At 68.0% G+C, this 57671-nt stretch carries 55 protein-coding genes (1 of these 55 running past the window's edge); 43 read left to right on the top strand and 12 right to left on the bottom strand.

The window, feature by feature from the left end; all coding sequences use genetic code 11:
• From pdxT to J2W14_RS18825, 9 genes are all read left to right on the top strand, one after another.
• Window positions 1-282, top strand: the 3' end of a protein-coding gene (gene pdxT, locus J2W14_RS18865) for a pyridoxal 5'-phosphate synthase glutaminase subunit PdxT (protein ID WP_307465374.1). Its footprint begins 420 nt before the window's first position; only the last 282 of its 702 coding nucleotides appear in the window; its start codon lies off the left edge, out of view; it ends in the stop codon at window positions 280-282.
• Between the two features lie 3 nt (window positions 283-285).
• Entirely contained in the window at window positions 286-1041 is a 756-nt protein-coding gene (locus J2W14_RS18860) for a YebC/PmpR family DNA-binding transcriptional regulator (protein ID WP_307465373.1), read from the top strand.
• Window positions 1038-1625, top strand: a complete 588-nt coding sequence (gene ruvC / locus J2W14_RS18855) for a crossover junction endodeoxyribonuclease RuvC (RefSeq protein ID WP_307465372.1) — start codon at window positions 1038-1040, stop codon at window positions 1623-1625. The genes J2W14_RS18860 and ruvC overlap by 4 nt, the downstream gene beginning before the upstream one ends.
• Before the next feature lie 106 nt (window positions 1626-1731).
• A complete protein-coding gene (gene ruvA, locus J2W14_RS18850; RefSeq protein ID WP_307465371.1) occupies window positions 1732-2379 on the top strand; it encodes a Holliday junction branch migration protein RuvA in 648 nt (215 codons plus the stop codon).
• The gene (ruvB, locus tag J2W14_RS18845; protein WP_307465367.1) at window positions 2372-3484 is read left to right on the top strand and encodes a Holliday junction branch migration DNA helicase RuvB; all 1113 of its coding nucleotides are present in this window, start codon (window positions 2372-2374) and stop codon (window positions 3482-3484) included. Before ruvA ends, ruvB begins: the two co-directional genes overlap by 8 nt.
• 234 nt (window positions 3485-3718) lie before the next feature.
• The gene (gene yajC, locus J2W14_RS18840; RefSeq protein WP_307465550.1) at window positions 3719-4126 is read left to right on the top strand and encodes a preprotein translocase subunit YajC; all 408 of its coding nucleotides are present in this window, start codon (window positions 3719-3721) and stop codon (window positions 4124-4126) included.
• A gap of 106 nt (window positions 4127-4232) precedes the next feature.
• A complete protein-coding gene (gene secD, locus J2W14_RS18835) occupies window positions 4233-5999 on the top strand; it encodes a protein translocase subunit SecD (protein WP_307465366.1) in 1767 nt (588 codons plus the stop codon).
• Window positions 6000-7022 carry a protein translocase subunit SecF gene (gene secF, locus J2W14_RS18830; protein ID WP_307465364.1) on the top strand — a complete coding sequence of 341 codons (1023 nt, stop codon included), beginning with the start codon at window positions 6000-6002 and terminating at the stop codon, window positions 7020-7022.
• 172 nt (window positions 7023-7194) lie between these two features.
• Complete coding sequence (locus J2W14_RS18825; protein ID WP_370871352.1) at window positions 7195-9588, top strand: RelA/SpoT family protein; 2394 nt, start codon at window positions 7195-7197, stop codon at window positions 9586-9588.
• 28 nt (window positions 9589-9616) lie between these two features.
• Here the strand turns inward: J2W14_RS18825 and J2W14_RS18820 are convergent, their stop codons facing one another.
• From J2W14_RS18820 to J2W14_RS18810, 3 genes are all read right to left on the bottom strand, one after another.
• On the bottom strand, window positions 9617-10282 hold the full coding sequence (locus J2W14_RS18820) for a hypothetical protein (RefSeq protein WP_307465360.1): 666 nt from the start codon (window positions 10280-10282) through the stop codon (window positions 9617-9619).
• A 117-nt stretch (window positions 10283-10399) separates the two neighbouring features.
• Window positions 10400-12166, bottom strand: coding sequence for a DUF349 domain-containing protein (locus J2W14_RS18815; protein ID WP_307465358.1), 1767 nt, complete (start codon window positions 12164-12166; stop codon window positions 10400-10402).
• 61 nt (window positions 12167-12227) lie between these two features.
• A complete protein-coding gene (locus tag J2W14_RS18810; protein WP_307465356.1) occupies window positions 12228-13028 on the bottom strand; it encodes a peptidylprolyl isomerase in 801 nt (266 codons plus the stop codon).
• A 259-nt stretch (window positions 13029-13287) separates the two neighbouring features.
• Between J2W14_RS18810 and hisS the strand changes: the two genes are divergently transcribed.
• Complete coding sequence (gene hisS, locus J2W14_RS18805; RefSeq protein WP_307465354.1) at window positions 13288-14655, top strand: histidine--tRNA ligase; 1368 nt, start codon at window positions 13288-13290, stop codon at window positions 14653-14655.
• Here the strand turns inward: hisS and J2W14_RS18800 are convergent.
• Window positions 14652-15956, bottom strand: coding sequence for an APC family permease (locus J2W14_RS18800; RefSeq protein ID WP_307465352.1), 1305 nt, complete (start codon window positions 15954-15956; stop codon window positions 14652-14654). The two genes, hisS and J2W14_RS18800, sit on opposite strands and share 4 nt — an antisense overlap.
• A 107-nt stretch (window positions 15957-16063) precedes the next feature.
• Here J2W14_RS18800 and aspS point away from each other — a divergent pair, with 107 nt between their 5' ends.
• Together aspS and J2W14_RS18790 are read left to right on the top strand one after the other, a co-directional pair.
• A complete protein-coding gene (aspS, locus tag J2W14_RS18795) occupies window positions 16064-17845 on the top strand; it encodes an aspartate--tRNA ligase (protein ID WP_307465350.1) in 1782 nt (593 codons plus the stop codon).
• A gap of 114 nt (window positions 17846-17959) precedes the next feature.
• Window positions 17960-18739: a GNAT family N-acetyltransferase gene (locus J2W14_RS18790; protein WP_307465348.1), complete on the top strand. Its 780-nt coding sequence runs from the start codon at window positions 17960-17962 to the stop codon at window positions 18737-18739.
• 77 nt (window positions 18740-18816) lie between these two features.
• On the opposite strand, the gene J2W14_RS18785 is transcribed toward J2W14_RS18790, so the two are convergent.
• Together J2W14_RS18785 and J2W14_RS18780 are read right to left on the bottom strand one after the other, a co-directional pair.
• On the bottom strand, window positions 18817-19473 hold the full coding sequence (locus J2W14_RS18785; RefSeq protein ID WP_307465346.1) for a class I SAM-dependent DNA methyltransferase: 657 nt from the start codon (window positions 19471-19473) through the stop codon (window positions 18817-18819).
• A 25-nt stretch (window positions 19474-19498) separates the two neighbouring features.
• Window positions 19499-19786 (bottom strand): hypothetical protein, encoded by a 288-nt coding sequence (locus J2W14_RS18780; protein WP_307465344.1) that lies wholly within the window; start codon window positions 19784-19786, stop codon window positions 19499-19501.
• A 91-nt stretch (window positions 19787-19877) separates the two neighbouring features.
• Here J2W14_RS18780 and J2W14_RS18775 point away from each other — a divergent pair, with 91 nt between their 5' ends.
• Window positions 19878-20594: an ASCH domain-containing protein gene (locus J2W14_RS18775; RefSeq protein WP_307465342.1), complete on the top strand. Its 717-nt coding sequence runs from the start codon at window positions 19878-19880 to the stop codon at window positions 20592-20594.
• A gap of 18 nt (window positions 20595-20612) precedes the next feature.
• Here J2W14_RS18775 and J2W14_RS18770 read toward each other — a convergent pair whose 3' ends face one another.
• Window positions 20613-21356, bottom strand: coding sequence for a phosphotransferase (locus J2W14_RS18770; protein WP_307465340.1), 744 nt, complete (start codon window positions 21354-21356; stop codon window positions 20613-20615).
• Window positions 21357-21575: 219 nt separating this feature from the next.
• Between J2W14_RS18770 and J2W14_RS18765 the strand changes: the two genes are divergently transcribed.
• The gene (locus J2W14_RS18765) at window positions 21576-22175 is read left to right on the top strand and encodes a hypothetical protein (protein ID WP_307465338.1); all 600 of its coding nucleotides are present in this window, start codon (window positions 21576-21578) and stop codon (window positions 22173-22175) included.
• A gap of 66 nt (window positions 22176-22241) precedes the next feature.
• On the opposite strand, the gene J2W14_RS18760 is transcribed toward J2W14_RS18765, so the two are convergent.
• The 3 genes from J2W14_RS18760 to J2W14_RS18750 form a co-directional block, all read right to left on the bottom strand.
• Window positions 22242-22427, bottom strand: a complete 186-nt coding sequence (locus J2W14_RS18760) for a CsbD family protein (protein ID WP_307465336.1) — start codon at window positions 22425-22427, stop codon at window positions 22242-22244.
• Window positions 22428-22545: 118 nt separating this feature from the next.
• The gene (locus tag J2W14_RS18755; protein ID WP_370871357.1) at window positions 22546-23313 is read right to left on the bottom strand and encodes a ZIP family metal transporter; all 768 of its coding nucleotides are present in this window, start codon (window positions 23311-23313) and stop codon (window positions 22546-22548) included.
• A gap of 85 nt (window positions 23314-23398) precedes the next feature.
• Entirely contained in the window at window positions 23399-24046 is a 648-nt protein-coding gene (locus J2W14_RS18750) for an acVLRF1 family peptidyl-tRNA hydrolase (protein ID WP_307465332.1), read from the bottom strand.
• 60 nt (window positions 24047-24106) lie between these two features.
• On the opposite strand from J2W14_RS18750, the gene J2W14_RS18745 reads away from it, so the two are divergent.
• The 16 genes from J2W14_RS18745 to J2W14_RS18670 all read left to right on the top strand — a co-directional run bounded on the left by J2W14_RS18745 (window position 24107) and on the right by J2W14_RS18670 (window position 39583).
• Window positions 24107-25528: a replication-associated recombination protein A gene (locus J2W14_RS18745; RefSeq protein WP_307465330.1), complete on the top strand. Its 1422-nt coding sequence runs from the start codon at window positions 24107-24109 to the stop codon at window positions 25526-25528.
• A 210-nt stretch (window positions 25529-25738) separates the two neighbouring features.
• Entirely contained in the window at window positions 25739-26137 is a 399-nt protein-coding gene (locus J2W14_RS18740) for a cupin (protein ID WP_307465329.1), read from the top strand.
• Between the two features lie 206 nt (window positions 26138-26343).
• Window positions 26344-26970, top strand: coding sequence for a 30S ribosomal protein S4 (gene rpsD, locus J2W14_RS18735; protein ID WP_282383458.1), 627 nt, complete (start codon window positions 26344-26346; stop codon window positions 26968-26970).
• A 145-nt stretch (window positions 26971-27115) separates the two neighbouring features.
• On the top strand, window positions 27116-27490 hold the full coding sequence (locus J2W14_RS18730) for a DUF948 domain-containing protein (RefSeq protein WP_307465327.1): 375 nt from the start codon (window positions 27116-27118) through the stop codon (window positions 27488-27490).
• 20 nt (window positions 27491-27510) lie between these two features.
• Window positions 27511-27777, top strand: coding sequence for a DUF6167 family protein (locus J2W14_RS18725; protein ID WP_307465325.1), 267 nt, complete (start codon window positions 27511-27513; stop codon window positions 27775-27777).
• Window positions 27778-27935: 158 nt separating this feature from the next.
• Window positions 27936-30614 (top strand): alanine--tRNA ligase, encoded by a 2679-nt coding sequence (gene alaS, locus J2W14_RS18720; RefSeq protein WP_307465324.1) that lies wholly within the window; start codon window positions 27936-27938, stop codon window positions 30612-30614.
• A gap of 10 nt (window positions 30615-30624) precedes the next feature.
• On the top strand, window positions 30625-31239 hold the full coding sequence (gene ruvX / locus J2W14_RS18715) for a Holliday junction resolvase RuvX (protein WP_307465323.1): 615 nt from the start codon (window positions 30625-30627) through the stop codon (window positions 31237-31239).
• On the top strand, window positions 31220-32980 hold the full coding sequence (gene mltG / locus J2W14_RS18710) for an endolytic transglycosylase MltG (protein WP_307465322.1): 1761 nt from the start codon (window positions 31220-31222) through the stop codon (window positions 32978-32980). Before ruvX ends, mltG begins: the two co-directional genes overlap by 20 nt.
• Window positions 32977-33894, top strand: coding sequence for a shikimate dehydrogenase family protein (locus J2W14_RS18705; RefSeq protein ID WP_307465321.1), 918 nt, complete (start codon window positions 32977-32979; stop codon window positions 33892-33894). The genes mltG and J2W14_RS18705 overlap by 4 nt, the downstream gene beginning before the upstream one ends.
• Window positions 33895-33920: 26 nt before the next feature.
• On the top strand, window positions 33921-35120 hold the full coding sequence (aroC, locus tag J2W14_RS18700; protein ID WP_307465319.1) for a chorismate synthase: 1200 nt from the start codon (window positions 33921-33923) through the stop codon (window positions 35118-35120).
• Complete coding sequence (locus tag J2W14_RS18695) at window positions 35120-35725, top strand: shikimate kinase (RefSeq protein WP_370871351.1); 606 nt, start codon at window positions 35120-35122, stop codon at window positions 35723-35725. Before aroC ends, J2W14_RS18695 begins: the two co-directional genes overlap by 1 nt.
• Window positions 35722-36813, top strand: a complete 1092-nt coding sequence (gene aroB / locus J2W14_RS18690; RefSeq protein WP_282383432.1) for a 3-dehydroquinate synthase — start codon at window positions 35722-35724, stop codon at window positions 36811-36813. Before J2W14_RS18695 ends, aroB begins: the two co-directional genes overlap by 4 nt.
• Complete coding sequence (locus J2W14_RS18685) at window positions 36813-37331, top strand: tetratricopeptide repeat protein (RefSeq protein WP_307465315.1); 519 nt, start codon at window positions 36813-36815, stop codon at window positions 37329-37331. Before aroB ends, J2W14_RS18685 begins: the two co-directional genes overlap by 1 nt.
• 181 nt (window positions 37332-37512) lie before the next feature.
• Window positions 37513-38076 carry an elongation factor P gene (gene efp / locus J2W14_RS18680; RefSeq protein WP_056429593.1) on the top strand — a complete coding sequence of 188 codons (564 nt, stop codon included), beginning with the start codon at window positions 37513-37515 and terminating at the stop codon, window positions 38074-38076.
• A complete protein-coding gene (gene nusB / locus J2W14_RS18675; RefSeq protein WP_069951903.1) occupies window positions 38076-38486 on the top strand; it encodes a transcription antitermination factor NusB in 411 nt (136 codons plus the stop codon). The genes efp and nusB overlap by 1 nt, the downstream gene beginning before the upstream one ends.
• Before the next feature lie 116 nt (window positions 38487-38602).
• Entirely contained in the window at window positions 38603-39583 is a 981-nt protein-coding gene (locus tag J2W14_RS18670; protein ID WP_307465312.1) for a serine hydrolase domain-containing protein, read from the top strand.
• 7 nt (window positions 39584-39590) lie between these two features.
• Here J2W14_RS18670 and J2W14_RS18665 read toward each other — a convergent pair whose 3' ends face one another.
• Window positions 39591-40859, bottom strand: coding sequence for a PrsW family intramembrane metalloprotease (locus J2W14_RS18665; RefSeq protein ID WP_307465311.1), 1269 nt, complete (start codon window positions 40857-40859; stop codon window positions 39591-39593).
• A gap of 136 nt (window positions 40860-40995) precedes the next feature.
• On the opposite strand from J2W14_RS18665, the gene pyrR reads away from it, so the two are divergent.
• The 13 genes from pyrR (at window position 40996) to J2W14_RS18600 (ending at window position 56765) form a co-directional block, all read left to right on the top strand.
• Window positions 40996-41595: a bifunctional pyr operon transcriptional regulator/uracil phosphoribosyltransferase PyrR gene (pyrR, locus tag J2W14_RS18660; protein ID WP_307465309.1), complete on the top strand. Its 600-nt coding sequence runs from the start codon at window positions 40996-40998 to the stop codon at window positions 41593-41595.
• Window positions 41592-42635, top strand: coding sequence for an aspartate carbamoyltransferase catalytic subunit (locus J2W14_RS18655; RefSeq protein ID WP_307465307.1), 1044 nt, complete (start codon window positions 41592-41594; stop codon window positions 42633-42635). The genes pyrR and J2W14_RS18655 overlap by 4 nt, the downstream gene beginning before the upstream one ends.
• The gene (locus J2W14_RS18650; protein ID WP_307465305.1) at window positions 42635-44008 is read left to right on the top strand and encodes a dihydroorotase; all 1374 of its coding nucleotides are present in this window, start codon (window positions 42635-42637) and stop codon (window positions 44006-44008) included. Before J2W14_RS18655 ends, J2W14_RS18650 begins: the two co-directional genes overlap by 1 nt.
• Window positions 44008-44526 (top strand): PH-like domain-containing protein, encoded by a 519-nt coding sequence (locus tag J2W14_RS18645; RefSeq protein WP_307465303.1) that lies wholly within the window; start codon window positions 44008-44010, stop codon window positions 44524-44526. The genes J2W14_RS18650 and J2W14_RS18645 overlap by 1 nt, the downstream gene beginning before the upstream one ends.
• The gene (gene carA, locus J2W14_RS18640; protein WP_307465301.1) at window positions 44507-45799 is read left to right on the top strand and encodes a glutamine-hydrolyzing carbamoyl-phosphate synthase small subunit; all 1293 of its coding nucleotides are present in this window, start codon (window positions 44507-44509) and stop codon (window positions 45797-45799) included. The genes J2W14_RS18645 and carA overlap by 20 nt, the downstream gene beginning before the upstream one ends.
• The gene (gene carB, locus J2W14_RS18635; protein ID WP_307465300.1) at window positions 45799-49131 is read left to right on the top strand and encodes a carbamoyl-phosphate synthase large subunit; all 3333 of its coding nucleotides are present in this window, start codon (window positions 45799-45801) and stop codon (window positions 49129-49131) included. The genes carA and carB overlap by 1 nt, the downstream gene beginning before the upstream one ends.
• A gap of 4 nt (window positions 49132-49135) precedes the next feature.
• Window positions 49136-50002 (top strand): orotidine-5'-phosphate decarboxylase, encoded by an 867-nt coding sequence (gene pyrF / locus J2W14_RS18630; RefSeq protein WP_307465299.1) that lies wholly within the window; start codon window positions 49136-49138, stop codon window positions 50000-50002.
• 587 nt (window positions 50003-50589) lie between these two features.
• A complete protein-coding gene (gene mihF / locus J2W14_RS18625) occupies window positions 50590-50925 on the top strand; it encodes an integration host factor, actinobacterial type (protein WP_307465298.1) in 336 nt (111 codons plus the stop codon).
• 22 nt (window positions 50926-50947) lie between these two features.
• Window positions 50948-51520: a guanylate kinase gene (gene gmk / locus J2W14_RS18620; protein WP_307465297.1), complete on the top strand. Its 573-nt coding sequence runs from the start codon at window positions 50948-50950 to the stop codon at window positions 51518-51520.
• A 39-nt stretch (window positions 51521-51559) separates the two neighbouring features.
• Window positions 51560-51820 carry a DNA-directed RNA polymerase subunit omega gene (gene rpoZ / locus J2W14_RS18615; RefSeq protein WP_011692102.1) on the top strand — a complete coding sequence of 87 codons (261 nt, stop codon included), beginning with the start codon at window positions 51560-51562 and terminating at the stop codon, window positions 51818-51820.
• 25 nt (window positions 51821-51845) lie between these two features.
• On the top strand, window positions 51846-53126 hold the full coding sequence (locus tag J2W14_RS18610) for a bifunctional phosphopantothenoylcysteine decarboxylase/phosphopantothenate synthase (RefSeq protein ID WP_307465294.1): 1281 nt from the start codon (window positions 51846-51848) through the stop codon (window positions 53124-53126).
• 77 nt (window positions 53127-53203) lie between these two features.
• Window positions 53204-54439 (top strand): methionine adenosyltransferase, encoded by a 1236-nt coding sequence (metK, locus tag J2W14_RS18605; RefSeq protein WP_307465293.1) that lies wholly within the window; start codon window positions 53204-53206, stop codon window positions 54437-54439.
• 172 nt (window positions 54440-54611) lie between these two features.
• Window positions 54612-56765: a primosomal protein N' gene (locus J2W14_RS18600; RefSeq protein ID WP_307465291.1), complete on the top strand. Its 2154-nt coding sequence runs from the start codon at window positions 54612-54614 to the stop codon at window positions 56763-56765.
• Between the two features lie 82 nt (window positions 56766-56847).
• Here the strand turns inward: J2W14_RS18600 and J2W14_RS18595 are convergent, their stop codons facing one another.
• Window positions 56848-57189, bottom strand: a complete 342-nt coding sequence (locus tag J2W14_RS18595) for a YciI family protein (RefSeq protein WP_307465289.1) — start codon at window positions 57187-57189, stop codon at window positions 56848-56850.
• Window positions 57190-57671: the final 482 nt, after the last annotated feature.

Genomic DNA, 57671 nt, shown 5'->3' with positions numbered 1-57671 from the left:
CTCGATTTCAAGGGCCTCGACTTCAGCGCCACTGCCGACGGCGTCGCCCCTGTCCACGCGGTCTTCATCCGCGGACCCTGGGTGGAACGCGTCGGCGCCGGCGTAGAGGTCCTCGCCACCGTGGAACCGTCCAAGGCCTCCCACCCCGAGGCGCTGGCCGGGACGGCTAGAATTGTTGCAGTGCGTGCCGGCAAGCTGCTGGCCACCTCCTTCCACCCGGAAGTGACGGGGGAGAAGCGCGTGCACGAATTGTTTATCCGAATGATCAGAGGAGAAGCGTAAAGCATGTCAGGCCACTCCAAATGGGCGACGACCAAGCACAAGAAGGCCATCCTCGACAGCCGTCGGGCCAAGTCGTTCGCCAAGCTGATCAAGAACATCGAAGTTGCCGCACGCATGGGCGGACCGGACCTCGCCGGCAACCCGGGCCTGGAACTCGCCGTCACCAAGGCCAAGAAAACCTCGGTCCCCGCTGACAACATCGACCGCGCCATCAAGCGCGGCGCCGGCCTCACCGGTGAGGTCGTGGACTACACCGAGATCATGTACGAATGCCGCGGACCGCAGGGCTCCGCACTGCTGATCGAATGCCTTACGGACAACAAGAACCGTGCGGCCTCCGAGGTCCGGCTCGCCATCTCCCGCAACGGCGGCACCATCGCCGACCCCGGTTCGGTGAGCTACCTCTTCTCCCGCAAGGGCGTTGTCTCGCTGCCGAAGAACGGCCTGACCGAGGACGATGTCCTGATGGCAGTCCTCGACGCCGGCGCCGAGGAAGTCAAGGACAACGGCGACAGCTTCGAGATCCACTCCGAACCGACCGACCTCCAGGCCATCCGCGATGCGCTCAAGGAAGCCGGGATGGAGTACGACACCGACGAGGCGGAGTTTGTCCCGTCCATGCAGGTCCCGCTGGATCTCGACGCCGCCAAGAAGTTCCTGAAGCTCGTCGACGCCCTCGAGGAACTCGACGACGTCCAGAACGTCTACAGCAACGCCGACCTCAGCGACGAAGTGCAGGCCGCACTGGAATCCGAGTGACCCTCCGCGTCCTCGGCGTCGATCCGGGCCTCACCCGCTGCGGGATCGGCGTCGTGGACGTCGAAAAGAACCGCCGCGCCACCATGGTGGCGTTCGGCGTCGTCGGAACCTCCCCGGAGGAAAGCCTGGACCAGCGCCTCCTGGTCATCGCCACGTCCATCGACGAGTGGCTCGACCGGTACGAACCGCACGTCCTCGCCGTCGAACGCGTCTTCTCGCAGCTCAACGTCAGCACCGTGATGGGCGTCGCGCAGGCCTCCGGCGTCGTGATCGCCGCCGCCGCACGCCGCGGAATCCCGGTGGCCCTGCACACCCCGTCCGAGGTGAAAGCCGCCGTCACCGGCAGCGGTACCTCCAACAAGGATGCGGTCACCAAACTGGTCACCAAGATCCTCCGGCTCGACGCTCCGCCCCGGCCGGCCGACGCCGCCGACGCCCTCGCCCTGGCCATCACCCACGCCTGGCGGGCCGGGAGCGGCATTTCCAACAAGGGCGCCGCCACCACGGGTCCGGGCAGCCTGTCCCTGACCCCGGCCCAGCGGGCCTGGGCGGACGCGGAGGCCAAAGCGCGCCGTGCACGCTGAATGTCCGACTTTCCGGTCGCAGCACTTGATAGGGTATTCGTAGATATGTTCGGATAGCCGGGTGTTCCCGGTTCTCCCTTTCAGCTGAATTTTCAGGAGCCCGGCTTTGATCAGTTTTCTCCGCGGAACCGTAGCGCACGTCGGCCTGTCCTCCGCCGTGATCGACCTCAACGGCGCCGGCATGAGCGTAAACGCCACCCCGCAGACCCTTAGCAGACTCCGCACCGGCGAGGAGGGGAAGCTCTTCACCTCCCTGATCGTCCGCGAGGATTCCCTCACCCTGTTCGGCTTCGGCAGCGACGACGAACGCGAAGTCTTCGATATCCTGCTCAGCGTCAGCGGTGTCGGACCCCGGCTGGCGCTGGCCGTCCTGGCCGTGCACGAGCCCGAGGCGATCCGGGTCGCCGCGCACTCCGGCGACGGCAAGGCATTCACGAAGGTGCCCGGCATCGGCCCCAAGGTCGCCGGCCGGATCGTGCTGGAGCTGGCCGGAAGGCTCGTGCCGCTCGGAACCGCGGCCGGTGCCCCGGCCCCGGCCGCCTCCTCCGAAGCGGTCTGGAAGCCGCAGGTCGTCGCCGCCATGACGAGCCTGGGCTGGTCCGAGAAGGACGCCACGTCCAGCATCGACAAATCCCTGGCTGATTCCCCCGAACTCGCCGAGAAGGGCAACGTCGCCGAGATCCTGCGCGCCACCCTCCGCTGGCTGGGCCAGGACGGCGCCCGCGCCGGGAACAGGGTAGGCGCCCGTGGCTGAGCCGTCGGTGGTCGCCGGGGGAGAGGAGCCGGAGGAGCGGGTCATCGAAGCCGCCCTCAGGCCCAAGAACCTGCACGACTTCGTCGGCCAGCACCGGGTCCGCCGGCAGCTCTCCCTCGTCCTGGAGGCCTCGCGCATGCGCGGCCGCAGCGCCGACCACGTCCTGCTCTCGGGCCCTCCCGGGCTGGGCAAAACCACGCTGTCCATGATCATCGCGGCCGAGATGAACGCCCCGCTGCGGATCAGCAGCGGCCCGGCCATCCAGCACGCCGGGGACCTGGCGGCCATCCTGTCCTCGCTGTCCGAGGGTGAAGTGCTCTTCCTGGACGAGATCCACCGGATGTCCCGGCCTGCCGAGGAAATGCTTTACATGGCAATGGAGGACTTCCGGGTCGACATTGTCGTCGGCAAGGGTGCCGGCGCCACCGCCATCCCGCTGGAACTGCCGCCCTTCACCCTGGTGGGCGCCACTACCCGCGCCGGCCTGCTGCCCGGACCGCTCCGGGACCGCTTCGGCTTCACCGGCCACCTCGAGTTCTACTCCGTGGCCGAACTGGAGCTCGTTCTCCGGCGCTCCGCCGGACTCCTGGACCTCAAGGTCAACTCCGCCGGCTTCAGCGAAATCGCCGGCCGATCCCGCGGCACGCCCCGCATCGCCAACCGGCTACTGCGCCGGGTCCGCGACTGGGCGCTGGTGCACGGTATCGAGCAGATCGACGCCCGCGCCGCCTCCGCGGCGCTGGACATGTATGAGGTCGACAAGCGCGGACTGGACCGGCTCGACCGTGCCGTCCTGGAGGCCCTCATCACCAAATTCGGCGGAGGCCCGGTGGGCCTGTCCACCCTGGCCATCGCCGTCGGCGAAGAGACCGAAACGGTGGAAACCGTCGCTGAGCCGTACCTCGTCCGTGAGGGGCTGCTGGGACGTACCCCGCGGGGACGCATCGCGCTCGCCCCGGCCTGGACGCACCTCGGCTTCGCGGTGCCGCCCGGAATCTTCGCCCAGGACCCGCTCGAGCTCTTCCCGGCCGAGGACGACAGCCCTGAGCTGCCGGGCGGGCAGGGCCAGGAAGCTGATCCGGAATGGATCCGTAATAGTCAATAGCACCGCTCCGTAACCTTTTCCCTTTAGACTGGAATGACGCTCGGCACGTTCGGGTCTTTGTTTCTGTGCGCGGCCAGCACCTGGCCGCCGTCGGTTCGGCATCATACCCAGCCAGCCCGGAGCGAAGCCGACGTTGCTGGAAAACCAGCTACGCAAGTACAGAACGGAACTATCCCTGTGTTCGGACTTATTTCTGCCCAGACCCAGCCGCAGGCCGGCGGCGGCATCGACATCATGACCATCCTGTTGTTCGCCATGCTCGGCGTCTTCGTCTTCATGATGTTCCGCCGCAACAAGAAGACCCAGCAGCAGCAGGCGCAGCTCCAGTCGAAGTTCGCCCCGGGTGTCGAGGTCATGACCAGCTTCGGCCTGTACGGCCGCATCGTCGAGATCGACGATGAAGAGAACAAGGTCCTGCTGGAGCTCTCCCCGGGCAACACCGCCACGGTTCACCGCCAGGCCGTCACCAAGATCGTCGAACCGGTTGTCGCCGCCGAGGAGCCCACGGTCGTTCCGGACGACGCCTCCTCGCTGACCATCGACAAGGCTGAGAGCGCCGCCCCCGTCAACGACGCCCCGCGCGTTGAGACGCCGGAAGAAACCACGCGACGCCTCAACGACGAAGGCAAGAAAGACAGCTAGTCTGCCTGTTTGAGCTATCCCGCGAAGTAACGGCTGCGGGCCACCGCCGGAGCGGCCCGACCGGGCCGCCCGGCGGTTTCCTCCGTAAACAATAGAAAGATCGACAATGGCACGAACTGGCCCCAAAAACACAGCCCTCAGGGTGCTGGTCTGGCTCGGCGTTATCCTCGCCGTCCTGACCGCCGTCCTGGCAGGCGGCACCATGGCCGGCCAGGCGAGCTGGACTCCCAAGCTCGCCCTGGACCTTGAAGGCGGCACCCAGATGATCCTGGCGCCCAAGGTTGAGGGCGGTTCGGACATCACCGAAGAACAGCTCAACCAGGCCGTGGCGATCATCCGCCAGCGCGTGGACGGCTCGGGCGTCGCAGAAGCTGAAATCAGCACGCAGTCCGGACGCAACGTCGTCGTCAGCCTGCCGGGCACACCGTCCAAGGAAACCCGTGCGCTGATCCAGGCATCCGCCGACATGAACTTCCGGCCCGTCCTCCAGGCCGGTCCGGGCGCACCCGTCCCCGCGGAGTCACTGACCCCGGACGACCAGCTGCCCCAGCCCACCGCTGAGCCCGCCAACGGCAGCGACGTGAACTGGATCACCCCCGAAATCTACAAGAAGTTCGAGACCCTCGACTGCGACAACCCGTCGCAGGACAAGCAGGAACGATCCGACCCGGCCCAGCCGCTGGTCACCTGTGAACCGGCCTCTGCCAACTCGCCGGCGATCAAGTACATCCTGGGCCCGGTCGAGGTCAGGGGCGCCGACATCGCAGGTTCCTCCTTCCAGCTGCAGCGCGGCGCCCAGGGCGCCGTGACCAACGAGTGGGCTGTTAACATCCAGTTCAACGAAGAAGGCACCGCCAAGTTCAAGGAAGTCACCGAGCGGCTGTACCAGTTCTACATCGCCGGCGGCGGCCAGAGCGGCTCGGATCCGAAGTCCCAGTTCGCGATCGTCCTCGACGACCAGGTCATTTCCGCTCCGCGGTCCCTCGCCGTCATCACCGACGGCCGTCCGCAGATCACCGGCGGTTTCACCGAGGAGTCCGCGAAGGCCCTCTCCGACCAGCTCCGCTTCGGCGCCCTGCCGATCAGCTTCGAGATCCAGAGCGAACAACAGATTTCGGCAACCCTCGGCGGCGAGCAGCTACGGATGGGTATGCTCGCCGGCCTGATCGGGCTGCTGCTGGTGGTGGTCTACTCGCTGATCCAATACCGGGCACTGGGCCTGGTCACCGTCGCCTCGCTGGTGATGGCCGGCGCGCTGACGTATCTGGCCATCGCCATCCTGGGTTGGACCGAGAACTACCGGCTGTCCCTGGCCGGCGTCGCAGGCATCATCGTGGCCATCGGCCAGACCGCGGACTCGTTCATCGTCTACTTCGAACGTATCCGCGATGAGCTCCGTGAAGGACGCGGCCTCGTCTCGGCAGTCGAGAACGGCTGGAAGCGTGCCAAGCGCACCGTCCTGGCGTCCAAGGCCGTCAACCTGTTGGCAGCCCTGGTGCTGTACTTCGTGGCAGTGGGCAACGTCCGCGGCTTCGCGTTTACGCTCGGGCTGACGGCCATCGCCGACCTCATCGTGGTCTTTATGTTCACCCACCCGACCCTGCAGCTGCTGGCCCGCACCAAGTTCTTCGGTGAAGGCCACCCGCTCTCCGGGCTGGACCCGAAGAGCCTCGGCGCCGTTCCCCTCTACCGGGGCGCGGGCCGGTTCCGCACTCCCGCGGACAAGCCGGCTGCTGTTGCCGCGCTCCGCGCCAAGAACACCGGCGCCACGGCCGAGGCCGAACGCCGGATGACCATTGCAGAACGACGCCTCGCGGAACGACAGGAACAGCTTGCCGGCTCCTCCAAGAGCGCGTCCAAGGAGGGCAACTAAATGGCCACCAGCTTCGCCAATTTCGGTAATGAGCTCTACACGGGCAAACGCTCGTACGACTTCGTGGAATCCAAGAAGATCTGGTTCCTGATCGCGGCCGTGCTCGTGGCGCTGTCGATCCTTCTGCCGGTCGTCAAGGGGGGCTTCAACCTCGGGATCGAATTCCGCGGCGGCTCCGAATTCACCGTCTCCAACGTGAAAACCACCGACGCCACGATCGGCGAGAAGGCCGTCGAGGACGTAGTCCCCGGTAGCGTCCCGCGGGTGGCGAACGTCGCCGGCAACACCATGCGGATCCAGACGGACAAGCTCACGGAAGATGAGACGCTCCAGATCAAGGCAGGCCTCACCTCTGCCTACGGCGTGACGGACAACGAGGTGACCTCGACGTTCATCGGCCCCACCTGGGGTGCTGACGTCACCAAGCAGGCCCTGCTGGGGCTGGCGATCTTCGTTGGGCTCGCTGCCGTGCTGATGGCGCTGTACTTCCGGACCTGGAAGATGTCGCTCTCAGCGATCGTGGGCATGCTCGTGACGATGTTCGTCACCGCCGGGGTCTACGCCCTCAGCGATTTCGAAGTAACGCCGTCGGCCATCATCGGGTTCCTGACCGTGCTGAGCTATTCGTTGTACGACACAGTGGTGGTCTTCGACAAGATCCGTGAGAACACCGCGGACCTGCAGGCTTCCACCCGGCGGACCTTCAGCGAGGAAGTCAACCTGGCCGTCAACCAGACCCTGGTCCGGTCCATCAACACCATGATGGTGGCAATCCTCCCGGTCGGCGCCATCCTCTTCATCGGCGCCGGACTGCTGGGCGCCGGAACGCTGCGGGACCTCTCGCTGGCACTCTTTGTTGGGATCCTGATCGGCACGGCGGCCACGATTTTCATCGCCGCGCCGCTGTACGCCTGGCTGCGCCGGGGCGAACCGGAGCTGGTCAAGCAAGCCGAGCGTGTGCACCATCGCCGCGCCCATGCTGCCGCCAAGACCGACTCTCCGGCGGAGCCGGCCACGGCTTAGCCGCCACGGTCCTTCCGGACCGGTCATCACCGGGGTCGTCCCCGTGGTGCCAACGGGCCGGAGAACGTCATTCGTGGCGCTCTCCGGCCCGTTGGCGTACCGCCGGCGGTTATCGAAGTATCCTGCTGCGGGAATAGACTGGAAGAATTAACGGGTTCGGAGAGGTGCTCCATTGGAAGAACGTTCGACGCCGGTGCCATCAGCGCCGGCGGATAAGGCCCCAGGCCAGGGTACACAGACTGGTGTGGTGGCTCCCGGACGCGCCGATCCGCCGGTCCCCGTGGACAGCTCGGGTGCACGTCCCACCTTCCCCGGCCGGCGCGAACGCACCCGCTCCCGCCTCGCCCGCCTGACCGGGCGCGGCGCCCCCGCTTATTCGCCCATTCTTGAGCCGCTGCTGCGCACCGTGCGCGCCAACAACCCCAAAGAGGACTTCGACCTCATCCAGCGCGCCTTCGTCGTGGCGGAAAGCTGCCACCGGGGCCAGAAGCGCAAGAGCGGCGATCCCTACATCACCCACCCCGTCGCGGTCGCCACCATCCTGGCCGAGCTGGGGCTCAGCGGAACGACGCTGGCAGCGGCGCTCCTGCACGACACGGTCGAGGACACCTCATACACCCTGGAGGACCTGAAGGCAGAGTTCGGGCCGGAAGTTGCCATGCTGGTGGACGGTGTCACCAAGCTCGACAAAGTCAGCTTCGGCGAGGCCGCACAGTCCGAGACCGTGCGCAAGATGGTCGTGGCCATGGCAAAGGACATCCGTGTCCTGATGATCAAGCTGGCAGACCGGCTGCACAACGCCCGGACCTGGCGCTTCGTCTCCGCCGAGTCCTCGGCACGCAAAGCCCGGGAGACCCTGGAAATCTTCGCCCCGCTGGCGCACCGGCTCGGCATGAACACGATCAAATGGGAACTCGAAGACCTCTCGTTCGCGGCGCTCTACCCCAAGGTCTACGAGGAAATCGTGCGCATGGTCGGGGACCGGACACCCGAGCGGGAAAAGAACCTCTCCGTCATCCGGAACCAGATCACCGAGGACCTGCGCGAGGCCAAGATCAAGGCCACCATCACCGGCCGGCCGAAGCACTACTACTCGATCTATCAGAAGATGATCGTCCGGGACAAGGACTTCGACGACATCAATGACCTCATGGGCGTCCGCGTCCTGGTCGACTCTGTCCGGGACTGTTACGCGGCCCTGGGCGCCATGCATTCGCGCTGGAACCCCCTTCCCGGGCGGTTCAAGGACTACATCGCGATGCCCAAGTTCAACATGTACCAGTCGCTGCACACCACGGTGATCGGCCCGGGCGGCAAGCCCGTGGAGATCCAGATCCGCACCCACGAGATGCACCGCCGCGCCGAATACGGCGTCGCCGCGCACTGGAAGTACAAGGACCAGCCGAACCGGGCGGCGGCCGGGCCGGGAAGCCCGCGCGACGGCGACATGGGCTGGCTCCGGTCGTTGGTGGACTGGCAGCAGGAAACCTCCGACCCGGGCGAGTTCCTGGACTCCCTACGCTTTGAAATCAACGCCCGGGAAGTCTTCGTCTTCACGCCCAAGGGCGAGGTCATGGCCCTGCCCGCCGGCTCCACGCCCGTGGACTTCGCCTACGCCGTCCACACGGAGGTGGGACACAGGACCATCGGCGCCCGGGTCAACGGCAAGCTGGTCCCGCTCAACAGTGAACTGAACCACGGTGACTGGGTGGAAATTTTCACCTCCAAGGCTGAAGGCGCCGGGCCCAGCCAGGACTGGCAGCACTTCGTCAAGAGCGCCCGGGCCCGCAACAAGATCAGGCAGTGGTTCAGCAAGGAACGCCGCGAAGAATCGATCGAACGCGGCAAGGAACTGCTGACCAAGGCGATGCGCAAGCAGAACCTCCCGCTGCAGCGCCTGATGACGCACGATGCCCTCGCCGCGATCGCCGAGGACTTCAAATACGTCGACATTTCCGGCCTCTACGCAGGGGTGGGCGACGGGCACACCTCCGCCCAGTCCGTCATGGAACGCCTGGTGGAGAGCCTCGGCGGCAATGACACCCCCGAGGACGACCTCACCGAGATTTCCATCCCCACCCAGGTCACCAAGACCCGCTACTCCGATTCGGGCGTCGTGGTGCGCGGCGTGGACGACGTCTGGGTCAAACTCGCCCGCTGCTGCACCCCCGTGCCGCCGGACCCGATCCTGGGCTTCGTCACCCGCGGCTCCGGCGTCTCTGTGCACCGGACGGACTGCACCAACGTCAGCGGTCTGCTGGAGCAGCCCGACCGGATCGTCGAGGTCGAGTGGGCGCCCACGCAGTCAAGCGTCTTCCTGGTCGAAATCCAGGTCGAAGCCCTCGACCGCAAGTCGCTGCTCTCGGATGTGACGCGGATTCTCTCGGAAAACCACGTCAACATCCTGGCGGCCAGCGTGCACACGTCCACGGACCGGGTGGCCATCTCCAAGTTCGCCTTCGAGATGGGCGACCCCAAGTACCTGAGCCACGTCCTGAGCGCCGTCCGCCGCATCGACGGCGTGTTCGACGTCTACCGGACCACCGGCAACCGGCGGCGCAGCTAAGGCCGTTCGGGCGTCCTGTGGTCTGGTGCTAAGGGGCCGGGCCTGCCCGCAGCTGTTCGAGTTTCGCCAGGGCCGCCTTCCTGTAGGGCATCCCCGGGGTGGCTTCAATGGCGTGCATGAGCAGCCGAAGCCTCAGGCCCAGCTCGGGCTTGCCCAGCAGCGCCCGCAGGGCCGGCACCGCCCGCCCGGGGTCCACATGCAGGGCGATGTCCACTGAGGTCCGCAGCGGGCTCGAGACCATCAGCCCGCCCAGGCTTACGACGTCGAACGGGCCCAGACGCACCTCATGGAAAGTGCAGCCCCGGGTGGAGCGCAGACTGGAAATTCGCCGGTTGGAGTCCACCAGCATGGCGAGCCGGTCCGGTTCGGCGGCGCAGCCATAAATCCAGGCTGCCGTCATCCTGCCCGCGACGACGCGCTGGCGGATGGCCGGGCTAACCAGGACGGACGCCGCCCGGGCCCGGAGCTGCGGGGTGGGCTGTGTACCCGGCGGCAGGTAGCCGCGCTGGTACAGCTGCGTCAGCACGCCGTCGGACGCCATGGCCTGTAGCTCGGGCCAGGAAAACAGTGCCCCTGGGGAGTACATCTCGGGCGGGGGCAGGTCGGGCGGGGGCAGGTCGGGCGGGGCCGGCTTGGGCGGGGCCGGCTTGGGCGGGGCTGGCTTAGGCGGGGGCGGGCCGTGAAGAATGACCATTTAGCCATCCTGTCCGCTCCCCGGCAGAGCAAACAGGCCCCGACCCGGTCATGTGGATAACCGGTGCGGGGCCTGCTGCGGCCCGCTTCGAAAAGCCGGGCGCTGTGGTGCTTGCTGCTAGGAGAGCTCGCTCGCAGACTTCTCGAGCTGTTCCAACCAGGCCTCACGGGCCTCCAGGGCCTCCTTGGCGGCCTTGATCTTGCGCTCGTCGCCGGCCTTCTCTGCCTTGGCCAGGTCATCCCTGAGTCCCGCGATGGCCGACTCCAGCTGCGTCAGTGCGCTGTTGGTGCGAGCCTTCGTCTCCGGGTTGGAGCGCTTCCAGTTCTCATCCTCGGCGTTGCGGACGGCGTCTTCGACCTTCCGCAGTCCGGCTTCGACGCGCCCCATATCGGCGCGGGGAACCTTGCCGGCTTCTTCCCAGCGGTCACGAATGGACTGGAGCGCCTTCTTCGTGGCGGCAAGGTCCTTGATGGGAAGCAGTTCGTTGGCTTCCGCGAGCAGGGCTTCCTTGACCACCAGATTGGCGCCGTATTCCTGGTCGATTTCGTCGTTGGCTGCCTGCCGGTTGGTGAAGAAGACGTCCTGCGCGGCCCGGAACCGGGCCCAGAGGGCGTCGTCGTCCTTGCGGCTGGCGCGCGGTGACGCCTTCCACTCGTCCATCAGACGGCGGTATTCACCGGCGGCAAAGCCCCAGTCGGTCGAGGAAGAGAGGGCCTCGGCCTCGGTGATCAGCTTCTCCTTGGCTGCCTTGGCTGCCGAGTTGGTGCTGTCCAGCTGGGAGAAATACGCACGGCGGTGCCGGTCAAAGACAGTACGGGCGGCGCGGAAACGCTTCCAGAGGGCGTCCTCGTTGCTGCGCCCGAGCCGGACACCGCTCTTCTGCGCGGTCTTCCAGCTCTCGAACAGTTCGTTCATCCGGGCGCTGGAGGTCTTCCACTGGATCTGGGCCGGGTCGTGGCCCGCGATCTCTTCGGCCTCTGCCACGATTGCCTCGCGGGCGGCCAGTTCGGCGGCGCGGACGGCTTCGTGTTCGGCCTTCTCGGCTTTTTCGAGCTCAGAGATCTGCGTCGCCAGCTTGTCCAGGCGGGCTTCGGCGGAGCGGAGGTCGCCCACCATGTTGCGTTCGGCGAGCTGCTCCCGCAGGTGGGTTACGGTCTTCTGCATGTCCGTGGCGGGGGCCTTGGAGCTCACGCGCTGTTCCAGCAGGACAATCTGCGCCACGACGTCGTCGTACTTCCGGGCGAAGTAGCCCAGGGCTTCGTCATCGCTGACGCCGGGGTACTGGCCGACGGGGTGTTCCTCGCCGTCGACGGTCAGGAACACGTGGCCGTCGCCCTCGACGCGGCCCCAGCGTGCGGCTTCGGCCAGCGAGGCGGCAGAGGACACAGTGGCCGGTGCGGCAGCCGGAGCTGCCGGGGAGGGCTTGGACTTCGGCCGGGCGGCGAACGCTGCCGGTGACGGAGCCGGACGCGCCGCGGCGGGGGCCTCAGCGGCGGCCGGAGCCTCCGGTGCGGCTTCAGCAGTGGGTGCTTCGGGGGCCTCAGCGGCGGCCGGAGCCTCCGGTGCGGCTTCCTCAGCCGGAGCCTCGGGGGCTTCAGCGGCGGCCGGAGCCTCCGGTGCGGCTTCAGCAGCGGGTGCCTCGGGGGCCTCAGCGGCGGCCGGAGCCTCGGGTGCGGCTTCCTCAGCCGGTGCCTCGGGTGCGGCCTCAGCCGTCGCGGCGTCCGCTTCGGGCTCGGCTGCCGTCTCGGGCCCCGTGCTGCTGGGAGTGTCTGTCGCCTGTGCCGGACCCTGTTCTGTGCCTTGTTCTACGAACTCGGCCTCAGCTTCGGTCTCGTTGGCAGCTGCTGCTGACACTGTTTCGTCGGATTTCTGACTGTCTGTCACCGCTAGAAGTCTTTCGCTTGGAGGGAAATACCGGGGCCGCGGCCACAAGGGCAACGGCTGGTTACTTCAGAGAGAACGAGTCTATCGTGACTGGTTCCGCAGGGGCGCCGTCTGTGGCGTTATCACCCGGTTTTAGTCCGGCTGCCGCAATATTGGTCACCACATCCAGTCCCGAGGTCACCTTCCCCACCACGGTGTATCCGCCCGCCGCGTCGGCCGGGATGACAGTGTCCTTGTACACAATGAAGAACTGGGTGCCGTTGCCGTAGGCGTTCCCGCCGCTGCGGGCGACGGCGATGGTTCCGGCCGGGTAGTTGTTGTCCGGCGGGGTGTTCTCCAGCGGGCCCCAGGCGAAACTCGGGTCACTGCTTCCGTCGCCGGCCTTGGAACCGCACTGCAGCACGCCGAACGTCTCGGCGGTGGTGAGCCGGTGGCAGTTGAGCCCTGCGTAGAAGTTCTGGTCCGCGAGAGACTTGAAGACGGCGGCCGCCTGGGGTGCGTTGGTGCCGTCCAGTTCGACGCCGAGCGTGCCGCTGTTGAGCTTGAGTTCGCCGGTGAAGGTCTGGCCGGCGGCTGTTTCAGGCTTCGGTATGTTCTCGGCGTTGCTGGCGGAGGGCGACGGCGTGGCCGAGGGGGTGGTCAGCCCGGCCTGGGCGGCGGCGTATTCGTCCTCGGTGGGATTGGAGGAGAAGACCGTCAGTTGCAGCACCAGCGCAACGACGACCGCGGCCGTTCCTGCGCTAACGGCGAGGATGTTGTCCCGCCTGCGGCGCTTGTCCTGCTCCTTGCGCAGCTCGCGCTTCGCCTCCATTTGCTGGACGCGCCGCTTGGCTTCGCGGGCGCTCCGTGAACTGGCCGCCAAAAGTCCTCCTGGGTGTAGGGCCGAAACCGGGGCGGCGCGTGGGCGCCGTCGCGTGTTCAGCGGTAAAGCTGCCGGCAGCGGGGGAGTAGCCGGCCGCATTAGAAGTTGCGGGCGCGGAACGCATAAACTGACTGCCGCACACAGTTTATGCATGACCGGCCTGTCTGCCGCCCATCTGATCCCCGTTTCGGACGGCCCGTTTCGGCCGCAGCGCGGCGCAGGAGACTCCGGCCGGTTTTACCTGAGGAGAAAATCCACCATGGCACGCACCGCCTCCCTGTCCGGATTCCCCGAGTGGCTTCCCGAGGAGCGGCTGGTGGAGCTGCATGTGCTGGACACGCTGCGCCGGGTCTTCGAACTTCATGGTTTTTCCTCCATTGAAACCCGCGCGGTGGAGACGGTCGGACAGCTGCTGCGCAAGGGCGAGATCGACAAAGAGGTCTACGGGCTGAGCCGGCTCCAGGATGACGACGAAAGCGCCACAGGCACTGCAACCGGCGCCGCCAAGTCACACAAAGGCGATCCGCACGCCCTGGCGCTGCACTTTGACCTCACAGTGCCGTTCGCCCGGTACGTCGTTGAGAACGCCGGCTACCTCGCTTTCCCGTTCCGCCGCTACCAGATCCAGAAGGTCTGGCGCGGCGAGCGTCCGCAGGAAGGCCGTGCCCGCGAGTTCACCCAGGCCGACATCGACATTGTGGGCGACGGCGAGCTGCCGTTCCGTTACGACGTCGAGATTGCGCTGGTCATCGCCGAGGCCCTGAGTGCCCTGCCGATCCCGGCCTTCCTGCTCCGGATCAACAACCGCAAGCTGGCCGAGGGCTTCTACAACGGCGTTGGACTCACCGACACCGCCGGCGTGCTGCGTAGCATCGACAAGCTCGAGAAGATCGGCCCGGCCAAAGTGGCTGAGCTGCTGAAGACCGAGCTCGGAGCCACCGACGCGCAGGCCCAGGCCGCCCTGAAACTGGCCTCGATCCGTACCGAGGACACCTCCTTCGTGGAGCAGGTCCGCGCCCTCGGGGTCAGCAACGAACTCCTCGAGGAGGGCCTGACAGAACTGGAGCAGGTCATTGCCGCAGCCGTCCAGCGGGCGCCCGGCAAGGTCGTCGCTGACCTCAGCATCGCCCGCGGCTTGGACTACTACACCGGCACCGTGGTCGAAACCATCCTGGTGGGCCACGAACAGCTCGGCTCGATCTGCTCCGGCGGGCGCTACGACGCCCTCGCCAGCAAGGGCAACCGCAAGTTCCCCGGCGTCGGCCTCTCCATCGGCGTGACCCGGCTGGTCTCCCGGATCCTCAGCCAGGACCTCGCGAAGGCAACACGGTCCGTGCCGACCGCCGTGCTCGTGGCGCTCAACAGCGATGACAGCTGGGGCGCGGCGCAGGACGTCGCCGCGGAACTGCGCAGCCGCGGGATCGCCACCGAGGTGGCGGCCAAGGCCGAGAAGTTCGGCAAGCAGATCAAGTTCGCGGACCGCCGCGGCATCCCCTTCGTCTGGTTTACCGACGACGACGGCAAGCACCAGGTCAAGGACATCCGCTCCGGCGAGCAGGTCGACGCCGATCCGGCCACCTGGGCTCCGGCCGCGGAGGACCTGCACGTCCGCGTCCTGAAAGCCTAGGCGTCGGCTTTCCGGCGCCGCAGCCGCCGCCGCAGCACAAGGAAGCGCCCGGCCACGCCGACGGCCAGGACCGCCGCCATGCCCAGCACGGAGGCGGGCGGCAGGGTCACGGCCAGGATCAGGCAGCCGAGGAACCCCAGTACGTTGAGCCAGCGCGGGGCGTGCCAGGGCCGCGCGGACAGCGTGAAGGCGGCGGCATTCGTCACCGAGTAGTAGATCAGCACGCCGAAGCTGGAGAAGCCCACGACGGTCAGCACGTTGGTGGTCAGCAGCAGCACGATGACGGCGGCCGCGACGGCCAGTTCGGCGAGGAACGGAACCGTGTGCGCGCCGCCCACCCGGGCGAGCGGGGACGGCAGGTCACGTTCCCGCGCCATCGCCATTGCGGTCCGGCCCACTCCCGTGATCAGTGCCAGCAGCGCGCCGAGACAGGCGGCGGCCGCGCCGGCCTGCACGAACGGGGCACCGGCGCTGAGCTGTGAGCTGCTGACGGCGTCGAGCAGCGGCGCCGTTGATCCGGCCAGCTGTTCCGCCGGCAGGTGCCACTGCAGCAGCAGAGCCATCCCGAGGTAGATGACGAACGCCGCGGCCAGGGCCGCGAGAATGGCCCGCGGGATGGTGCGGGTCGGGTCCTTGACCTCTTCGCCCAGCGTCGCGATCCGGGCGTACCCGGCGAAGGCAAAGAACATCAGCCCGGCCGCCGGGAGCACACCCCAGCCGCCCGCCGCGGCGGCGCCGGCGGCGGCACCGTCCGATGCTGGATGCGGTCCCAGAATCGACGCCGCCGCCACGAACGCGAGGGTGGCGAGCACCACGGCAAGCAGGATCCGGGTCAGCAGGGCGGTCCGGGTGATCCCGAGCAGGTTCACGCCGGTCAGGACCACAACGGCGGCCACCGCCAGCGGCGTCGCGAATTCCGGGGCCACATAGTGGCCGAACGTCAGGGCCATCGCCGCGCAGGAGGCAGTCTTTCCGGTCACGAAGCCCCAGCCCGCGATGAAGCCCGGCCATTCGCCCAGCCGCTTCCGCCCGTAGACGTAGGTGCCGCCGCTGGAGGGGTACTGGGCGGCCAGCTGGGCCGAGGCCACCGCGTTGCAGTACGCGATCACACCGGCCAGGGCCACCGCGGCGGCCAGCAGGGGACCGGCCAGGGCAGCGGCGGGCGCGAAGACCACAAAAACTCCGGCGCCCAGCATGGAGCCGAGCCCGATCGCGGTTGAATCCAGGACGCCCAGGCGGCGCTGCAGCTGCCCGGGTGTGTGCCGGTCAGGGGAGGGCGTGCTCTGATGCCGGCTTGCCATGGCGGGAGGTGCCTTTCCAACGGGTAAACTCGAACGGGATCGTTCCAGTAGCGATCCTATTGAACATGAGTTTTGATTTCCCTCTGTCTTCTTCAGAAAGGCGTGCTGTGCTGCGCACACATGACCTCGGATCCCTTCGCTCCGAGCACATTGGACAAACCGTAACCCTCGCCGGCTGGGTCGGCCGGCGTCGTGACCACGGTGGTGTCGCCTTCGTTGACCTGCGCGACGCCACGGGGGTGTCCCAGGTGGTCGTCCGTGAAGAGGAAGTCTTCCACGGGCTGCGCAACGAGTACGTGCTGCAGGTCATCGGCACCGTGTCCCGGCGCCCCGAGGGCAACGAGAACCCGGCGCTGGCCACCGGCGAGATCGAGGTCATGGCCGAGAAGGTCACCATCCTCAACACGTCCGAGCCGCTGCCGTTCCAGATCGACGAACACGTCGAAGTCGGCGAGGAAGCCCGCCTCAAGCACCGCTACTTGGACCTGCGCCGCCCCGGCCCCGCCCGCAACATGCGCCTGCGCTCCGAGGCCAACCGCGTCGCCCGCGAACTGCTCCACCAGGACGGCTACGTCGAGATCGAAACCCCGACGCTGACGCGCTCGACGCCGGAAGGCGCCCGCGACTTCGTGGTTCCCGCGCGCCTGGCGCCGGGTTCCTGGTACGCGCTCCCGCAGTCCCCGCAGCTGTTCAAGCAGCTCCTGCAGGTCGGCGGTTTCGAAAAGTACTACCAGATCGCCCGCTGCTACCGCGATGAGGACTTCCGCGCAGACCGCCAGCCGGAGTTCACCCAGCTGGACATCGAAGCCAGCTTCGTCGAGCAGGACGACATCATCCGGCTCGGCGAAAGCATCGTCAAGGCACTGTGGAAGCTGATCGACGTCGAAATCCCGACGCCCATCCAGCGCATCACTTACCACGACGCGATGGCCCGGTACGGTTCGGACAAGCCGGACCTGCGCTTCGGCCTGGAACTCACCGAGCTGACCGAGTTCTTCAAGGACACCAACTTCGGCGTCTTCAAGGCACCCTACGTCGGCGCCGTCGTTATGCCGGGCGGAGCCTCGCAGGCCCGCCGCGCGCTCGATGCCTGGCAGGAATGGGCCAAGCAGCGCGGCGCGAAGGGCCTGGCCTACGTCCTGTACAAGGAAGACGGCGAACTCGCCGGCCCCGTGGCCAAGAACCTGACCGACACCGAGCGCGCCGGACTGGCCGAGGCCGTTGGCGCGAAGCCGGGCGACTGCATCTTCTTCGCCGCCGGCGAGAAGTCACCGTCCCGCGCCCTGCTCGGTGCCGCCCGCGTGGAGATCGGCCACCGCACCGGCCTCATCAACCCGAGCGACTGGGCCTTCTGCTGGGTGGTCGACGCCCCGATGTTCGAACCGGCCGCAGCGGCCGTCGCGTCCGGCGACGTCGCCGTCGGCGCCGGGCAGTGGACCGCCGTGCACCACGCGTTCACCTCGCCCAAGCCCGAATTCATGGACAGCTTCGACAAGGATCCCGAATCCGCGCTGTCCTACGCCTACGACATCGTCTGCAACGGCAACGAAATCGGCGGCGGCTCCATCCGTATCCACCAGAGCGACATCCAGGAACGGGTCTTCGAACTGATGGGCCTGGACAAGGCGGATGCACAGACCAAGTTCGGCTTCCTGCTCGAGGGCTTCAAGTTCGGCGCGCCTCCCCACGGCGGCATCGCGTTCGGCTGGGACCGTGTGGTCGCGCTGCTGGCCGGCGTGGAGTCCATCCGCGACGTCATCGCGTTCCCGAAGTCCGGCGGCGGCTTCGACCCGCTGACCCAGGCGCCTGCCCCGATCACGGCGCAGCAGCGCAAGGAAGCCGGTGTGGACTTCAAACCGGAAGCCAAAAAGGCGGACGGCACCAAGTAGCCTGACATGATCAGCAGCAAAGGCTCTCCGGGCAACCGGGGAGCCTTTGCTGTTGCTGTCCCGGAACTACTCCCGGGACATGCTGAAGCGATGTGCCCGACGGAAAGGGGCCCGATGGAGCAGGAACCGATGACCAGGCTCGAGGAACTGATGGATGCCGCATGGCCCGCCGCCGAGCGGGAGGAGTCCGGCGGCTGGGTGCTCCGCGCCGCCTCCGGCGTGACGCAGCGGGCCAACTCCGTCTGGCCCCGCGAACCCGGAGCGGAACCCCACAGGCTGCTCGCGGCGCTCCGGGAGGCGCGCCTCTGGTACCGGAACCGCCAGCTGCCGCTGATCTTCCAGGTCTTCGAGGACCCGCGCTATGTGCCGCTCAACGCCGTACTGGATGAGGAGGGGTTCACCCGGCAGTCCGAGACCCTGGTGCTGGTCCGGGACGGGGGCACTGATTCCCCGGGCACAGACAGCGGCGTCGAGATCGCCGCCGGGCCCTCCCCGGAGTGGCTGCGGCTGTGGTGGAGCGTGGACGGCCGCGGCGACGACACCGCCCTCGCCGTCGCCCGCGGGATCCTCGAACGCTGCCCCTCGCTGTACGCCCTCGTGCGGGACGACGACGGCCGGCCCGCCGCCGTCGGACGCCTTGCGCTTCCGCCAGGCGGCACAGGCGGGCTGTACTGCATGGCGACCCGCCCGGATGCCCGGCGGAACGGCCACGCCGCCCGGATCCTGCAGGCCCTGCTGCGCGCAGGGGGAGCCCGGGGCCTCAGCAGCTACTGGCTCCTGGTGATGGCCTCCAACGCCGGCGCCCGGGAACTCTATCCCCGCGCCGGTTTCCAGGAAGCCGGCCGGTACCTCTACCGGCAGGAACGGCCCAAACGGCACCTGACCGGCTGCTGAAAACAAGTTGTATCGCACAGCAGGGCGCCGCGCCGGCCAGGGCGGCCTGGCACTGACGCCCGGAATTTGGGGCGGGGCTATACCGCCGTGGCCGGCCGGCGGGCGAGAAGGACCGCCTGCGGCGTCTTTTCATGCGCACGTCCCTGGCGAGTCATTTGAGCGGTCACGGTGAAACCGGCGCCGGTCAGGTGTCCGGCGGTGAGCTCCGGGGTAAAGAGGTGGGTCTCCAGCGACACGTCGTGCCCGTAGGCGCGGGAGAGATGCCGTCGGCCCTCGCCGACCTGGAAGCCGAGCAGTGCATAGCCCCCGGGCGCCAGGACGCGGAAAAACTCGGCAAAGATCCGGGGAAGATCCTCGGGCGGCGTATGGATGATCGAGTACCAGGCAAAGACTCCGCCCAGCTGCGTGTCCGCGTACGGAAGTTCCGACAGCTCGGCAACCTCAAAGGTGAGCCCCGGCGATGTCCTGCGGGCGACGGCAATCATTCCGGCGGACAGATCAATCCCTGAAACAGCCACACCCAATGACGCCAGCAACCCGGTCATGCGGCCTGTGCCGCAGCCGGCGTCGACGACCGGACGGGCAGGTCCCTCCGTCACATGACTGGCGAACGCTTCGATCATGCCGCGGTCCGCCGGTGCTTCAAAGCCGGCGTCGGGGAGCAGGCTCGCGTAGCTGTCCGCCACCACGTCATATGTGGACCGAACGCTGTCGAGACGAGTTACAGCAGTCATCTGGACAGGCTAGCGGCTTCCTTCGTCAGTCAGGTGCGTCCGCGCCGGTGGCGCAGGTCAGCGGCCCGGACAGCCATGCATCGGCTTCCTGTGGCGAACGCAGCCGCACAGCGATGAGGTCCGGGTAGTCATGGATGAGGCGGGGCACTGCCGCCGTGTAATTCCGCCTGGACCTGATGGCCCAGCGCACGATGTGTTCACGATCGGTCAGGACCGTCCGCAGCGGGGCTTCGATGTTGCCGTTCCACAGCTCTTCCCGGCTCAGCCGCCGGCGGATGGTGCGCCGGACCAGCCGGGGGAGCGTGACGCGCACAAAGGGAAAATCGAGCCAGACCAGAGCTTAGGCAGACGGGTCCCGCGCCGCGGTCCGCGACTCGGGCAGGAGCCCATGCGAGGATGATCCGGTGTTGTATGCCAACGAACAGCGTGTGCTCGACGCTGCAAACGAACTTGTAGGTCGGATCGGTGCCAACCCGAACCACACTGTCGCAGCCGCCGCCATGGACACGGAAGGACGAATCTTCACCGGCACAAACGTCTACCACTTCACCGGTGGCCGGTGCGCCGAACTTGTCGTTCTCGGGGCAGCGGCCACGGCCGGTGCCGGGCCACTGACAACCATGGTGGCGGTCGGCAGCGACGACAGGGGTGTCCTTCCGCCCTGCGGACGCTGCCGGCAGACCCTCCTGGATCTTCACCCGGACTGTTTCGTCGTCGTGCCCACGTCGGACGGGGCGGACTGCAGACCAATCCACGAACTGTTGCCGTTCACCTACCGCTACCCCGGGGCCGCAGCCGAACGGTTCGTCCGCTTCAACAGCGCCTACTTTGAGCCCATCCGATCCGGACTGAAGACAGCAACCACCAGGTATCGCGATCCCGTTGAAACAGGACCTGCACTCTTCATCTTCGAAGACAACGATGGATACCGCCGTCTGTACGGAGTGATTGACGAGGTTGAGGAGGTCCGATTCGACGCGCTGACACCGGAGCACGCGGAGCTTGAAGGGGCCTCATCACTGGAAGCCCTGCTCAAGGGACTGAGACGCCACTACGCTCACATTGCCGACACCGCGCTGGTGACGGTAGCGCGCTTCCATCTGCAGGGGCCTTCCAGCTAGGCATCCTGGCTGTGCCGGCTACCGAACCTGGGTGACGAACGCGGAAATTGCGTCGCGATCGCGACGGTACATGGCGGAATGGTCCAGGAAGTCCGTTCGGCCCGTGACCGCAGCGCGCCTGTCCGTGAATTCGGCCAGTTCGTTCAGCCGGGCCACGAGGGTCTCATAGACATTGCGGTGCTCAAAGGGAAAGCCGTAGGCCCTGATCAAGTCATCAAGCCGGGAGTGCCTCGCGTCGGCGCCGGGGGCTGTGTCCCCGCCGTTTTCGCCCAAGGGAACCAGCCGGTAAGCCAAGTAGGCGAAGTCCCAAACTCTTGGTCCCGGCGAGGCAGCATCAAAGTCGATCAAGGCCGCCAGCCGTCCGTCCCGGAAAACCATGTTGTACGGCGCGGTGTCGTTATGGCACACGACTTCCGCCGGGTGGTGGGTCGGCAATTGCCACCTGAGGTCCGCCCGGGCAAGGCCAACGCTGGCGTCGTGGATACGGCGCAGCAAAGCCCCTGCGTCGTGCAGGATCGACCCGGCCCAGACCCACTGCGGCAGCGGGTAGTGCGCAGCCTCGCCCGGAATGAAGCTGAGGACCTCCCGCCCATGTTCGTCCAGGCCGAGGGGCTCGGGGACCTCGTTGACACCCTCGGCCCGGACGGCGTCGAGAAACGCATGAACGGCGGGCGTCCACGGCCCAGTCGTCCGCCGCACGGTCTGGCCTACTCTCGTGACAAGGGTCGAGTTGCCGCCGGCGAGAACCTCTTCATCCGTCATCGGACCAATCTAATACGCAACCCGCAGTCAGGGACGGCCGATGGTGGGCGTCGGCTATCGGGCCGGATCTGACTGTGCGCCTCGTCCGGCTCCGGTAGGTTGTCCGCCTGTCTGGTCGCTTGTAGGGGCCTCCGGCGGGTTGGTTCACCTTTGACGCCGTATGCTCGAATTATCCATTTGATCGAGTAATCGGTGAATCGTTGCAGAGGGAGCGAACTTGTGAAGAGAAATTCAGCAACGCAGCCGGAGTCGTGGGCGCCGACGCGACAGGCGGCACCCGCGCCGGACCGTCGGCCGGACGGAACGTTCCGGTTCAGCGACCGCTTCATCAAAACGGCCACCACCGTCCTCATCAGCTTCATGCTGGTGTCGATCGCAGCGGGGTTCATCATGGGACCGCTCAGTGACAATGTCGACGGCGAGGCAGGCGATGCGCTCGGTATTGCGGCCGGCGCGCTGATCATCGGCGGACTCGTGATCCCTCTCCTGCTGGCAGCCGTTCTCGGCGGCGAGGCGATCCGGGCCGGAGGCGGATTCATCGGCTTCTTCCTCATCGTGGGCATGGTGGCCGCGGTCGCTGGCGGCACTGAGCTTGGCCAGGAGTTGCTCGGCCGGACCTGGACTCCGTGGGCGCTGTGGGGCGGCATCGCCCTGATGGCCCTCGCCACCGCGAGCTTCTGGATCCTAGGCTGGATCGCGAGGGTGCCGATGTGGCTGCAGGGTCCCTTCCTGGGCTCGCCGCGCGTCATCGTGCGCGGATCGAGCGACATCCCGGCCGACGTAGTGCTTCCCAATGAGCTGGACGACCGGCGCACTTGAGATCGGGAAGGACTCAAAAAGGTGCAGCTCCCGCCGGGGGAGCCGCACCTTTTCTTTGTCTTCCGGCTAGTCCTTGGATGCGTCCTTGAACGCGTCCTTGACCTTTTCGCCGGCCTGCTTGACGTCGGCCGCAGCCTGGTCACTCCTGCCCTCAGCCTTCAAACTTTCGTCCCCTGAGGCCTTACCGGCGGCTTCCTTGCCTTTGCCCGCAAGCTTTTGGGCGGCGTTGCCGAGTTTGTCATCCACTCCCATAGCGTTTCTCCCTACAGTCGGACCGCCGGCGTCTGGCGGCTGGTGACATTATTTTATCCCCAATTCCGCTAAACGATAAGTAGGCTGACTAAATAGCTGTGCTTCGAGATTCCGCGCGTCACCCGAGTGAGAGCACGTAGGAGAGGACGAAGCCCGCAGCCGTGCTCATGGCGACGGCAGGGCCGCCGTGCTCGAAGGCTTCAGGCATCAGAGTGTCCGCCAGAGAGGCGATGACTGCCCCCGCCGCGAAGGCCAGCGGCAGGGAAACCGTTTTGGGATCCGCCCCCGACAGAGGTCCGGCGCCCAGCACGACGGCGGCGACCAGAAGCACTGCGCAGATAGTCCACAGACCCATGATGGCCCCTGAGGACCGGCCCTGGCTGCGCATCGAAGCGGCACCCACGAGTGCCTCCGGAAGATTGGAGACGAAGATCGCGGCCAAAAGGGCCAGGCCGCCGGTACCCTCGCCCAAGGCGACGCCCAGGGCCACGTTTTCCGGCACACCGTCGAGTGTCACCGCGGCCAGCAGGGCCATTCCGGCGGCACCACGGGTGGACACCTTGCTCGGCGCCTTTTCAGCAGCGGCGGCATCGGTATCGAGCTTCGCGCTTCCCCGAAACTCGTCAGCGGGAGTCGGGTCGGACCCGGGCTGCGCCCACCGGTCCAGAATCGCGCTCAAGATGGTGAATACCAAAGCACCTGCCAGCAGCCCGAGTGCGGCCCGCACAATGCCGCCACGTTCGTAAGCGTCCTCGAACAGCTCGAACGTTAAGGCCGTTATCAGTGCCCCGGCAGCGAAGGACAGGAGCATTGCGAGGAACCGCTTGGGCAACTCAAAACGGACTCCCACGAAAGCTCCCGCGATCAGGGCGCTGGAAGCCACCATACCGAAAAGCAGTGCCGTTTCCACACGGTCAGTATAGGAGTCACGCTCTGAGACAACGAGAGCTGTCTTCTGTCATTCCGCCGGCTTACGCCGGCGGATCCGTCACCAAAATGCGCACCGCGCACAGGTCAGCCGCGGCCTTCTTCATCACTGCGGCGCGCGGGTCCGGGACGTCCAGGAACGCGAGCCTCGGCCGGGCGGCGTACTGCTTCAGCACCGGTTCGGCGAGGACCTGGTCGGTCAGGGTCCGGTCGCCGCCGGGCGCCAGGTACTCGATCCGGTGATCCGCGAAGATCCGGGCGGCATGGTCCGCCACGGCCTCCACCAGGGCATCGGCCTGGTTCGCCCGCCGCCGGGCAAAGCGCTGCTGGGACCAGCCTCCGGCCGCCGTCCGGGACTGGACATGCCGGGTGCCGGTCTTGGACGCGAGGACCGCCCCGCCGCTGACCACCGCCACGGAATACCCCCCGCGCCGGACCAGCACGGCCCCGATGCTCCGCGGCTGGGACGCCAGGGAGGCGAGGCGGGCGACGGCGTCGCTGCCGCGCCCCGGACGGCCGTCCACCGGCCACGGCGCCTGCAGCAGGGCCACGGCCCCGTCCGCGGCGCTCAGCTGCAGCCCGCCGTCGAGCTCCTCCCCGCTGAGGGTGCCGTGGCTCGCGGCGAAGCGCTCCACCCAGCCCGGCAGCCGGGCGCCGGAGACGAACGCCACACGGGTCTCGGTGGTTGTCATGGCGCGGGTCTCCGTTGTGAGGGTGTCGGGGCGGGCGGGAACTAGAAGTAGCCTATCTATGTGGATGATCTCTTTGGCGCAGGACGGGACAGCGCCGCAATCGACGACGACGGCGACGACGACGGCACGGCCGACCGAGGGCCCGCCGCCGGCATCTCCTCGCCGCGTAGCCCGCTCGCCGTCCGGATGCGGCCGCGGACCCTCGATGACGTCGTCGGACAGCAGCACCTCCTCGGACAGGGCTCGCCGCTGCGCCAGCTCGCCGCCGGCACGGACGCCACCGGCCCCGCAGGTCCCAGTTCGCTGATTCTCTGGGGGCCTCCCGGCACCGGCAAAACCACGCTCGCCCACGTCATCGCCAAGGGCCCCGGACGGAAATTCGTCGAGCTCTCCGCCATCACCGCCGGCGTCAAGGACGTCCGCCGCGTTATGGACGAAGCCCTCACCGCCCGCGACCTCTTCAAGACCACCACCGTGCTGTTCCTGGACGAGATCCACCGCTTCAACAAAGCCCAGCAGGACGCGCTGCTGCCCGGCGTCGAGAACCGCTGGGTGGTCCTCGTTGCCGCGACCACCGAAAACCCCTCCTTCTCCGTCGTCTCCCCGCTGCTCTCCCGGTCCCTGCTGCTGACCCTCAAACCGCTCACCGACGCCGACGTCGAGGGCCTGCTGCTGCGGGCCGCCGCCGACGCCCGCGGGCTCGGCGGCAAGGTCGAACTCAGCGACGACGCCCTGGCGCACCTCGTCCGGCTCTCCGGCGGGGACGCCCGCCGGGCGCTGACCGCGCTCGAAGCGGCGGCCGGCGTCGCCTTCGGGGACGCGGACGACGCGGCCGGGGAAGCTCCGATGAAGATCGAACTCAAGCACACGGAGCGTGCCCTCGACGTCGCGTCCGTGCGTTATGACCGCGCCGGCGACCAGCACTACGACGTCGCCAGTGCCTTCATCAAGTCCATCCGGGGATCCGACGTCGACGCCGCCCTGCACTACCTCGCCCGGATGCTCGAAGCGGGGGAGGACCCGAAATTCGTGGCCCGCCGCATTGTCATCTCCGCGGCCGAGGACGTGGGAATGGCTGACCCGACGGCGCTGCAGACCGCCGTCGCCGCCGCCCAGGCCGTCCAGCTGATCGGCATGCCCGAGGGCCGCATCATCCTGGCCGAGGCCGTCGTCCACCTCGCCACCGCACCCAAATCCAACGCCGCCTACATGGGGATCAACCAGGCCATCGCCGACGTCCGCGCCGGGCTGGGCAACGGCATCCCCGCCCACCTGCGCGACGCCCACTACCCGGGATCCAAGCAGCTGGGCCACGGGCAGGGCTACAAGTACGCCCATGACGCGCCGCACTCGGTGGCCACGCAGCAGTATCCGCCGGACGACCTCGTGGGGCGCAACTACTACGAGCCGACCGCCAACGGCGCCGAACGGGACATCTCCACCCGGCTGGAGCGGCTGCGCAGGATCATCCGGGGCAAATGACCGGCGGGCCGGGAAAGTGGACGTTGACTTCGCGGCCTCGAGGTCTAACGTGGACTTAAGTCAGCAAGGACCTGCTGCAGTGCGTGCCTGGTGGGGACAGCAGCACATATTGCCGGCTCTTCGCTTCCCGGACCCAGGTTGGCGGCCGGCTCGTCAATAGTCTGTCTACATGCAAGGCTTCGTTGCCCAAGTCACAAGGTCGTGCCTCCCATGCCCGTCAATTTCGTCACCGCCCTGGCCGTTAAGTCCTTTGATCTGCCGGACAAGAAACGGTGCCCGGACAACGCCGAATTCGATCTCGTCACTGTGAACGACTACTCCGTGGCGCGTCTGATCCTCGGCCCGGGCTGGCGGTGGTCCCAGTCCATCCGACCCTCTGAACAGACCGAGCTCTGCGAACACCACCATCTGGGGTTCTGCATCTCGGGGGAGATGGAAGTGGAATCCTCCGACGGGCTGCGCTCAACGATCCGCGCCAATGATACCTACGCTATTCCGCCCGGCCATGACGAATGGGTGGCCGGCTCCGCCCCGTTCGTGGCCGTCGAATTCCTGGGGGCGGCATCGTTCGGGCGTCGCGGCGGGCGGGGCATGCACGTCAGGACCTGACCGTCCGCCGGCCCCGACATGGTAGGGTTGTTCGTTGTCTGGCAAGGCACGGACGCACAATCCACTTGATTTCAGCATTGCACGCTGTTGCGATGCTCATCTGATGGGTTTGCCCTGTGCCCAGTAGCAAAAGGCAGCGGTTGGCCGATGCTCTCCATCGTGGAGGCCAGTAACACTGACACACCGCAGATATTGGAAGGACACAAGTGGCTAACAACACTCGTGCTCGCCGTACCGCACGCCTTTCGCGTGCCCTCGGCATTGCTCTGACCCCCAAGGCCGCCAAGTACATGGAGCGCCGCCCGTACGGCCCCGGTGAGCATGGCCGTGCCCGCAAGAAGCAGGACTCCGACTACGCCGTACGTCTGCGCGAAAAGCAGCGTCTGCGCGCCCAGTACGGCATCCGCGAAGCCCAGATGACCCGTGCCTTCGAAGAAGCACGCCGCACCAAGGGCCTGACCGGCGAAAACCTGATCGAACTGCTCGAAATGCGTCTCGACGCCCTCGTGCTGCGTGCCGGCTTCGCCCGCACCATCGCCCAGGCCCGCCAGCTGGTTGTCCACCGCCACATCCTGGTCGACGGCATCCGCGTTGACCGCCCGTCGTTCCGCGTCTCTGAGGGCCAGCTGGTCCACGTTCACAGCCGCAGCGAAACCATGCCTCCGTTCCAGGTCGCAGCAGCCGGCGCCCACCGCGACGTCCTGCCGATCGTTCCGGCCTACCTGGACGTCAAGCTTGACGCCCTGCAGGCACGCCTGGTTCGTCGCCCCAAGCGCTCCGAGGTCCCCGTGACCTGCGAAGAGCAGCTCGTCGTGGAATTCTACGCACGCTAGATCCAACGCGACACCTTACAAAGAAGCCCGTGGCACGCGCCGCGGGCTTCTTTGTATGTAAGGTACTTGGGGGACTTCTGCGGTTGCCGGCTGTGTCAGCCGGAGGCGCCCGCAGGCACACAACGCAACAAGGAGATGAACGACTATGACTGGTGGCGATATTGCCGGCCTGATCGCGGCCGGGGTGTTTGCACTGCTGGTCCTGCTGCTTGCCGTGCCGATTTTGAAGCTCGGGGGAGTGTTCGACGAAGTGCGGACCTCGATCCGTTCGATCAGCGACGGCGCGACCCCGCTCATGGACGAAGTCACAGCGACCGTCTCCACGACCAACGAGCAGCTGAAGAAGGTCGACGGGATCGCGAACAACGTCTCCGACGCGTCTGCCAACATCTCGGCGCTGTCCTCGCTCATGGCCGCCACCGTGGGTTCGCCGCTGATCAAGGTCGCTTCCTTCAGCTACGGCGTGCGGACGGCCTTCTCTGCCCGTAAAAAGCCCGCTACCGGCCGCCGCAGCCGCTAATCCCAGCTGGAGAACCTGACATGAACAGAATCATCTGGATGGGAATCGGCGTCGCCATCGGCGTCATCGCGTTCCGCAAGATCACCGAGGCGCAGTCCAACCTGGGCCCTGAGGGCCTCAACCGGGCCGTGGGCCGGCTCGCCGACGGCCTGTACGACTTCGCCGACGCCGTCCGCGAAGGCATGAACGAGCGCGAGACCGAACTCCGCTCCGCCCTCGGCATCGACGCCGGCCTGGAAAAGGCCATCGGCCACGGCACTGCCGGCCGGGATGCAGTCCGGCGCTAGCCGGGAGAGAATTGAAGGAGGGCGGCTCCCGCACGAGGGCCGCCGCCACGGCCGAAGGCCGGGACCAGACCGTTCCCGAGGACCACAGGCGCAACCGCAGACGCAACCGCAGACGCAACAACAGACGCAGTGAATATTGAAGGGTATGTAATCAGCTCATGAAGTCGCAGGAGATCACCAAGCGCTGGATCGACTTTTTTGTCAGCAAGGGCCACACGGCGGTTCCCTCCGCGTCCCTGGTCTCCAGCGACCCTTCCCTGCTGTTTACGGTCGCCGGCATGGTCCCCTTCATCCCATACCTGACCGCCCGGGAGGAAGCCCCCTTCAAACGCGCCACCAGCGTGCAGAAGTGCATCCGGACCGGCGACATCGAGGAAGTCGGCAAGACCGCCCGCCACGGCACCTTCTTCCAGATGTGCGGCAACTTCTCCTTCGGCGATTACTTCAAGGAAGACGCCATCAAGTTCGCGTGGGAACTGCTTACAACGGGCGTTGACGACGGCGGCTACGGCCTGCCGCCGGAGCGCCTCTGGGTCACCGTGTACGAAGAGGACGACGAGGCCGAGCAGCTCTGGCTCAAAAACACCGGAATGCCCTCCGAGCGGATCCAGCGGATGGGCAAGGCGGACAACTACTGGTCCACCGGCCAGCCCGGCCCGGCCGGCCCCTGCTCCGAGATCTACTACGACCGCGGCCCCGCGTACGGCGTCGAGGGCGGCCCGATCGCGGACGAGAACCGCTACGTGGAAATCTGGAACCTCGTCTTCATGCAGTACCAGATCGACAACGTCCGCTCGAAGGTGGACTTCGACATCACGGGCGAACTGCCCAAGAAGAACATCGACACCGGCCTGGGCATGGAACGTCTCGCGATGATTCTCCAGGACGTCGAGAACATGTACGAGACCGACCAGGTCCGCCCCGTCATTGACCGGGCCGCGGCGCTCTCCGGCCGGGAATACACCTCGGCCGAGTCCGCCCAGGACCCGCACCACACCGACGACGTCCGGATGCGCGTCGTCGCCGACCACATCCGTTCCTCCCTCATGCTGATCGCCGACGGCGTCACCCCCTCCAACGAGGGCCGCGGCTACGTGCTGCGCCGCCTGATCCGCCGCGCCGTGCGCTCCATGCGCCTGCTCGGCGTCGAAAAGGCCTGCCTGCCGGAACTGCTGCCGGCCTCCCGGGACGCCATGAAGGGCGTCTACCCGATCGTGGAGACGGACTTCGACCGGATCAGCCGGATCGCGTACGCCGAGGAGAAGGCGTTTCTGCGCACCATCGCCTCCGGCACGGCCCGCCTCGAGGACGCCGTCAAGGAGTCCCAGGCCGCCGGCCGGCCGCTCTCCGGCGCCGACGCCTTCGCCCTGCATGACACCTACGGCTTCCCGATCGACCTCACCCTCGAAATGGCCGAAGAGGCCGGACTGAAGGTCGACGAACCCGAGTTCCGCAAGCTCATGCTCGAACAGCGCCAGCGCGCCCAGGCCGACGCCAAGGGCAAGAAGGGCTCCCACGCGGATCTCAGCGCCTTCCAGGAGCTGCTGTCCGCCGGCGAGACCGTCTTCACCGGCTACACCGAGCTCACGGGCGAGTCCAAGGTCCGCGGCATCCTCGCCTCCGGCCGCAAGGTATCCCAGGCCTCCACGGGCGACGAGATCGAACTCGTCCTGGCCGAGACCCCGTTCTACGCCGAGGCCGGCGGCCAGGCCGCGGACACCGGACTGATCACCGGCGACGGCTTCGTCGTCGAGGTCCTGGACGTCCAGCGCCCCATCAAGGGCCTGAGCGTGCACAAGGCCATCGTCCGGGAAGGCGAAATCGGCGCCGACTCCCTCGTCCAGGCCGCCGTGGACCGGGAACGCCGGCACGCCGCCGAACAGGCCCACACCGGCACCCACATCGTGCACGCGGCCCTGCACCAGATCCTCGGCCCGGAAGCGCTGCAGCGCGGCTCCTTCAACAAGGCCGGCTACCTGCGCTTCGACTTCGCCTGGGGTGAAGGCCTGAGCCCGGCCACCCGCTCGGAAATCGAAGAAGTCTCCAACATCGCCATCCGCAACAACTACCGGGTGGAGACCAAGATCATGGGCCTCGCCGAGGCCAAGGCCCTCGGCGCCATGGCACTCTTCGGCGAGAACTACGGCAACGAAGTCCGCGTCGTGGAGATCGACGGCGCCTGGTCCCGTGAGCTCTGCGGCGGCACGCACGTCGAAAACACCTCGCTGATCGGCAGCCTCTCCCTGCTCGGGGAACAGTCCGTCGGATCGGGAAACCGCCGGGTCGAGGCCTTCGTCGGCATGGACGCCTTCCGGCACCTCGCCGCCGAACGCGCCCTGGTGACCGAACTCACCGAAATGCTCAAGGTTCCCTCCGGTCTGCTCGCGGACCGGATCGCCACCACGCTGACCAAGCTCAAGACCGCCGAGAAGGAACTCGAACGCCTGCGCAAGGAGCAGCTCACGGCCGCAGCCGCGCAGCTCGTGGGCACCGCCAAGGACGCCGCCGGCATCAAAGTCATCGCGCACGACGCCGGCCAGGTCAGCGGCGCGGATGACCTCCGCGGCCTGGCCCTGGACCTGCGGACCCGTCTCGGCTCCGAGCCGGCCGCCGTCGCCGTCGCCGGCGTCAGCAATGACCGGCCCGTGATCCTGATCGCCACCAACGAAGCTGCCCGGGCAGCCGGCGTCAAGGCGGGCGCCCTGGTGCGCCTCGCCGCCGGCATCCTCGGCGGCGGCGGTGGCGGCAAGGACGACGTCGCCCAGGGCGGCGGCACGGACGCCAGCAAGGTCGGCGTCGCACTCGCGGCCGTCGTGGACGCCATTACCCGGCGATAAAGGACGACCCGTGACCGAAACTGCCGTGCCCGGCGACTATCCCCAGGGCGTCAAGCTCGGCGTGGACGTCGGCACCGTCAGGGTCGGCGTGGCCGTCTGCGACCGTGACGGCATCCTGGCCACCCCCCTGCGCACCCTGGAACGGAACGCGAAAAAGAACACCGACGTGCGGATCCTCGCCGCCCTGGCCGCGGAACTCGGCGCCGTGGAGATTATTGTCGGCCTGCCGCGGACGATGAAGGGCGAGGAACACGCCTCGGCCCGGATGGCCACGGACTATGCAAAACTACTGGCCGGTAAACTGGGGGAGTGCGGGTCCGACATTCCGGTCCGGCTGGTTGACGAGCGCCTGAGCACCGTGTCGGCCCACCGGAGCCTGCACGAAGCTGGCATGAGCAGCCGAAATCACCGTAAAGTAGTTGATCAGGTTGCAGCGGCAGGTATCCTGCAACATGCAATTGATATGCAAAAGGCCAGGGGGACGGAGGTCGGAGTCCGCGTTTACGCGGAGTCCACGCCGGGGCCGACCGGGGATGGCGCTCAGGCCGGTCCGGCAGTAGACACGCATTCTGCCCAACGCATTCTGCCTAAAATGGAAGGCTACAGTGAGCCCGGTCAACAGTGACGACTCCTCCGGTGAAGTTTTCGGCGACGCCGGCCGACCGCTGACCCGTAAAGAGCTCAGGGCCCAACAGAAGGTCCAGGGGACCGAGGGCCAGGACGTAATCCCGCCGCAGGCTTTCGAGACCGGCGAGGACGTCCCGTCTGCCGCGCCCGGCCCCGGGCACGGTTCCGGACGCGACGCCGGCGACGCTCAAGACACCGCTGATAATGCCGTCCAGACGCCGCCGATCCAGGCCGCCGGTACGCCGGACCGGCCCGCGGCAGCCCCGACCGTGCATGAAGAGCCTGCCCCCGCGGCGCCCGTGCACCAGGAACCAGGGCACGATGAAGCCCTGCACGCAGAAGCCCTGCACGCAGAAGCCCTGCACGCAGAAGCCCTGCACGAAGAAGCCGCGCACCACGGATCCGTCCACGACGAACCCGAACGCCACGAACCCGTTCACGCGTACGCCGGCGGTGTTGCCGGTGAGGATGCCGTGCACTACGCCGATGTCCCGCCGGGCCACGACACTTATCACGAACCTCATCACGACACCGAGGTTCACGACGGCCACACCGTCCATCCCGACGACGCCCGCTATCTCTCCGACGGCGTCGAAGGTCACCCTGCTGAATATCACGAGGAAGACGGCCATGTTGTGTTGGCCGGAGGTGCCGCCATCCCTACGTCCAAGGGCCCGTCCAAGAAGGTCCGCCGCCGGCGGCGCTTCCTTGCGCTGCTGCTGACCCTGTCGGTCTTCATTGTGGCCGTCGCCGTCGGCGCGCAGTTCCTCAAGCCCCTCCTCGGCGGGGACACGGCGGCCGACTACCCGGGTCCCGGCACCGGTGAGGTCACTATCACCGTGCCGCCGGGCGCCGGGCCGAGGTCCGTGGCAACCGAGCTCGAGGACAAGAAGGTGGTGGCGGACGCCGACACGTTCCTGCGGGAATTCGTTGCCTCCGGCGGGGCATTGGCCCCCGGGGACTTCACCATGCGCAACGAAATGAAGAATTCCGACGCCGTGGCCGTACTGCTGAACAAGGACCAGGACAAGGTCATGTACTTCGCGCTGAGCGCCGGGCTCAGAATCGGCGAATCGCTTGAGGCCATATCCGCGGGCACCGGTGTGCCGGTCGCCCAGCTCAAGGAGCTCAGTGACTCGCCCACCCAGTTCGGCGTGCCCGCCAAAGCCGCGAACCTGGAAGGCTTCCTCGCTCCCGGCGAGTACCGGTTCCCGCTCGGCACTCCGGCCAAGGACGTGCTGCAGAAGCTGGTGACCACCACCCTGGACGAGCTCACCTCCCAGGGCGTCACGGATCCCGCGAAGCAGTACGACGTCGTCACGGTCGCGAGCATCGTGCAGGCCGAGGGCGGCCAGGCGGAGTACGGCGATGTGGCGGGCGCGATCTACAACCGCCTCAAGCCGGACAACCTCGAGACGAACGGGCTCATCCAGTCCGACGCCACGGTGACGTACGGGCTCGGCATCAAGAGCTTCCACATCGACGAGGAACAAAAGGCCGACAAGTCCAACCCGTACAACACCTACGCCAACCAGGGCCTGCCCGTCGGACCCATTGGCTCACCGGGCAAGACCGCGATTGACGCGGCCGCCAAGCCCAAAACCAACGACTACCTCTACTGGGTGACGATCAACCTGGACACCAAGGAGACCCTGTTCTCCAAGACGCTGGCGGAGCACAACACCTACGTGGCCCGGTACAACGCCTGGTGTGAGGACAATCCCGGACGCTGCGTATGACGCTCCGGGCCGCCGTGCTCGGGCACCCGATCAGCCACTCCAAGTCGCCGGCGCTGCACCGGGCCGCGTACGCCCATCTGGGCGTGGCGCTGGACTATTCGGCGATTGACGTGACCGAGGACGCGCTGCCGGCCTTTATGGCCCGGGTCCGGGAAGACGTGCGGCAGGGGGAGGGCTGGCGCGGGCTGTCGGTCACCATGCCGCTGAAGTCCGGCATGGTCCGCGAGGTGGATGAGGTGCGCGGCGTTGCCCGCGAACTCGGTGTTGTGAACACGGTCGCGTTCGAGCGTCCGGAACCGGGAGACAGCGCCGGCGCCACCCGCCTGGTCGGCTACAACACCGACGTCGCGGGAATCGTCAACGCGCTCCGCCATGCCGGGGCCGGGTCCGCGCCCACCGCCGTCGTGCTGGGTGGTGGCGGCACCTCTGCCGCTGCGATCGCCGCGCTGAAGGAACTGGGCGCGCCGGACGCCGACATCTTCGTCCGCGATGTCACCCGCGCGGCGGAGGCGCGGGCCGCCGCTGCCGCGATCGGCCTTCCCCTCCGGGTCCTTCCCCTGGCCGGGGCTGCTGCCGCCGTCGCCGGGGCCGACGTCGTCATCTCCACGCTGCCGCCCCGGGCCGCGGACCCGCTCGCGGAGGAACTCGCGCAGCTCTTCGCGCAGCGCGCAGGCGGGCCGGAAACCGCCGGAGTCAGGCCCGGCGTGCTGCTGGACGTCGCCTACGATCCCTGGCCCAGCCGGATCGCCTCCGCCTGGCAGGAAGCCGGCGGCATCGTTGTCCCCGGACTCGAGATGCTCATCTACCAGGCCGTGGAGCAGGTCCGCCACTTCACCGGCCTGGGCGCGGCTGTTCCGGCTGAAGTCATAGATGTGATGTGTGACGCAGTCGGGGCACCCCGACGGGTGTTCTAACCGCCTTACATGGCAGGATGGATTTTATGTTGCGTTGGTTGACTGCCGGTGAATCCCATGGCCCGGCACTGGTCGGAATTATCGAAGGCGTGCCCGCCGGTGTGGAACTCACCAGCGCCCAGATCGCCGATTCGCTGGCCCGCCGCCGGCTCGGCTACGGCCGCGGCGCGCGGATGAAGTTCGAGCAGGATGTGGTCACGATCCTCGGCGGCGTCCGCCACGGCATCACCCAGGGCGGCCCCGTCGCCATCCAGGTCGGCAACACCGAATGGCCCAAGTGGGAGCAGATCATGTCTGCCGACCCCGTGGACCCCGAGATCCTCGCCGACCAGGCCCGCAACGCCCCGCTGACCCGCCCCCGGCCCGGCCACGCCGACTTCACCGGCATGCAGAAATACGGCTTCGACGAGGCACGTCCCGTGCTGGAGCGCGCCAGCGCCCGCGAAACGGCCACCCGCGTCGCCCTCGGCACCGTCGCCTCCGCGTTCCTCAGGCAGCTCGGCATCGAACTCGTCTCCCACACGGTAGCGATCGCCACCACTTCGGTCCCCGAAGGCCGGCCGCTGCCGGTCCCGGGCAACGTCCTGGCCCTCGACGCCGACCCGCTGCGCTGCTTCGACCGCGAAACCTCCGACGCCATGGTCGCTGAGGTCGACATCGCGCACAAGGAAGGCGAAACCCTCGGCGGTGTCGTTGAGGTCCTCGCCTACGGACTGCCGCCGGGACTGGGCAGCTACGTCCACTGGGACCGCCGCCTCGACTCGCGGCTGGCGGCTGCCCTGATGGGCATCCAGGCCATCAAGGGCGTCGAGGTCGGCGACGGCTTCCTCACCGCCTCCCGCCGCGGCTCCGCCGCCCACGACGAGATCGTCAAGGACGCCGACGGCCGGATCATCCGCACGTCCAACCGCGCCGGCGGGATCGAAGGCGGCATGAGCATCGGCGACGTGCTCCGCGTCCGGGCGGCGATGAAGCCCATCGCCACCGTGCCGCGCGCCCTCAGGACCGTCGACGTCAGCACCGGCGAGGCCGCCAAGGCACACCACCAGCGCTCCGATGTCTGTGCGGTCCCCGCAGCCGGGGTTGTCGCCGAGGCCATGGTGGCGCTGGTGCTGGCCGAGGCTGTCACGGAAAAGTTCGGCGGCGATTCCGTGCAGGAAACCGCGCGCAACATCAAGGGTTATCTGGACAACATTCCGGCGTCCCTGGACTCGATCGGCCACTAGTGTCCGCCGAACTACCGGCCGTACCGGCCCCGGCGGCTGCCCGGCCCATTGCGCTGATCGGGCCGATGGCAGTCGGAAAATCGGCCATCGGACAGCAGCTTGCCCAGCAGCTGGGCGCCCGGTTCGTGGACACCGACGTCGTGGTGGTGGCCAGCCACGGATCCATCGCGGAAATCTTCGCCAGCCGCGGTGAGCACGCCTTCCGTGAGCTTGAAGCCAGGGCTGTCGCCCGCGCCATCGAGGACGCGCGGGGCAGCAGTACGGTCATCTCACTGGGCGGCGGCGCCGTGCTGGACTCCGGCACCCAGCAGCTGCTGGAGCGCTGCACCGTGGTCTACCTCGAATGTGATGCGGATACCGTGGCGGAACGCATCAGTAGGAATTCCGGCCGGCCGCTGCTGGCCGGAGACGCCATGGAACGATGGAAGTCCCTGTTCGCCACCCGGCGGCCGGTCTACGAGCGGCTGGCCGACCTGGTCATCGATGTGCGGAACGGGTCCGTTCCGGACATCGCACACCGGCTTGAAACTGCGCTGCGCGGGTATGAGGCTGCGGGAACCGCGGCCGTATCCACGCCAGCGGCGACAAAGGAAGTTGAAAAGTGATCACCGAATCAACCGTCATCAAGGTCACCGGGCAGACGCCCGGGGAGAACTACGACGTCGTTGTGGGCCGCGGCCTGCTGGCCAGCCTGCCCGGGCTGCTGGGGGAGCGGGTCAAGCGTGTCCTGGTCATCCACCCGCGGGCGCTGCGCCTCACCGGCGACACCGTCAGGGAAGAACTCGCTTCGGCCGGCTTCACGGCGCTGACCGCCGAGATCCCCGACGCCGAAGAGGGCAAGCACATCGAGGTGGCCTCGTTTTGCTGGCAGGTGCTGGGACAGAATGACTTCACCCGCTCGGACGCCGTCGTCGCCGTCGGCGGCGGAGCCGTGACCGACCTGGCAGGATTCGTGGCAGCGACCTGGCTGCGCGGCGTCAAGGTCATCCACATGCCCACCAGCCTGCTCGGCATGGTGGACGCCTCCGTGGGCGGCAAGACCGGCATCAACACCGCCGAAGGCAAAAACCTCGTCGGGGCCTTCCACCCGCCGGCCGGTGTCCTAGCGGACCTCGACACCCTGGACACCCTGCCCAAGAACGAGATGATCTCCGGCATGGCCGAGGTCATCAAGTGCGGCTTCATCGCGGACCCGGCCATCCTCGAGCTGATCGAAAAGGATCCGGCCGCCGTCTCCGACCCCCGCTCGGACGCCGTACGGGAACTCATCGAACGCGCCATCACGGTGAAGGCCAGGGTGGTCTCGGACGACCTCAAGGAAACCGGCCAGCGCGAAATCCTCAACTATGGCCACACCCTGGGCCACGCGATCGAACTGGTCGAGCGCTACTCCTGGCGCCACGGCGCCGCCGTCTCCGTCGGCATGATGTTCGCCGCGGAGCTGGCCCGCAGCGTCGGCCGCCTCAGCGACGCCGACGCCGACCGGCACCGCAGCATCCTGGAAAGCCTGGGGCTGCCCATCACCTACCGGCGCGACCGCTGGCAGGCGCTGCTCGACGGCATGCGGCGGGACAAAAAGTCCCGCGGCGACCTGCTGCGCTTCGTGGTGCTCGACGGCGTGGCCCGCCCGGGCATCCTCGACGTCCCGGACACCTCCCTGCTGTTCGCCGCGTACCAGGAGATCGCCTCCTGATGGGATTCCTCCCCGGCGGCACCAGCGAATGGCCGGATGCCGGGTTCCCCGGGATCAGGATCAATCCCGACAGCCTCGTCCCGCAGATCGTCAACGAGGACGCGGTCGCCGAAGCGCTGGCAGCCTCGACGGACCCCGGCGACCGGATCTTCGTGCTCCTCGTCAAAGGCCATCCCGCCGACGCCGCCGAACTGCTCGCCGAGGCCCGGTACACCGACCCCTCCTCCCTGCGCCTGCGCATCTTCGAAGCGGACGTCCTGCGGGTCTCCAACCGGCTGGACCGGGCCGTGGAACTGTTCCGGCAGCTTCTCGCAGAGACCCGCGGCACGCCGGACGAGGCGGTCATCCGCGAGCACCTCGGACGGTCCTACTTCGCCAGCGGCAACATCGCCGCCGCCGTCGAGTCCTTCACCCAGGCGCTGGACCTTCGGGTGGCGGGGTCCGCCGACGCAGCCCTGATTTACGCGTCCACCGTGGCGGTCCAGCGCGCCCGGGATGAGCTGGACCGCACGTCCTGAGGCGGCGCAGCCGGGACCTCCGCGAAGGTCCCGCAGGGGAGCGTCCGGCAGCGGACCCGCAGAACCGGTAGAATGGATCTTGGATTTTTGATAAATACGCGCTGGCGGGCCATTCGGCATGCTTGCCTGGCATAACCGGCTGGCGGCTAGCAGCAGCCAAAAAACGAAACCAGAGGATACAGTGGCAACCACTAACGACATCAAGAACGGAACCGTGCTGAAGCTTGAGGGCCAGCTCTGGAACATCATTGAGTTCCAGCACGTCAAGCCCGGCAAAGGCGGCGCGTTCGTGCGCACCAAGATGCGTAACGTGATGTCCGGCAAGGTCGTCGACAAGACCTTCAACGCCGGACTCAAGATCGAGACCGCCACGGTTGACCGCCGCGACTACCAGTACCTGTACCAGGACGGCGCGGACTTCGTGTTCATGGACACGACCGACTTCGACCAGCTCACGGTTCCCGGCGCAACGGTCGGTGACGCCACCAACTTCATGCTGGAGAACCAGATGGTGAACATCGCCATCCACGAAGGCAACCCGCTCTACATCGAACTGCCCCCGAGCGTCGTGCTCGAGATCACCTACACGGAGCCGGGCCTGCAGGGCGACCGCTCCTCGGCCGGCACCAAGCCCGCCACCCTCGAAACCGGCTACGAGATCCAGGTGCCGCTGTTCGTTGAGAACAACACCAAGGTCAAGGTCGACACCCGCGACGGCAGCTACCTCGGGCGGGTCAACGACTAGTGAGTGCACGCGGTAAGGCCCGTAACCGGGCCCTGGATGTTCTCTTCGAGGCGGAACAGCGTTCCGTTTCGGCGTTTGATGTACTGAAATCCCGCCGGGAGCAGACGGACCAGATCGTCAACCCGTACACCCTTGAAATCGTTGAAGGCGTGGTCTCCCACCAGAGCGCGATCGACGAATTCCTGGAAACCTATTCGCAGGGCTGGACCCTGGAGCGGATGCCCTCGGTGGACCGCATCATCCTGCGGATCGGCACCTGGGAGCTGCTCTACAACGACGACGTTCCCGACGGCGTTGCCGTGAGCGAGGCCGTGGCACTGGCCAAGACCCTCTCCACGGACGAGTCGCCGTCGTTCATCAACGGCCTGCTGGGCCGGCTGCAGCAGCTGAAACCTTCGCTGCTCGCCTGAGTAGTAAGGCAATTAGGCACGCTCCGCCAAGAACCCCGCCCGGGCACCCCGGGCGGGGTTCTTGCTGTCCCCGTTCAGGGCTTTCACAGCGCTGATCAGCCGGATATCGTGGCCGGGTGGACACTGACGCCGCGCTCGAGGCAACACTCCGGACCCGGCTGGGATCCAGGCATCCGAGGTTTGCCGCGGCCGCCATCGCCGGTGGACAGACAACCTTCGCGATCAGCGGAGTCGCCCGGGGCTCCGATTTCGAGATCGGCTCGATCTCCAAGGGGATCACCGGCCTGCTGTATGCCGACGCGTGCCGGCGGGGCGAAATATCCCCGGCCACGCCGCTCGGGGAGCTGCTCCCGCTGGGAGACTGCGCGGCGGCCGGCGCCAGCCTGGGCGCCCTGAGCCGGCATGCCTCGGGGCTGCCGCGGCTCCCGCCGCGGATGCCCGGAACCGCGGCCCCGCTGCGGCGGACGGCGTCACTTTTCCTGCGCGGGCAGAACCCGTACGGAGAGAGCCTGGCGGAACTGCTCGCGCAGGCCAGGGCGGTCCGGCTGAGGCCACCACGGCCGCGGTATTCCAATCTCGGGTTCGAACTCCTCGGCCACGCGATCGCGGCCGGTGCCGGGATGAGCTACCGGGACCTTGTGACGGCACGGCTCTGCGGGCCGCTGGCCCTTGCCTCGCTGTACCTGCCCGCCACCCCCGGCGAACTGGGCCCCGCTGCCCTGATCGGCAGCAGCCGGCGGGGCCGTCCCCGGCAGCCCTGGACCGGCGAGGCCCTGGCCCCGGCCGGTGGCATCCGGGCGTCCATCCAGGACCTCGCCCGGCTGACCCGGGCGCTCCTGGACGGCTCCGCCCCGGGCCGCTCCGCGCTCGACCCGGTGGCGGACTTCGCCGGCCCGGCGGTCCGCATCGGCGCTGCCTGGCTCACCACCGACACCAGGGGCCGCCGGATCACCTGGCACAATGGCGGCACGGGCGGGTTCAGCAGCTGGATCGGCCTCGACCGGGAGGCAAACGCCGCAGTGGTGCTGCTCTCGGCGACGGCAGCAGCCGTTGACCGCCAGGGATTCGAGCTGCTGCGGGACCTGGCCGCACGCTGAAACGCGCCTAACGAAGGACGGCGGCCCGGAGCTTAGTGATCTCGGCAAGCTGGTGCCGCTCATCGAGCTGGTGCGCCGGCACGTCCCGGCCGCTGAGGATCCTCTGCCGGGTGAAGGCAAGCTGGGTGGCGGCCCGGAGCAGCGCCGTCATCTGCGGGCCCCGGCCGACGGATTTGGCCCAGCGCAGGGCGGAGCGCCGCCCGCCGGGGGTGGCCAGCATCTCCACCTCGGCTGCGGTGAACCAGCCCGCCGCCGCGTACTCCTTGAGCCGCTGGCGGGTGAGCCGGCGCTCCGCGACCCGCAGCAGCACGATGACCAGGACCGCCAGCAGGAAGATCGGCACCTGCACCAGCACGTACTGGGCCAGGAAGTTCTCGCCCATGCTGTTCCAGGCGCTGTGCAGCAGCATCGCGGGAACGAGTCCGACCGCGAACGCGAGCACGGACAGCCCGTTGTGCCAGCGGCGCGCCGCGAAGCCCATGATCAGGCCGGTGGTTCCGGTGAAAATGGCGTGGGCGAACGGCGACATGACGCCGCGCAGGAAGAACACCACCGCGAGGTCCGTGCCGGGGTCGCTGGACGCGGCGATCGCGCGGCCGAAGTAGAGGATGTTCTCGGTGAACGCGAAGCCGGCCGCGATCGTGAACGCAAACACCACGCCGTCGACCGGTCCGTCGAAGTGTTTCCGGGCGAAGATCAGCAGCAACAGCAGCCCCAGGGACTTGGCGAATTCCTCCACCACCGGCGCCTGGACCGTCACGGCGAACGTCGTGTAGTCCAGGCCCGAGGCCGGCCCCGCCACGAGCGAGAAATAGGGCTGGATCAGCATCGTCACCGCAATCGAGACCACGGCTCCCCAGACAAAGGCGAACAGCAGCAGCGGCTTCGGCTCCGGCTCCCAGCGGTCGATGAAGCGCACCGTCAGCAGCACGGTCCCCAGCGGAATCAGCGAGGCGATAAAGCCGATGACGAAGCCGGAAATGCCGGTGCTGCCCAGCAGGAACGGCAGGACCAGGAACAGGCTGATGAACGCCAGGAACCCGCCCGCCAGCAGAAGACCCACCACGCCGGCAGAGCGGCGGCCGCCCCGGACCGGAGGCAGCGCGGGCGGGAGAACCGGCTCGACCCGGCCGCGGTTGTTCGGCGGTGCCTGCTGGTAGTCCTCGGGCCGGACATGCCCCAGCCACGTCGGGTTGGCCTGCTGCGGAAGCGGGCGCTGGCCGCCGGGGGAGTAGCCGAGGTGGTCAGGACCCCGCCGCGGATCGTTCGTCGTCATACACCCGAGCCTATGTCCGTGTGAGCTGAAACGCATGCCGGCGGCGCCGGGGCGCCAGTCCCGCTGTGGTAATTTGGGAACGCAAATAATCCTTTTTTAATTCCGTCCCGTGAGGCGGGGAAAGGGGAGACGAGCGTTGACTTCTGTTCCAGAAGCACCGGTTCCGGCCAAGGTTGTACTCACCCGAGTGGTACTCAACCAGGCGGACATCGACCGTGCACTCACTCGTATCGCCCACGAAATCCTGGAGTCCAACAAGGGCTCCCAGGACCTGGTCCTGCTGGGCATCCCGCGCCGGGGCTATCCCCTCGCCGTCCGGCTCGCCGCCAAGATTGCCGCCGCCGATCCCACCGTGGACCCCGCCGCGATCGTCGGGCAGCTGGACGTGACCATGTTCCGCGACGACCTCTCGCACCAGGGGATACGCCCGCCGTACCCTACCCAGCTTCCCCGCACCGGCATCGACAACAAGGTTGTGGTGCTGATTGACGACGTCCTGTACTCCGGCCGGACCATCCGGGCAGCCCTCGACGCGATCATCGACCTCGGCCGCCCGCGCATCGTCCGCCTTGCGGTGCTGATCGACCGCGGCCACCGGGAACTGCCCATCCGCGCGGACCACGTCGGCAAGAACCTCCCCACCTCCTCCTCCGAGAAGGTCCGGGTCCGGCTCGCCGAAACCGATGCGGTCGACGGTGTTCCGGTCAACGAAGTGGTCATCGAGGCCACCGCGTGAGGCACCTGCTCTCCACCGAAGACCTGAGCCGGTCCAACGCCATCCGCATCCTCGACACCGCCGAGGAAATGGCGGCCGTGGGGGAGCGCGAGGTCAAAAAGCTTCCCACCCTGCGCGGCCGCACCGTCGTCAACCTGTTCTTCGAGGATTCCACACGCACCCGGATCTCCTTCGAAGCCGCCGCCAAACGGCTCTCCGCCGACGTCATCAACTTCGCGGCGAAGGGCTCCTCCGTCTCCAAGGGCGAATCCCTCAAGGACACGGCCCAGACCCTCTCCGCGATGGGGGCGGACGCGGTCGTCATCCGGCACTGGGCCTCCGGCGCCCCGCACCGGCTCGCCGCCACGGACTGGATCGACGCCGCCGTCATCAACGCCGGCGACGGCACCCACGAACACCCCACCCAGGCGCTGCTGGACGCCTTCACCATGCGCCGGCACTGGTCCAAACTGGCCGGCACCCCCTCCGCCGGCGCCGACCTCACCGGCATGCGGGTCGCTATCGCCGGGGACGTGCTGCACTCCCGGGTGGCCCGCTCCAACGTCTGGCTGCTGCGCACCCTCGGCGCCGAGGTCACCCTGGTCGCCCCGCCGACGCTGCTGCCGATCGGCGTCGAAAAGTGGCCGTGCAGCGTCAGCTACGACCTCGACGAGACCCTGGCCCGCGGCGTCGACGCGATGATGATGCTGCGCGTGCAGGGCGAACGGATGAACGCCTCCTTCTTTCCGACCACCCGCGAATACTCGCGCCGCTGGGGCTTCGACGACAACCGGCTCCGCGCCCTGGACAGCCTGGGCCTCAAGGACACCATCATCATGCACCCCGGGCCGATGAACCGCGGCCTGGAGATCTCCTCCGCCGCGGCCGACTCGCCCCGCTCCACGGTGCTGGCCCAGGTCCGCAACGGCGTGTCCATCCGCATGGCAGCCCTGTACCTGCTGCTCTCCGGGGACACCCGCGAACCGGCGCACCAGGCGAACTCCACCCATTCCACCCCCGCAGAGCACACCTCCGCCCTCGTCACCAAGGAGAGCCACTAATGGCATCACAGCAACAGGACGCAGGCACCGGCGCCTACCTGATCCGCGGCGCCGCCATCCTCGGCGGAGCCCCCGAAGACCTCCTCATCCGCGACGGGATCATCGCCGAACGCGGGCAGAACCTTCCGGCCGGCGGCGCGACCGTCATCGAGGCCGCCGGGCTCGTGGCCCTCCCCGGCATGGTCGACATCCACACCCACCTGCGCGAACCCGGCCGCGAAGACGCCGAAACGGTCGAGACCGGGACCCGCGCCGCGGCCCTGGGCGGCTACACGGCCGTGCACGCGATGGCGAACAGCACCCCGGTGGCGGACACCGCCGGCGTCGTCGAGCAGGTCCTCACGCTCGGCCGCACCGCCGGCTGGGTGGACGTCCGCCCGGTCGGCGCGGTCACCGTCGGCCTCGCGGGGGAGCAGCTGGCCGAACTCGGCGCGATGGCCGACTCCCGCGCCCGCGTCCGGGTCTTCTCCGACGACGGGATCTGCGTCCACGATCCCGTCCTGATGCGCCGCGCGCTGGAATACGTCAAGGCGTTCGACGGCGTCGTGGCCCAGCACGCGCAGGAACCGCGGCTCACCGCCGGCGCGCAGATGAACGAGGGCGAGGTCTCCGCCGTCCTCGGCCTCACCGGCTGGCCCGCCGTCGCCGAGGAAAGCATCATCGCCCGCGACGTGCTGCTCGCCCAGCACGTGGGCTCCCGGCTCCACGTCTGCCACGTCTCCACCGCCGGATCCGTGGAGATCATCCGCTGGGCCAAGTCCCGCGGCGTCAACGTCACGGCCGAGGTCACCCCGCACCACCTCTGGCTCACGGACGAGCTCGCCCGCAGCTACGACCCGGTCTACAAGGTCAACCCGCCCCTGCGCACCGACGCCGACGTCCAGGCCCTGCGCGCCGCGCTGGCCGACGGCACGATCGACGTCGTGGGCACCGACCACGCCCCGCACCCGAGCGAGCACAAGGAATGCGAATGGGCGCAGGCCGCCATGGGCATGACCGGGCTGGAAACCGCGCTGTCCGTGGTGCAGCACACCATGATCGAAACCGGGCTGATGGGCTGGGCTGACTTCGCCCGGGTCACTTCCACTGCGCCTGCCGCGATCGGCCGGCTGGAGGACCAGGGCCGCCCGCTCGACGCCGGCGAACCCGCCAACGTCACACTCGTGGACCCGGCTGCGCGCTGGACCGTGGACCCTTCTAAAATGGCAACCATGGGCCGTAACTCTCCGTTTGCCGGCCGGGAACTGCCCGGCAAGGTGGTGGCGACATTCTTCAAGGGCCACCCCACCGTCCTCGACGGCAAGCTCAACACCCCGTACCGGTGGCTCCCGGAGACCACCGAGCTGCCCGGCACCGCGGCAGGCAGCAACTGATGGTCAAGGAACTGTCGCTGCTCCTCACGCTGGTCCTGATCGGCGTCGCGCTGGCCCTGATCTGGCTCGGCTGGCGGAACCGGCTGCGCCGCCAGGCCGACGTCGACCCGCTGCCGGAGATCCCGGCGGAACTGGGCGCGGCGGTGGCGGTCGCCGACGGCCAGTACGTGGCCTCCACCACCGCCGGCGACTGGCTGGACCGCATCGCCGTGCACAACCTGGGTATCCGCACCAACGCCGAACTCAGCGTCCACCCGCAGGGCGTGCTCTTCGACCGCTCCGGCGCCGGCCCGGTCTTCATCCCGGCCGCCAGCCTCACCGGGGTGCGGCAGGAAAGCGGCATGGCCGGCAAGTTCGTCGAAAAGGACGGACTGCTGGTGCTCAGCTGGATGCTCGGCAGCCGTGAACTGGATTCCGGGTTCCGCACCCGGCACGCCGACGACAAAACCACCCTCCTCAACGCCCTGCAAGATTTGATCCCCGCGGCCCCTCAGGCCGATGCCGATAGTGGAAAGTAACGACGTGACGGACTCCAACGAAGTTTCAGCAACAGCAGTTTCAGCAACAGCAGTGTCAGAATCAGCAGTGTCAGCAACAGCAGCAGCATCCACCCCGGCAGCCCTCGTCCTCGAGGACGGCCGGATTTTCCGCGGGACCAGCTACGGCGCCACCGGAACCGCGCTCGGCGAGGCCGTGTTCGCGACGGGAATGACCGGCTACCAGGAAACCATCACGGACCCCTCCTACGCCCGCCAGCTGGTGGTCCAGACCGCCCCGCACATCGGCAACACCGGCGTGAACAAGGACGACGCCGAGTCCCGGCGGATCTGGGTGGCCGGCTACATCGTCCGCGACGCCGCCCGGCGGCCCTCCAACTGGCGTTCCGAGCGTTCCCTGGACGATGAGCTGGTCGAGCAGGGGATCGTGGGCATCCAGGGCGTGGACACCCGCGCCATCACCCGCCACCTGCGCGAACACAAGACCATGCGCGCCGGGATCTTCTCCGGCGACGCCGTCCGCGCCACGGACAAGGAACTCGTGGACACCGTCCTGGGGAGTGCCCCGATGGAAGGCTCACGCCTGGCCGAGGAAGTCAGCGTGGACGAGGCCTACATCGTGGAGCCCAAGGACTGGGGCTGGGACGGCGAGCCGCGGTTCAGCATCGCCGCGATCGACCTCGGCATCAAGCGGATGACCCCGATCCGGTTCGCCGAACGCGGCGTCCGGGTGCACGTGCTGCCGGCCACCGCTACCCTGGCCGACGTCCAGGCGGTCAACCCCGACGGCTTCTTTATGTCCAACGGCCCGGGCGACCCCGCCACCGCCGACAACCAGGTCAAGCTGCTCCGCTCGGTCCTGGACGAGAAGATCCCGTACTTCGGCATCTGCTTCGGCAACCAGATCCTGGGCCGCGCCCTGGGCTTCGGCACCTACAAACTGCGCTACGGCCACCGCGGCATCAACCAGCCGGTGATGGACCGCCGCACCGGCAAAGTCGAGATCACCTCGCAGAACCACGGCTTCGCCGTCGACGCCCCGCTCGACGGCGCCACGCAGGCCCCCGAGGAGCGCTTCGGCCGCGTCGAGGTCAGCCACGTGAGCCTCAACGACGACGTCGTCGAAGGCCTGTCCTGCCTGGACATCCCGGCGTTCTCGGTGCAGTACCACCCCGAGGCCGCCTCCGGACCGCACGACGCCGCCTACCTCTTCGACCGCTTCATCGAGCTGATGGCGGACACTGCTTCAAAGACAAAGACTGCCACCGAATCCAAGACTGAGGATACGAAGTAATGCCCAAGAGAACTGACCTTAAGAGCGTCCTGGTCATCGGTTCCGGTCCGATCGTGATCGGCCAGGCCGCCGAATTCGACTACTCCGGCACCCAGGCACTGCGCGTCCTCAAGGAGGAAGGCCTCCGCGTCATCCTCGTCAACTCCAACCCGGCCACCATCATGACCGACCCGGAGTTCGCCGACGCCACCTACATCGAGCCGATCACCCCCGAGGTGGTCGAGAAGATCATCGCCAAGGAACGCCCGGACGCGCTCCTGCCCACCCTGGGCGGCCAGACCGCGCTGAACACCGCCATCGCCCTGGACAAGAACGGCGTGCTGGAGAAGTACAACGTCGAGCTGATCGGCGCCAACATCGCCGCGATCGAACTCGGCGAGGACCGCGAGAAGTTCAAGGGCGTCGTGGAACGCTGCGGCGCCGAATCGGCCCGCAGCCACATCATCCACACCATCGACGAGGCCCTGGCCGCCGCCGAGGACCTCGGCTACCCCATGGTCGTCCGGCCCTCCTTCACCATGGGCGGCCTCGGCTCCGGCCTCGCCTACGACGAGAAGGACCTCCGCCGGATCGTCGGCCAGGGGCTGCAATACAGCCCCACGTCCGAGGTGCTGCTCGAAGAGAGCATCCTGGGCTGGAAGGAATACGAGCTCGAGATGATGCGCGACAAGAACGACAACGTCGTGGTCGTCTGCTCCATCGAGAACTTCGACCCGGTCGGCGTGCACACCGGCGACTCGATCACCGTCGCCCCGGCCCTGACCCTGACGGACCGCGAGTACCAGCGCCTGCGCGACATCTCCATCGCCGTCATCCGCGAGGTCGGCGTCGACACCGGCGGCTGCAACATCCAGTTCGCCGTCGAGCCCGACACCGGACGCGTCGTCGTGATCGAGATGAACCCGCGCGTCTCCCGCTCCTCCGCCCTGGCCTCCAAGGCCACCGGCTTCGCGATCGCCAAGATCGCCACCAAGCTCTCCCTCGGCTACACGCTCGACGAGATCCCGAACGACATCACCCAGAAGACCCCGGCGTCCTTCGAGCCGACCCTGGACTACGTCGTCGTGAAGGTCCCGCGCTTCGCGTTCGAGAAGTTCCCGGCGGCGGACCCCACCCTGACCACCACCATGAAGTCGGTGGGCGAGGCCATGGCCATGGGCCGGAACTTCACCGAGGCCCTGCAGAAGGCGCTGCGCTCCCTGGAGCAGAAGGGCTCCCAGCTGGACTTCAGCCACGTCCCGGAATGGGAAGTCGCGGAGCTGATCGAGAAGTCCAAGCGGCCCACGACGGACCGCCTGCACCAGGTCCAGCGCGCCCTGCTCGGCGGCGCCACCGTGGAGCAGCTCTTCGAGGCAACGAAGATCGACCCCTGGTACCTGGACCAGCTCCAGCTCCTGAACGAGATCTCCGTCGAGATCCGCAAGGCCGCCGCCCTGACCCCGGAGATGCTGAAACGCGCCAAGCGCCACGGCTTCTCCGACGAGCAGATCGGCGCCCTGACGCACAACTCCGAGGACGTCGTCCGCGGCGTCCGGCAGGCCCTCGGCATCCGCCCGGTGTACAAGACCGTCGACACCTGCGCCGCCGAATTCGCCGCGTACACGCCGTACCACTACTCCTCCTACGACGAGGAGGACGAGGTCGCGCTGCACGCCAAACCGTCCATCATCATCCTCGGGTCCGGCCCGAACCGGATCGGGCAGGGCATCGAATTCGACTACTCCTGCGTGCACGCCTCGATGGCGCTGCGCAAGGCCGGCTACGAGACCGTGATGGTCAACTGCAACCCCGAGACCGTCTCCACCGACTACGACGTCTCCACCCGGCTGTACTTCGAGCCGCTCACGCTGGAGGACGTGCTCGAGGTCATCGCGGCCGAGGAGCGCACCGGCGGCGTGATGGGCGTCTTCGTCCAGCTCGGCGGCCAGACCCCGCTCAAGCTCGCCCAGCAGCTCGCAGACGCCGGCGTGCCGATCCTCGGCACGTCCCCGGAAGCGATTGACCTGGCCGAGCACCGCGGCGCCTTCTCCCGGGTGCTCGACAAGGCCGGGCTGATCTCGCCGAAGAACGGCACGGCCGTGTCCTTCGAGGACGCCAAGAAGATCGCCGATGAGATCGGCTACCCGGTCCTGGTCCGCCCGTCCTACGTGCTCGGCGGCCGCGGCATGGAGATCGTCTACGACGAGCCCAACCTCTCGCGCTACATCGCCAACGCCACCGAGATCACCACCGAGCACCCGGTGCTGATCGACCGGTTCCTCGAGGACGCCGTCGAAATCGACGTCGACGCCCTCTACGACGGCACCGAGATGTACCTCGGCGGCATCATGGAGCACATCGAGGAAGCCGGCATCCACTCCGGCGACTCGGCCTGCGTGCTGCCGCCCATCACCCTGGGCAACAACGTGCTGGAGCGGGTCCGCGCGGCGACGCTGGCGATCGCCGAGGGCGTGGGTGTCCGCGGCCTGATCAATATCCAGTTCGCCCTGGCCTCCGACGTGCTCTACGTCCTGGAAGCCAACCCGCGGGCCTCCCGCACAGTGCCGTTCGTCTCCAAGGCGACCGGCGTGCAGATGGCGAAGGCCGCTGCCCTGATCGGCACCGGCGTCACCGTCAACCAGCTCCGCACGGCCTACAAGATGCTGCCGGAAACCGGCGACGGCTCCACGCTGCCGCTGGACGCCCCGGTCTCGGTCAAGGAAGCCGTGCTGCCGTTCAGCCGCTTCCGCACACCGGAGGGCAAGGTCGTGGATTCGCTGCTCGGGCCGGAAATGCGGTCCACCGGCGAGGTCATGGGCATCGACAAGCACTTCGACACCGCCTTCGCCAAGAGCCAGGCCGCCGCCAACAACGCGCTGCCCACCGAGGGCAAGATCTTCGTCTCGGTGGCCAACCGGGACAAGCGGTCGGTCATCATGGGGGTCAAGCGGCTCTCCGACCTCGGCTTCGAGATCGTCTCCACCGGCGGCACCGCCGACGTGCTGCGCCGCAACGGCATCCAGGCTACCCCGGTCCGGAAGGTCGCCGAGGGCTCCAGCGCCGAGGGGGAGGGCACCATCGCCGACCTCGTCATCGCCGGGGAGATCGACATGGTCTTCAACACCCCCTCGGGCGGCGAGGCCCGCAGCGACGGCTACGAGCTGCGCGCAGCGGCTACCTCGATCGGCATCCCGTGCATCACGACGGTCGCCGAGTTCAACGCCGCCGTCCAAGCCATCGAGGCGCTGCGCACCTACGAGTGGTCGGTCACGAGCCTGCAGGAGCATGCCGCCGCGCTGTTCGCCTCGCACGAACGGGTCGCGCAGGAACGGGTCACGCAGAATGCCGGCTGACGGCATGCCTGAGGGCAGCGCCGGCGGCCTGGCCAGCCGGGAGTCCTTCGGCTCCCGGCTGGGCCTGGCCATGGCGGACCGCGGTCCGTTGTGCGTCGGGATCGACCCGCACCCTGCGCTGCTGGGCAGTTGGGGACTGAACGACGACGTCGCCGGGCTGGAGCGGTTCTCGCTCACCGTCCTGGAGGCGGTGGCTTCGCTCGCTGCCGCGGTCAAGCCTCAGGTGGCGCTGTACGAGCGGCACGGCTCCCAGGGCATGGCCGTGCTGGAGCGCACCCTTGCCGCGGCGGCGGAGGCCTCGGTGCTGACCATCGCCGACGCCAAGCGCGGCGACATCGGCTCCACCATGGCCGCTTACGCGGATGCCTGGCTGCGGGACGGGTCGGCCCTGGCCGCCGACTCGGTCACGCTGAGCCCGTACCTGGGCTTCGAATCACTCCGCCCGGCCCTGGACCTCGCGGCACAGTCCGGCCGCGGCGTCTTCGTCCTGGCGCTGACGTCCAACCCGGAGGGCGCGTCCGTCCAGCACGTCGGCGGCGCGGACTCCGTGGCCCGCCGGATCGTGCGGGCGGCCGCAGCGGAGAACAAGCGCTACGCGGGGGAGCTGGGTTCCACCGGCCTCGTTGTCGGCGCGACGGTCGGCTCTGCCCTCACGGACCTGGACCTGGACCTCGCCGCGGTGCGAGGCCCGATCCTGGCCCCGGGCCTCGGCGCGCAGGGCGCCACGGCCGCGGATCTGCGCCGCACTTTCGGCAGCGCCTACGGCCAGGTGCTCGGAACGTCCAGCCGTGACATCCTCGGCGCCGGTCCCCGGATCCAGGACCTGCGCGACGCCGCCCGGCGGACCCTCGAGGAGCTGCGCGCGGCGTAGCCACGGCCATCGTCCGCATCAGCGGGCACACGGGCCACAGGGGCACCTCGGGCACAGCGGCCGAGGCACTCCGGCGGCGGGCAGGGACGCCGGGCTGCTCCCGGCACCCGGAAGGCCCTCACCACGAGTCACGGGGCACCCGTGTGACGCAAGTGGCCGCCATAGTGACCGGAATAGCAGCCATATGTGTCAGATGGCTGCAGTCTTGCCCGGAATGGCGGCCATTCGTGTCAGATGGCGGCAGTCGGGGAACCGCTGTCATGCGTCTCGGCGCACCCATGTGACGCAAGTGGTCGCTAAGGTGGCCAAAATAGCGGCCATTCGTGTCAGATGGCCGCAGTCATGCACGGAATAGCAGCCATTCGTGTCAGATGGCCGGGGCCAGGCGCCGTCGCACGGCCGCTGCTGGTCTGCCGCCGCACCGCCGTCGTCTGTTCCGGGTGGCCGCGCCGCCGAACTTGTCCATTGATTTCTGCCTCGCCAAGACGGTAGGTTCAGGACAAGTCCGCGGTACCGGCCGGGGTGCTGTTCGGCCCGTCCGGCCGGGCCGTTTGCGCGGTCCGCCCGCCAATGCAGGGAGGCATTCAGTGAGTCTGCGACCCCTCACTCCGCAGGAGCGTGCCGACGCCTTGGGCAAGGCCGCCGCCGCCAGGACCACCCGGGCCGCCGCCAAGGACCGGCTCAAGACCGGAGAGCTGTCCATTTCGGAGCTGCTCAGCGCCGGGGAAACTGACGACGCGATCGCGCGGATGAGGATCGTGGAACTGCTCGAGGCGCTTCCCGGCATCGGGAGGGTGCGGGCCGCGGCCATCATGGAACAGCTCGGCATCGCGGCGTCGCGCCGGGTCCGTGGCCTGGGAATTCACCAGCGCCGGGCGCTGGTAGATTTTGTAGACGACAAACAGCCCGGTCCGCCGCGCTGACCCACCCCGCACGAAGGAATATGTGAGCAAGAAACCGGGACTGACAGTCCTCGCCGGCCCGACGGCTGTTGGCAAAGGCACCGTGTCCACCTACATCCGGGACAACTATCCCGGCGTCTGGCTTTCCGTCTCGGCGACCACCCGGCCCCCTCGGCCCGGCGAAGTCGACGGCGTGCATTACTTCTTCAAATCAGCCGAGGAGTTCGATTCCCTGGTCGAGAACGGCGAACTCCTGGAGTGGGCCGTGGTCCACGGACGCAACCGCTACGGCACCCTGCGCAGCACGGTGGACGCCGCGATCGCCGACGGCCGTTCGGTGCTCCTGGAGATCGACCTGCAGGGTGCCCGGCAGGTCAAGCACGCCGTGCCCGAGGCCCAGTTTGTCTTCCTGGCGCCGCCGAGCTGGGACGAAATGGTCCGCCGTCTAGTGGGCCGCGGCACGGAAACAGCGGAAGAACAGCAGCAGAGGCTGGAAACCGCTAAACTAGAACTTGCCGCTGAACCGGAGTTTGACCACACCGTCATCAATGATGACGTTCGACGGGCAGCGGACGAGCTAGTTTCACTCATGGGGCTGACCCCGAACCCACGCTAGGCGCCGGGACGTATCGGCCCGTTAGAATTTGGAGAATTCGTGTCCACGAACCTTGAAGGCATCATCAACCCGCCGATCGACGAGCTGCTGAAGGCCGCCGATTCGAAGTACGGACTGGTGATTTTCGGCGCCAAGCGCGCCCGCCAGATCAACGCGTACTACGCCCAGCTGCACGAGGGCCTGTTCGAGTACGTCGGCCCGCTGGTCGACACCAAGCTGAACGAGAAGTCGCTCTCCATCGCGCTGCGCGAGATCAACGAAGGCAAGCTCGTTTCCACGCCGATCGAACCTGCAGAGTAATTACGCAGCCGCAGGCGGAGGTCACGTGCGCATAGTCCTCGGAGTCGGGGGAGGGATAGCCGCCTACAAGGTGGCGTCGCTCCTCCGGCTTTTTACTGAAGCAGGCCATGACGTCACCGTCATCCCCACGGAGGCCGCGACCCGTTTCGTCGGCGTCGCCACGTGGGAAGCCCTGTCCGGGCATCCGGTCAGCAACAGCGTCTTCGACGAGGTGCACACGGTCAACCATGTCCGCCTCGGCCACGAAGCCGAGCTGATCGTGGTGGCCCCCGCCACCGCCGACCTGCTGGCACGCGCTGCCACCGGCCAGGCCAACGACCTCCTGAGCAATACGCTCCTGATGGCCGGCGGCTGCCCGGTGCTGATGGCCCCCGCCATGCACACCGAGATGTGGCAGCACCCGGCGACCCAGGCCAACGTCGAGACGCTCCGCAGCCGGGGCATCACCGTGCTGGAGCCCGCCTCCGGCCGGCTGACCGGTTCGGACTCCGGACCGGGCCGGCTCCCGGAACCTGAGGCCATCTTCGAAGCGGCACTGGCTCTCGCCGGTGCCCCGTCGGTGCCCGCGACGCCGCCGCTGTCGGCGTCGGATGCCTTGCTGGCCTCACCGCGGGGTCCGCTGGCCGGGCTCACCGTCACGATCAGCGCCGGCGGCACCCGGGAACCACTGGACCCCGTCCGGTTCCTCGGCAACCGTTCCTCCGGCAAGCAGGGCGTGGCGCTGGCCGCCGCCGCCCGCGACGCCGGCGCCAAGGTCCGGCTGCTGGCCGCCCACATGGACGTCCCGCCGCCGGCCGGCGTGAACGTGGTCAAGGTCGAGACCGCACTGGAGCTCCGCAAGGCCGCCCTGCACGCCGCCGCGGACTCCGATGTCATCATCATGGCCGCCGCCGTCGCCGACTTCCGCCCTGCGGATGTCTCCGGGACGAAAATCAAGAAGCGCGACGACGTCGCCGATCCCGTCATCTCGCTGGTCCGGAACCCGGACATCCTGCGCGAGCTCGTCGAGACCCGGGATGCGGCCTCCCGCCGCCAGCTGATCGTCGGGTTCGCGGCCGAGACGGGCGACGCGGACGGCGACGTCCTGGACTACGCCGCCGCCAAGCTGCGCCGCAAGGCCTGCGACCTGCTGGTGGTCAACCACGTGGGACAGGACAAGGTCTTCGGCGAGGACACCAACTCCGTAGTCATCCTTTCCCGTACCGGCTCCGAACCCCAAGAGGCGTCGGGTTCCAAATCCGACGTTGCGGCTGCCGTGATTGACCGCATCAGCGCAGAGCTGAGCCGGGTTGTCCCGCCCGCCTGAAACGGCGTAAGCAACGTCTCCTTAGCACAGGGACACACGCCGCCGGACGTCCGTTTTCCAACCAGTAAGGTAGTTGAGTGACTTTACCGCTGCACATCCCTGACTTTCACGGGTCCACGCCCCCTTCGCTCCGGCTCTTCACGTCCGAGTCGGTGACCGAAGGCCATCCCGACAAGATCTGCGACCAGATCAGCGATGCGATCCTCGATGCCCTGCTGGCCAAGGACCCCGAGTCCCGGGTTGCCGTGGAGACGCTGGCCACCACCGGGCTGGTCCACGTCGCCGGCGAGGTCACGACCGACGCCTACGTCGAAATCCCGCAGATCGTCCGGGAAACCATCCTGGGCATCGGCTACGACTCCTCGGCCAACGGGTTCGACGGCGCCCGCTGCGGTGTGTCCGTCTCGATCGGCCAGCAGTCCAACGACATCGCCGGCGGCGTCTTCAATTCGCTCGAAGCCCGCGAGGGTCGCCAGGAGGACGACTACGACCTCCAGGGCGCCGGTGACCAGGGCCTGATGTTCGGCTACGCCAGCGACGAGACCCCCTCCTACATGCCGGTTCCGATCTGGCTCGCGCACCGCCTGTCCGAACGGCTCACCGAAGTCCGGAAGAACGGCGAACTGTCCTACCTGCGCCCCGACGGCAAGACCCAGGTCACGGTCGGCTACGACGGCGACCGGCCCGTCTCGGTCGAGACCGTCGTAATTTCCAGCCAGCACGCCGAGGGCGCCAGCCTTGACCAGCTCCGCGCCGACCTTGCCGCCCACGTCGTCGACCCGGTCATGGCGCTGTCCAACCTGGACATCTCCCGGGCCAAAAACATCCTGAACCCGGCTGGTGCCTTCGTCATCGGCGGCCCGGTCGGCGACGCCGGCCTCACGGGCCGCAAGATCATCGTTGACACCTACGGCGGCATGGCCCGCCACGGCGGCGGTGCCTTCTCCGGCAAGGACCCGTCCAAGGTGGACCGCTCGGCGGCCTACGCGATGCGCTGGGTGGCCAAGAACGTGGTTGCTGCCGGTCTCGCGAAGCGCGCCGAAATCCAGATCGCCTACGCGATCGGCCAGGCCCGCCCGGTGGGAACCTACGTCGAGACCTTCGGCACCGAGACCGTCGATCCCGCCCGGATCAGTGCCGCGATCGCCGAGATCTTCGATCTGCGACCCCGGGCCATCATCGATGCCCTCGACCTCAAGCGCCCGATCTACGCCAAGACCGCCGCGCACGGCCACTTCGGCCGCGAGGATCCCGACTTCACCTGGGAGCGGCTGGACCGTGTGGATGCGCTGAAGGCCTTCTTCAACGCCTGAGACGCCACTGTCCCTGTCTGGAGATGCTGTCTTGGACTGCTGTCCCGAAATAATGTCACTGCCCTGTGATGTGCTGTAGCCAGGCCGCCGATCCCGGCGGCCTGGCTATTCTTTGTTGAGCCGGCGCTTCCTGGGCCGGCACTGACCCGTTGCTGAAGGGAGGACACCCGCGATGAGCCCGAGCCATGGCGCCGCCGCGCCGGACGAGCCCTTCCAGTTGTCGCTGCTGCAGGGTTTTCCAGCCTCGGCAGCCGAGGCCCCCGGCCCGCCCCTCGCCGACCGGCTCCCGGTGGCCCGAGTGCGGCTCGAGTCCTCCCTTCCGCACCTTGACCGGCCCTTCGACTACAGCGTGCCCGCCGGGCTCGACGCGGCAGCGCAGCCGGGTGTGCGGGTGAAGGTGAAGTTCAACGGCCAGGAACTGGCCGGCTACCTGATCGAACGGGTGGCCGAATCCGACGCCGGGCACCCCCTCGTCCCGCTGCACAAGGTGGTCTCTCCGGTCCCGGTGCTGACGGCCTCCGTCGCGGACCTCGCCTACCGCGTCGCGGCGCGTTACGCCGGCAACGTCAGCGACGTGCTCCGCGTCGCCGTGCCGCCGCGGATGGCGAAACTCGAAAAGGACCTCGCTCCTGATGGAGTCCTGGATCCGGCCCTCTTCGCGGACGGGGCCGACAACGGGGCGGGGCAGGCCATCCCCGCCGGCCTGGAAGCCTCCAGCTGGTCCTCGTACCGCAACGGCCCGGCCTTCCTGCAGCGCCTCAATGCCGGGGAGTCGCCGCGGGCCGTGCTCGGCGCGCTCCAGGGTTACGGTCCCGGAGGCTGGCCCCGCCTGATTGCCGAGGCGGTCGCGGCCGTGCGCCTGTCCGGCCGCGGCGCCGTCGTCGTCGTGCCCGACTACCGGGACCTGGACCGGGTAGAAGCCGCCCTCCTGCAGCTCCTGCCGGCCGGGGACGTGGCCCGGCTCACCGCGGACGACGGCCAGACCCCGCGCTACCGCAGTTTCCTGCGCATCCTCAGCGGCGCCGCCGGGGTCGCCGTTGGGACCCGTTCCGCCGCCTACGCGCCTGTCCACAATCTTGGCCTGGTGGTCTGCTGGGATGACGGCGACGACCTGCACATCGAGCAGCGCTCACCCTATGCCCACTCCCGCGAGGTCCTGCTGCTGCGCGCCGAGCAGGAGGGTGCCGCGTGCCTGCTCGCCGGGCACACCCGGAGCACCGAAACGCAGCGCCTCGTTGAGGCAGGGTGGGCGTGGCCGGTGGAGGCAGACCGCGCCGTCGTCCGCCGGACCGTTCCGCGGGTGCTGAACACCGCGGACAGCTACGAACTCGAACATGATCCGTTGGCCAGGATTGCCCGGCTGCCGGGCGCCGCCTGGCGCGCCGCCAAGGACGGGCTTGAACGGGGCCCGGTCCTGGTCCAGGTGGCGAGGGCGGGCTACGCGCCGTCGCTTGCCTGCGACAACTGCCGGGAACCGGCGCGTTGTACCGCCTGCAGCGGGCCGCTGGCCATCGCCGGGGCCACCGGGAGCTCCGCCGTGCCGCAGTGCCGGTGGTGTTCGACGCCGGCGCCGGCCTGGCGCTGCGGCACGTGCAACGGGGTCCGGCTCCGGCGGGGCGCCACCGGGGCTCTGCGCACGGCCGAAGAACTGGGCCGCGCCTTCCCGGGCAAACCCGTCGTCACGTCGTCCGGGGACCGGGTGCTGGCCACGGTTCCGGATTCCAAAGCCCTGGTCGTGGCCACGGTCGGCGCGGAGCCTGTCGCGGCCGGCGGCTACGCGGCGGCACTTCTGCTCGACGGCGACTCGCTGCTGCGGCGTGAGAACCTGCGGGCGGGGGAGGACGCTGTCCGGCGCTGGTTCAACGCCGCTGCCCTGGTCCGGCCTGCGGGTGACGGCGGTCTGGTGGTCATCACCGCCGACGACGCAGCCGGCGTCGGGGCTCTGCTGCGCTGGGACCCTGCCGGCTACGCCCAGCGGGAACTGTCCCTGCGCCAGGAACTTCAGCTGCCGCCGGCTGTCCGGGTCGCGTCCATCACCGGCGGCCGGACCGCCGTCGGGCACTTCGGCCAGGCCGTCGAACAGCAGCTGGGCACGCAGGGGATCGTGCTGCGGACCGCGGGCCCGGCCCCCCTCGTGATGGCAGGCGCCCCCGGACCGGCAGGATCCCAGGGGAAAGCCGATGAGGACGTCCGGACGCTGCTGTTCATCCCCTACGGGCAGGCCGCACAGGTCACCCGGGTGCTTCGCGCGGTCAAGGTCGCCGCTGCGGCCAAACGCACCGATGACCCGGTCCAGCTGCGGCTCGACGGCGTGGACGTGCTCTAGGACTCCCAACCGAAGCGTGATGAACTGAGCCAGCCGCTGACGTCCAGCAGCGGCCGACCGGCTCTGAATGAGGTTGCCCTCCTCAGCTGGCAGGGTCGTATTGGAACTGCCGGAGCTCTTGCGAGCAGCGGCAGGCGACGGCGATCCTCGCGGCCCACTCGAGTGCCGCCTCCCGCGAGGGCAGCTCGAGAATGGTGTAGCCGCCGTTAGGCACCTTGTGGCCCGGGTACGTTCCCTCGGTGACGGTGCCGTCACCGGCCACGAGCACCGGGTCTACGTCTTCATTGATCCCGCCGCCGAAGACGTACACGCCCGCCGCCTTGGCCTCATCGATGACGGCGTGCGAGGCTTCGACCACAGCCTCGAAGTCCTCCTCGGGGACTACCATGGCCTCACCGGGGAACGAGATCAGGTACTTCGTCATGCGAGGACTCCTCTGCTCCGGGGGCACTATCCGTCGGTTCTTCTCTGCGGCGCCGCTCTGGTGCCCAGACCGATTATGGCTCCGGCGCCCGACATGTCGTCAAGGTCCAGCGACCAACCCGCAGAACCTGCCCTAGCGGTACCGTCAGAGCACCCGTTCCAAAACGCGCCGACGAGGAGGATCAGTCATTGATCACTTCGACACGATCGAGTTCTGCGCGGGGGGTGCGGGTCGAGGTCTCCAGATCGTGGAGGTTCGGCCTTCTCTTTTCAAGGGTCGATCCAAGACTTTCACCCTGGGCGGCCGGAACTTGGCCCCTCAGGGCGTCTCGCTGGACCGCGTCCGACTTCATCATTTATTGTCGGTGGCTCGTGATGGTATGGGTGCATGGAAAGCACGGTGTGGAGTGCGGAGAGCAGGGCGGCACTGGCGGCTGTCGCGGCGTCCGTTACGGAGCTGGCTGCAATCAGCGGCACCGGGGC

The organism is Pseudarthrobacter oxydans, from assembly GCF_030812335.1.
Classification (GTDB): Bacteria; Actinomycetota; Actinomycetes; order Actinomycetales; family Micrococcaceae; genus Arthrobacter; species Arthrobacter oxydans_B.
The sequence above is the reverse complement of the archived record's forward strand: the minus strand, read 5'-3'. Positions and strand labels throughout refer to the sequence as shown.

Bases quoted from the DNA above. Each gene is read 5' to 3' on its own strand.
- J2W14_RS18750 (WP_307465332.1), bottom strand. From the start codon at position 24,046: ATGACAACCACCGAGACCCGTGTGGCGTTCGTCTCCGGCGCCCGGCTG.
- J2W14_RS18785 (WP_307465346.1), bottom strand. From the start codon at position 19,473: ATGACTGCTGTAACTCGTCTCGACAGCGTTCGGTCCACATATGACGTG.
- J2W14_RS18740 (WP_307465329.1), top strand. From the start codon at position 25,739: ATGCCCGTCAATTTCGTCACCGCCCTGGCCGTTAAGTCCTTTGATCTG.
- alaS (WP_307465324.1), top strand. From the start codon at position 27,936: ATGAAGTCGCAGGAGATCACCAAGCGCTGGATCGACTTTTTTGTCAGC.
- aroC (WP_307465319.1), top strand. From the start codon at position 33,921: ATGTTGCGTTGGTTGACTGCCGGTGAATCCCATGGCCCGGCACTGGTC.
- pyrF (WP_307465299.1), top strand. From the start codon at position 49,136: ATGCCTGAGGGCAGCGCCGGCGGCCTGGCCAGCCGGGAGTCCTTCGGC.
- J2W14_RS18705 (WP_307465321.1), top strand. From the start codon at position 32,977: ATGACGCTCCGGGCCGCCGTGCTCGGGCACCCGATCAGCCACTCCAAG.
- secF (WP_307465364.1), top strand. From the start codon at position 6,000: ATGGCCACCAGCTTCGCCAATTTCGGTAATGAGCTCTACACGGGCAAA.
- J2W14_RS18600 (WP_307465291.1), top strand. From the start codon at position 54,612: ATGAGCCCGAGCCATGGCGCCGCCGCGCCGGACGAGCCCTTCCAGTTG.
- carB (WP_307465300.1), top strand. From the start codon at position 45,799: ATGCCCAAGAGAACTGACCTTAAGAGCGTCCTGGTCATCGGTTCCGGT.
- hisS (WP_307465354.1), top strand. From the start codon at position 13,288: ATGGCACGCACCGCCTCCCTGTCCGGATTCCCCGAGTGGCTTCCCGAG.
- J2W14_RS18665 (WP_307465311.1), bottom strand. From the start codon at position 40,859: ATGACGACGAACGATCCGCGGCGGGGTCCTGACCACCTCGGCTACTCC.
- J2W14_RS18755 (WP_370871357.1), bottom strand. From the start codon at position 23,313: ATGGTGGCTTCCAGCGCCCTGATCGCGGGAGCTTTCGTGGGAGTCCGT.
- J2W14_RS18730 (WP_307465327.1), top strand. From the start codon at position 27,116: ATGACTGGTGGCGATATTGCCGGCCTGATCGCGGCCGGGGTGTTTGCA.
- J2W14_RS18760 (WP_307465336.1), bottom strand. From the start codon at position 22,427: ATGGGAGTGGATGACAAACTCGGCAACGCCGCCCAAAAGCTTGCGGGC.
- J2W14_RS18820 (WP_307465360.1), bottom strand. From the start codon at position 10,282: ATGGTCATTCTTCACGGCCCGCCCCCGCCTAAGCCAGCCCCGCCCAAG.
- J2W14_RS18725 (WP_307465325.1), top strand. From the start codon at position 27,511: ATGAACAGAATCATCTGGATGGGAATCGGCGTCGCCATCGGCGTCATC.
- J2W14_RS18790 (WP_307465348.1), top strand. From the start codon at position 17,960: ATGGAGCAGGAACCGATGACCAGGCTCGAGGAACTGATGGATGCCGCA.
- J2W14_RS18685 (WP_307465315.1), top strand. From the start codon at position 36,813: ATGGGATTCCTCCCCGGCGGCACCAGCGAATGGCCGGATGCCGGGTTC.
- secD (WP_307465366.1), top strand. From the start codon at position 4,233: ATGGCACGAACTGGCCCCAAAAACACAGCCCTCAGGGTGCTGGTCTGG.
- J2W14_RS18645 (WP_307465303.1), top strand. From the start codon at position 44,008: ATGGTCAAGGAACTGTCGCTGCTCCTCACGCTGGTCCTGATCGGCGTC.
- J2W14_RS18800 (WP_307465352.1), bottom strand. From the start codon at position 15,956: ATGGCAAGCCGGCATCAGAGCACGCCCTCCCCTGACCGGCACACACCC.
- J2W14_RS18650 (WP_307465305.1), top strand. From the start codon at position 42,635: ATGGCATCACAGCAACAGGACGCAGGCACCGGCGCCTACCTGATCCGC.
- carA (WP_307465301.1), top strand. From the start codon at position 44,507: ATGCCGATAGTGGAAAGTAACGACGTGACGGACTCCAACGAAGTTTCA.
- J2W14_RS18860 (WP_307465373.1), top strand. From the start codon at position 286: ATGTCAGGCCACTCCAAATGGGCGACGACCAAGCACAAGAAGGCCATC.
- yajC (WP_307465550.1), top strand. From the start codon at position 3,719: ATGACCATCCTGTTGTTCGCCATGCTCGGCGTCTTCGTCTTCATGATG.
- J2W14_RS18595 (WP_307465289.1), bottom strand. From the start codon at position 57,189: ATGACGAAGTACCTGATCTCGTTCCCCGGTGAGGCCATGGTAGTCCCC.
- J2W14_RS18770 (WP_307465340.1), bottom strand. From the start codon at position 21,356: ATGACGGATGAAGAGGTTCTCGCCGGCGGCAACTCGACCCTTGTCACG.